40 protein-coding genes and 1 riboswitch (1 of these 41 running past the window's edge) are annotated in these 57671 nt (G+C 46.8%); of the genes, 18 read left to right on the plus strand and 22 right to left on the minus strand.

Going from position 1 to position 57671, the window contains the following annotated elements; genetic code table 11:
* Positions 1–1318 carry the 5' portion of a TonB-dependent receptor domain-containing protein gene (locus tag GWR21_RS03690; protein WP_162330435.1) on the minus strand. Its footprint begins 1130 nt before the window's first position, so only the first 1318 of its 2448 coding nucleotides appear in the window; the start codon lies at positions 1316–1318; its stop codon lies beyond the left edge, outside the window.
* A gap of 174 nt (positions 1319–1492) precedes the next feature.
* On the opposite strand from GWR21_RS03690, the gene GWR21_RS03695 reads away from it, so the two are divergent.
* Together GWR21_RS03695 and GWR21_RS03700 are read left to right on the plus strand one after the other, a co-directional pair.
* Positions 1493–2254 (plus strand): DUF695 domain-containing protein, encoded by a 762-nt coding sequence (locus tag GWR21_RS03695; protein WP_162330436.1) that lies wholly within the window; start codon positions 1493–1495, stop codon positions 2252–2254.
* Between the two features lie 109 nt (positions 2255–2363).
* The gene (locus GWR21_RS03700; protein WP_162330437.1) at positions 2364–4403 is read left to right on the plus strand and encodes a BamA/TamA family outer membrane protein; all 2040 of its coding nucleotides are present in this window, start codon (positions 2364–2366) and stop codon (positions 4401–4403) included.
* Here GWR21_RS03700 and GWR21_RS03705 read toward each other — a convergent pair.
* The 3 genes from GWR21_RS03705 to ypfJ all read right to left on the minus strand — a co-directional run bounded on the left by GWR21_RS03705 (position 4389) and on the right by ypfJ (position 8936).
* The gene (locus GWR21_RS03705) at positions 4389–6698 is read right to left on the minus strand and encodes an FdhF/YdeP family oxidoreductase (protein ID WP_162330438.1); all 2310 of its coding nucleotides are present in this window, start codon (positions 6696–6698) and stop codon (positions 4389–4391) included. The two genes, GWR21_RS03700 and GWR21_RS03705, sit on opposite strands and share 15 nt — an antisense overlap.
* 57 nt (positions 6699–6755) lie before the next feature.
* Positions 6756–7616 carry a formate dehydrogenase accessory sulfurtransferase FdhD gene (fdhD, locus tag GWR21_RS03710; protein ID WP_162330439.1) on the minus strand — a complete coding sequence of 287 codons (861 nt, stop codon included), beginning with the start codon at positions 7614–7616 and terminating at the stop codon, positions 6756–6758.
* A 456-nt stretch (positions 7617–8072) separates the two neighbouring features.
* Positions 8073–8936 (minus strand): KPN_02809 family neutral zinc metallopeptidase, encoded by an 864-nt coding sequence (gene ypfJ, locus GWR21_RS03715; protein ID WP_162330440.1) that lies wholly within the window; start codon positions 8934–8936, stop codon positions 8073–8075.
* A 172-nt stretch (positions 8937–9108) separates the two neighbouring features.
* Here ypfJ and GWR21_RS03720 point away from each other — a divergent pair, with 172 nt between their 5' ends.
* Complete coding sequence (locus GWR21_RS03720) at positions 9109–10965, plus strand: DUF4132 domain-containing protein (protein ID WP_162330441.1); 1857 nt, start codon at positions 9109–9111, stop codon at positions 10963–10965.
* A 47-nt stretch (positions 10966–11012) separates the two neighbouring features.
* Here GWR21_RS03720 and GWR21_RS03725 read toward each other — a convergent pair whose 3' ends face one another.
* The gene (locus GWR21_RS03725; protein WP_162330442.1) at positions 11013–12959 is read right to left on the minus strand and encodes a tetratricopeptide repeat-containing sensor histidine kinase; all 1947 of its coding nucleotides are present in this window, start codon (positions 12957–12959) and stop codon (positions 11013–11015) included.
* A 299-nt stretch (positions 12960–13258) separates the two neighbouring features.
* Between GWR21_RS03725 and GWR21_RS03730 the strand changes: the two genes are divergently transcribed.
* From GWR21_RS03730 to GWR21_RS03740, 3 genes are all read left to right on the plus strand, one after another.
* Positions 13259–13537 carry a SelT/SelW/SelH family protein gene (locus GWR21_RS03730; RefSeq protein ID WP_162330443.1) on the plus strand — a complete coding sequence of 93 codons (279 nt, stop codon included), beginning with the start codon at positions 13259–13261 and terminating at the stop codon, positions 13535–13537.
* Positions 13538–13570: 33 nt separating this feature from the next.
* On the plus strand, positions 13571–14737 hold the full coding sequence (locus tag GWR21_RS03735) for a BamA/TamA family outer membrane protein (protein ID WP_162330444.1): 1167 nt from the start codon (positions 13571–13573) through the stop codon (positions 14735–14737).
* Between the two features lie 72 nt (positions 14738–14809).
* On the plus strand, positions 14810–15817 hold the full coding sequence (locus GWR21_RS03740; RefSeq protein ID WP_262888483.1) for an outer membrane beta-barrel protein: 1008 nt from the start codon (positions 14810–14812) through the stop codon (positions 15815–15817).
* Here the strand turns inward: GWR21_RS03740 and GWR21_RS03745 are convergent.
* The 5 genes from GWR21_RS03745 to GWR21_RS03765 all read right to left on the minus strand — a co-directional run bounded on the left by GWR21_RS03745 (position 15768) and on the right by GWR21_RS03765 (position 23250).
* On the minus strand, positions 15768–16349 hold the full coding sequence (locus GWR21_RS03745; protein WP_162330446.1) for an NADPH-dependent FMN reductase: 582 nt from the start codon (positions 16347–16349) through the stop codon (positions 15768–15770). The genes GWR21_RS03740 and GWR21_RS03745 overlap by 50 nt on opposite strands.
* A 1449-nt stretch (positions 16350–17798) precedes the next feature.
* Positions 17799–18485, minus strand: coding sequence for a GLPGLI family protein (locus GWR21_RS03750; RefSeq protein ID WP_162330447.1), 687 nt, complete (start codon positions 18483–18485; stop codon positions 17799–17801).
* A 6-nt stretch (positions 18486–18491) separates the two neighbouring features.
* Entirely contained in the window at positions 18492–21050 is a 2559-nt protein-coding gene (locus tag GWR21_RS03755; RefSeq protein ID WP_162330448.1) for an outer membrane beta-barrel protein, read from the minus strand.
* A 93-nt stretch (positions 21051–21143) separates the two neighbouring features.
* Positions 21144–21842 carry a response regulator transcription factor gene (locus GWR21_RS03760; RefSeq protein WP_162330449.1) on the minus strand — a complete coding sequence of 233 codons (699 nt, stop codon included), beginning with the start codon at positions 21840–21842 and terminating at the stop codon, positions 21144–21146.
* Positions 21814–23250, minus strand: a complete 1437-nt coding sequence (locus GWR21_RS03765) for a sensor histidine kinase (RefSeq protein ID WP_162330450.1) — start codon at positions 23248–23250, stop codon at positions 21814–21816. The genes GWR21_RS03760 and GWR21_RS03765 overlap by 29 nt, the downstream gene beginning before the upstream one ends.
* A 105-nt stretch (positions 23251–23355) precedes the next feature.
* Between GWR21_RS03765 and GWR21_RS03770 the strand changes: the two genes are divergently transcribed.
* The gene (locus GWR21_RS03770) at positions 23356–23808 is read left to right on the plus strand and encodes a YhcH/YjgK/YiaL family protein (protein ID WP_162330451.1); all 453 of its coding nucleotides are present in this window, start codon (positions 23356–23358) and stop codon (positions 23806–23808) included.
* A gap of 107 nt (positions 23809–23915) precedes the next feature.
* On the opposite strand, the gene GWR21_RS03775 is transcribed toward GWR21_RS03770, so the two are convergent.
* Together GWR21_RS03775 and GWR21_RS03780 are read right to left on the minus strand one after the other, a co-directional pair.
* Positions 23916–24857, minus strand: a complete 942-nt coding sequence (locus GWR21_RS03775; RefSeq protein ID WP_162330452.1) for a polysaccharide deacetylase family protein — start codon at positions 24855–24857, stop codon at positions 23916–23918.
* Between the two features lie 3 nt (positions 24858–24860).
* Positions 24861–25259, minus strand: coding sequence for a DoxX family membrane protein (locus tag GWR21_RS03780; RefSeq protein ID WP_162330453.1), 399 nt, complete (start codon positions 25257–25259; stop codon positions 24861–24863).
* Between the two features lie 170 nt (positions 25260–25429).
* On the opposite strand from GWR21_RS03780, the gene GWR21_RS03785 reads away from it, so the two are divergent.
* The 3 genes from GWR21_RS03785 to GWR21_RS03795 all read left to right on the plus strand — a co-directional run bounded on the left by GWR21_RS03785 (position 25430) and on the right by GWR21_RS03795 (position 32268).
* Positions 25430–28648 carry a hypothetical protein gene (locus GWR21_RS03785; protein WP_162330454.1) on the plus strand — a complete coding sequence of 1073 codons (3219 nt, stop codon included), beginning with the start codon at positions 25430–25432 and terminating at the stop codon, positions 28646–28648.
* 10 nt (positions 28649–28658) lie between these two features.
* On the plus strand, positions 28659–30317 hold the full coding sequence (locus GWR21_RS03790; RefSeq protein ID WP_162330455.1) for an SWIM zinc finger family protein: 1659 nt from the start codon (positions 28659–28661) through the stop codon (positions 30315–30317).
* Positions 30318–30762: 445 nt separating this feature from the next.
* The gene (locus GWR21_RS03795; RefSeq protein ID WP_162330456.1) at positions 30763–32268 is read left to right on the plus strand and encodes a retron St85 family RNA-directed DNA polymerase; all 1506 of its coding nucleotides are present in this window, start codon (positions 30763–30765) and stop codon (positions 32266–32268) included.
* Between the two features lie 172 nt (positions 32269–32440).
* Here GWR21_RS03795 and GWR21_RS03800 read toward each other — a convergent pair whose 3' ends face one another.
* The gene (locus GWR21_RS03800) at positions 32441–32800 is read right to left on the minus strand and encodes a hypothetical protein (RefSeq protein ID WP_162330457.1); all 360 of its coding nucleotides are present in this window, start codon (positions 32798–32800) and stop codon (positions 32441–32443) included.
* A gap of 221 nt (positions 32801–33021) precedes the next feature.
* Here GWR21_RS03800 and GWR21_RS03805 point away from each other — a divergent pair, with 221 nt between their 5' ends.
* On the plus strand, positions 33022–34185 hold the full coding sequence (locus GWR21_RS03805) for a cytochrome P450 (RefSeq protein ID WP_162330458.1): 1164 nt from the start codon (positions 33022–33024) through the stop codon (positions 34183–34185).
* 223 nt (positions 34186–34408) lie between these two features.
* Entirely contained in the window at positions 34409–36205 is a 1797-nt protein-coding gene (locus tag GWR21_RS03810) for an ATP-binding protein (protein WP_162330459.1), read from the plus strand.
* 30 nt (positions 36206–36235) lie between these two features.
* Here the strand turns inward: GWR21_RS03810 and GWR21_RS03815 are convergent, their stop codons facing one another.
* Together GWR21_RS03815 and GWR21_RS03820 are read right to left on the minus strand one after the other, a co-directional pair.
* Positions 36236–37213, minus strand: coding sequence for a terpene synthase family protein (locus tag GWR21_RS03815; RefSeq protein WP_162330460.1), 978 nt, complete (start codon positions 37211–37213; stop codon positions 36236–36238).
* Between the two features lie 265 nt (positions 37214–37478).
* Positions 37479–39134: a hypothetical protein gene (locus GWR21_RS03820; protein WP_162330461.1), complete on the minus strand. Its 1656-nt coding sequence runs from the start codon at positions 39132–39134 to the stop codon at positions 37479–37481.
* A 150-nt stretch (positions 39135–39284) separates the two neighbouring features.
* On the opposite strand from GWR21_RS03820, the gene GWR21_RS03825 reads away from it, so the two are divergent.
* From GWR21_RS03825 to GWR21_RS03845, 5 genes are all read left to right on the plus strand, one after another.
* The gene (locus GWR21_RS03825) at positions 39285–41882 is read left to right on the plus strand and encodes a M1 family metallopeptidase (protein WP_162330462.1); all 2598 of its coding nucleotides are present in this window, start codon (positions 39285–39287) and stop codon (positions 41880–41882) included.
* A 227-nt stretch (positions 41883–42109) separates the two neighbouring features.
* The gene (locus GWR21_RS03830; protein WP_162330463.1) at positions 42110–43870 is read left to right on the plus strand and encodes an ATP-binding response regulator; all 1761 of its coding nucleotides are present in this window, start codon (positions 42110–42112) and stop codon (positions 43868–43870) included.
* Between the two features lie 156 nt (positions 43871–44026).
* A complete protein-coding gene (locus GWR21_RS03835) occupies positions 44027–45001 on the plus strand; it encodes a terpene synthase family protein (RefSeq protein ID WP_162330464.1) in 975 nt (324 codons plus the stop codon).
* A gap of 350 nt (positions 45002–45351) precedes the next feature.
* Positions 45352–46404 carry a ParM/StbA family protein gene (locus GWR21_RS03840; protein ID WP_162330465.1) on the plus strand — a complete coding sequence of 351 codons (1053 nt, stop codon included), beginning with the start codon at positions 45352–45354 and terminating at the stop codon, positions 46402–46404.
* On the plus strand, positions 46367–46852 hold the full coding sequence (locus GWR21_RS03845; protein ID WP_162330466.1) for a bactofilin family protein: 486 nt from the start codon (positions 46367–46369) through the stop codon (positions 46850–46852). Before GWR21_RS03840 ends, GWR21_RS03845 begins: the two co-directional genes overlap by 38 nt.
* Before the next feature lie 129 nt (positions 46853–46981).
* Here the strand turns inward: GWR21_RS03845 and GWR21_RS03850 are convergent, their stop codons facing one another.
* The 7 genes from GWR21_RS03850 to GWR21_RS03880 form a co-directional block, all read right to left on the minus strand.
* Positions 46982–48058, minus strand: a complete 1077-nt coding sequence (locus tag GWR21_RS03850) for an NADH:flavin oxidoreductase/NADH oxidase (protein WP_162330467.1) — start codon at positions 48056–48058, stop codon at positions 46982–46984.
* Positions 48059–48240: 182 nt separating this feature from the next.
* Complete coding sequence (locus tag GWR21_RS03855) at positions 48241–48444, minus strand: cold-shock protein (protein WP_162330468.1); 204 nt, start codon at positions 48442–48444, stop codon at positions 48241–48243.
* A gap of 135 nt (positions 48445–48579) precedes the next feature.
* Entirely contained in the window at positions 48580–49728 is a 1149-nt protein-coding gene (locus tag GWR21_RS03860; RefSeq protein WP_162330469.1) for a family 20 glycosylhydrolase, read from the minus strand.
* 109 nt (positions 49729–49837) lie between these two features.
* A complete protein-coding gene (locus GWR21_RS03865) occupies positions 49838–50980 on the minus strand; it encodes a PKD domain-containing protein (protein ID WP_162330470.1) in 1143 nt (380 codons plus the stop codon).
* Positions 50981–50997: 17 nt separating this feature from the next.
* Entirely contained in the window at positions 50998–52143 is a 1146-nt protein-coding gene (locus GWR21_RS03870) for a DUF5074 domain-containing protein (protein ID WP_162330471.1), read from the minus strand.
* Between the two features lie 3 nt (positions 52144–52146).
* On the minus strand, positions 52147–54126 hold the full coding sequence (locus GWR21_RS03875; protein ID WP_238430167.1) for a TonB-dependent receptor: 1980 nt from the start codon (positions 54124–54126) through the stop codon (positions 52147–52149).
* A 134-nt stretch (positions 54127–54260) separates the two neighbouring features.
* Positions 54261–55322, minus strand: coding sequence for a DUF5074 domain-containing protein (locus GWR21_RS03880; RefSeq protein WP_162330472.1), 1062 nt, complete (start codon positions 55320–55322; stop codon positions 54261–54263).
* A gap of 157 nt (positions 55323–55479) precedes the next feature.
* Positions 55480–55690, minus strand: a riboswitch (cobalamin riboswitch).
* A 68-nt stretch (positions 55691–55758) separates the two neighbouring features.
* On the opposite strand from GWR21_RS03880, the gene GWR21_RS03885 reads away from it, so the two are divergent.
* A complete protein-coding gene (locus GWR21_RS03885; RefSeq protein ID WP_162330473.1) occupies positions 55759–57657 on the plus strand; it encodes an STN and carboxypeptidase regulatory-like domain-containing protein in 1899 nt (632 codons plus the stop codon).
* The last annotated feature ends 14 nt before the right edge of the window (positions 57658–57671 follow it).

Consider the following 57671-nt stretch of genomic DNA (forward strand, 5'->3'; position numbering starts at 1 on the left):
AGTTCTCCGTTAGTGGGTTTACGTAATCGATCTGACCAGTGATATAGGTGGTATTACCACTACCACGACCATACCGTGACTGTGGGATGTTAGGAGAGTCGATCGGCTGATGACCCAGATTATAATATTGCAGAGAATAATCTGAATTGTCTTTGGACCTCGCGTAGTTGTAGTTGAAGTCCGCAGTCAGTTCATGACCCTGTTTTGCAAAGGTATGCTTATAACCTACCTGGGTGCTGTAGTTACGGAAGTTATGGTTCTGGTTATCAACACCAGTACCATAGCGTACTTCATCCCTGTTAATGTCCTTATCGTAGAGTTTCAGATCGCTGTTATCTTTGAAATCACCAGCAGTGATACCCTGCGCGATGGTAAAGGTGTTCCGGTTGTCCATGAACCAGTCAAACCCGATACGGCCATTCTGGAAACGGCGACCGTTCTCTCCATCGTTAAACTGGTCCAGGTAAGTAGTGGTATCAGCGCCGATGTTTTTACGGAACAGGTGAGAGCGTGAGCTACCCTGACGGCTTCTCAGATTATAGCTCAGGGAGAGGTTGAATTTCTCCTTACGGATATTGAGGTCCGTACCGATGTTACCACCACCCAAGGTGGACAGACCACCATTGATCTGGCCGTTGATGCCTGCTCTGCGGTTCTTTTTAAGAACAATATTCAGGATACCGCTTACACCTTCCGCATCGTACTTGGCAGAGGGGTTCGTCACTACTTCCACCGTAGCGATGGCGTCAGCAGGGATCTGATCAAGTGTAAGAGTGGTAGGGCGACCGTCTACAAAGATGGTAGGAGAGCCGTTACGCACGCTCACGTTTCCATCGATGTCAACATTTACAGAGGGGACCTGTTTGAGTACATCCGTAGCGGTACCACCTACGCTGGAAATATTTTTATCGACGTTGAAGACCCGTTTGTCGATCGCCATCTGGAAGGCAGGCTTTTCGCTTACCACCTCTACAGCGGCCAGTGATCTTACATTTGCGGCTAGTTTAATATTACCAATATCTATACTATTATTTTTTGCCGTCAGTGAAATTGTTTTATAAACGGTTTCATAGCCAATAAAATTCACCTTCATGATATATTTGCCAAGAGGGATTTCCGGAAAATTGAAATCACCATTTGGCTTAGACAGCATACCCGTAGCGACGCTTGAATCTGCTGCACGGAGCAGGGCCACTGAAGCGTATTCAATAGGAGCATTGGTTGTTGCATCAACGAGTTTTCCGTATAGGGAGCCGTTTTCCCCTGATTTCTGCGCTGGTTCCTGCGCATGAACGGCGGTGAGGAATGAGACCAACATTCCCAAACATAAATAGACAATTTTCTGCATGATCCTTATATCTTTTCTTATAATAGCCTGTAACTGACATAAAAGTAGACCGATTTAAAAAAAGATTGTGCCCATAATGGATGAATGGCACGTTGGGTTATGTATCTTTACACCCGACAGTTACATTTTTCGAATCAATGCATTATGCCTGACGCTTACCAACCTGACTGGGACATATACACTTGCCATATAGAAGATAAACCGGCCATAATTGGGCTGGACCTTGGTTTACGCCGTTTTGCTCCGCTGAGCAAGAAGCCGTATTCGTTATTTATATCTGTCTATCTCAGAGAGCCCAGACCAGACGGATTCCCTAATGGAGAAGAGTTTTCCATGCTGGGTGTGATAGAAGACTGGCTTGTACAGGAAATGGAAATTTCCTTACAGGCACATTTTGTTGGCAGAACGATGTCGGATGGCGTGAGAGATTTTTATTTTTACACATCGGACATACAGGACTACGAACAGCACGTTACAAAGGCCATGTCACGCTTCCCGGATTACAGGTATGAGTGTGGGGTGAAGGAAGACAAGACCTGGGAGCTGTATTTTGACTATCTTTTTCCTGATACGCAGGAATTTCAACGTATTCAGAACCGCAAAGTGTTGCGCACGCTGAAACAACATGGGGATATTCCTGAGCGGGAACGCCTCATTGACCATAGGATTTATTTTTCTACTGAAGCTGAACGGGATGTTTTCGGACAGCAGGTACAATTATTGGGATTTACCATTGATGATCGTCCCGTGGAAGTGAATAGTCTGCAACCCTACGGGTTAAAACTATCCCGTATAGACCGCACTGACGATGAAAGTATTGATACAGCAGTAATGATGCTCTGGGAGCTCGCCCAGGAAATGAGCGCACGTTATGACGGCTGGGAAACCGTGATCGTGGCAGAATAATTAGTTATATTGTTACAACTGTTACATATTCTTTACGTAAGTAAAGATGGACCTTGTTTATTACTTCTGAGATCGAGTGAGAAAATCGATAAAAATATTACTATATTTTTTGATTTGCTATTGCCTGGCCTTCGAAATTTTAGAGGCACATGGTCATCCCATACGGACAAGAACGATCTACCATCCCGTTTTGCGTGATACCATTATACCGGTAAAGCCCGCCGACCCGGCTATTCCGGTCCCGGAGGATACACTTTTTCCCATCATCCCGATGATACCGTCGTTGCCTATTATGCCGACCGTGCCGGAGGATACCGCCGTTCCCGGAGATATCATCCTGAAAGGCGATACCATACCCGTTTCAAAAAGATATTCCAATTCCTGGTTCGGGAGAATGCGGGTTTACCGCGATTCATTGCGGAGCCGGTCCTACCGCGATTCTATGGTCAGAAAGGTCACCCGACAGAACGTGCCGGAGCCTGGCATGGACAGCAGCATTATCAAGAGTGAACAATACTTTAAGCCTTATAGCGGGAAGGTGATCAGGGATGTCTACTTCCGCCGTGTAAACGTATTCGGTCCCAGCAATATCAGGGATACCACCTTTTCTACTTCTATGAAGCTGGTACATCTGGCTAACCGGCTGCATTTCAATTCAGAGGAATGGGTGATCCGTCAGCTGCTGTTTTTCAGGCAGAACGATACCCTCGATCCCTATGAGATGTCGGACAATGAGCGTTATCTCCGTAGCCGTCCCTTCATTCAGGATGCCCGCTTGTATATTATTAATACAGGCGCCTCGCCGGACTCAATTGACTTACTGGTGGTTACCAAAGACGTATTTGAATACGGCTTCGACCTGTCCCGACTCAGTACGAGCGGTGTCAGGGCCAGCGTATCTAACGATAACCTGTTCGGAGCTGGTCAGGGTGTGAAAATAGGAGGCTCCTGGAGTGGAAATGATAATCCGCCCTTCGGATCACAGGCCAGGTACACCAAGAATAATATACTGGGAACGTTCATAGACTTCTCAGGCGGCTATACGACGCTCAATAATATTAATACACTGGATTCGGGGACATATGAGGGCACTTATTATCTGGCCTTCGACAGACCTTTATATAAAAGCGGCGCAAAATGGACAGGGGGTATTGGTTTCAGCACCAACTACTCTATTAATATGTTCAACAAATCAGATACCCTGTACCGGAATTACCGGTATAACATCCTGGATGTATGGGGTGGTTACAATATTCTGAAACAGGATAGCCGTAATCCGGACTCCCGTCGTCCCAATCTGGCCTTCCTCATTCGACACTTCAATCTCTTATTTACAAAGAAGCCCTGGCAGGAAGAGTATAAACTGGACCCCGTATATAATAATCACCGGTTCTATCTCGCACAGGCGGTGGTGTTCAGACAGGAGTTCTTCAAAACGAATCACTTCTTCGGATTTGGCAGAACGGAGGATATTCCGTTGGGCTACACCGCTTCAGCCACTGCCGGATGGGATACCTGGAAAGGGCGTACCCGCGGGTATGTGGGTGTGGAGGCGGAGAAATTCTGGGTCACACGGGGAAAAGGTATCGTATATGGGCAGGCCGGGTTGAGCACATTCTATCAGAACTTTCAATCTGAGGATGCTGTCATCCATGCCAGGATAGAATATTACAGCCGTGCCTTCCAGTTTGCCGGGGGGAAGCTGCGTCAGTTCCTGTACTTTGATTACCTGGGGAATCTGAATAATTACTTCTACCGCCCGTTGAACATCAACCGTGATCTGGGCGTATGGGGATATAAGGACGTTCCTTTAAGTGGTTACCAGCGTTTGAACATGCGGTCAGAGACGATCTATTATAGTCCGTTGAAAATGTTAGGGTTCAAGTTCAATTTCTTTACTTCTGTTCAGGCTTCCCAGCTGACTACCAAAAGCAATAATCTGCTCAAGAATCCTCTTTACACCGGACTGGGACTGGGCCTCAGGGTAAGGAACGAGAACCTGTCGCTGAATACCCTGAGGCTGGCTGCCAATTATTATCCTAATGCGCCTTACCCCATGAAGACTATTTTCTGGGAGGCTACCACCGTGGTAGACTTCCGCTTCAATGTATTCTCTCTGAGAGCGCCTGCTTTCTTACAGTTCAGATGATTTCCTGATCCTGATGACCACCAGTTTAGAAGTGGGGGTGTTACTTTTATCCGCTACACTATCCAATGGTACCAACGGATTGGTTTCCGGGAAATAGGTGGCTGTACACTTTTCCGGGATGCTGTATTCCACTACCAGGAACCGTTTTACGATCCTTTCCTGCCCACCCGACTGGTTGATCAGGTCAACTACGTCATTGGGTTTAAGTCCGGCTTCGCTGATATCTTTCGCATTCATTAATATCACCCGTCTTTCCTGGTAGATACCTCGGTAGCGGTCATCCAGGCCGTAGATGGTAGTGTTGAACTGATCATGGCTGCGGATGGTCATCATCATGTATTCGTCGGGGGCCAGTTTATGTTCAGTCACAGTGGCGACATTGAAATTCGCTTTGCCGGTATTGGTAAAGAAATTTCCGTCACGGGCACCATTGGGCAGATAAAATCCACCTGGGTGTCTCACCCGGTTATTATAGTTGGTAAAGCCTGGGATGACCTTCTCAATATCCTCACGGATGTAGTCGTAGTGCTGCATGTAATGCTGCCAGCCCACTTTTGATCTGCTCCCAAGAGTGGCCATGGCCATTTTACACACGATGGCCGGTTCACTTAGCAGGTGATCTGAGATAGGTTGCAGGTTACCTTTTGACATCTGGACAACACCCATAGAATTTTCGCAGGTAACGAACTGTCTTTCTCCCCGCTGAACATCTTTATCACTGCGTCCTAAGGTAGGAAGAATGAGGGCTTCCCGTCCATGTACCAGGTGACTGCGGTTCAGTTTTGTAGATACGTGTACGGTCAGCGCGCAGTTCCGTAAGGCCGTTGCCGTTACTTCAGTATCAGGAGTGGCCGACAGGAAATTGCCTCCCATAGCAATAAATACCGAGGCTTTTTTGTCACGCATGGCTGCAATAGCATGTACGACATCATAGCCATGTTTACGGGGAGGTTCAAATCCGTAGATATTGCGAATGGTATCAAGCAGTTTGACAGAAGGTCTTTCGAAGATACCCATGGTACGGTCGCCCTGGACATTGCTATGTCCCCGTACGGGGCAGGTGCCTGCGCCAGGCTTGCCCACGCTGCCTTTGAGCAGGAGCAGGTTTACTACCTCCCTGATCGTATCTACGGCATTCTTATGTTGCGTCAGCCCCATCGCCCAGCAGGCAACGATCTTCTTTTTATGCAGCAGCATATCAGCAGCTTCCCTGATCTGTTCCAGGGAAACGCCCGCCGCTGTGGAAAGCTGCTCCAGCTGCAGCTGACGGAGGTGCTGTATATAGGCTTCGTAGCCGCTGGTATTGTTACGAATGAATTGATTATCAAAGACTGCCCCGGGACGTTTCTCTTCTTCCTGTAACAGCAGGAGGGCAATGGCCTGTAGTAATGCCATATCTCCATTGATCTTCACCTGGAGGAAAAGATCTGTCAGATGAGTGGGGACATGGAGCATGCCGCCCACAGTCTGCGGATTCATGAAGTTCAGCAAACCTGTTTCAGGCAGTGGATTGACCGAGATGATCTTTACTCCATTCTTTTTCGCCTTCTGCAATGCAGAAAGCATCCGTGGATGGTTCGTGCCAGGGTTTTGTCCTAGTATGATAATGACCTCGGCTTCGTACAGGTCTTCCAGTGTGACTGATCCCTTGCCAATACCCAGGCTGTCGGACAAAGCCACACCACTGGATTCATGGCACATATTGGAACAATCGGGCAGATTGTTGGTGCCAAATTCACGTACGAAAAGCTGATAGAGGAAAGCTGCTTCATTACTGGTACGACCTGAAGTATAGAAGATCGCTTCGTCCGGAGAAGAAAGTGCGTTCAGGTGTGCGGCTATTTTGATGAAGGCATTTTCCCAGGAGATAGGCGTATAGTGTGTGGCGCCGGAAGCCAGATACATGGGTTGCGCTACACGGCCCTTCTTTCCGATCTCATAGTCTGTCAGCTGTCCCAGTGACGCAATACTGTTTTCAGCGAAAAACGCGGGTCCGAGCTTTTTGCTGGTCGCTTCTTCAGCCACCGCTTTGGCGCCATTTTCACAGTACTCTGCAATAGCAGAACGCTCATCATCCGGATCAGGCCATGCGCAGCCGGGGCAGTCGAAGCCATTTTTCTGATTGAGCTTCAGCAGGGCTTTCATGCCCCGAACGGCGTCCATCTCCCGGAGAATGTGCCTGGCACTGTAGATTACTGCCGGCAGTCCGGCGGCAGCAGTTTTGGGTTTACTAAGACGTACATGCCCGGTGAAATGTTCAGGATTCAGGGATGCGTCAGTATGTTCAGTACTCATGGAGCATTTTTTCAGTAATGTGGTATATATCGGTGCTATAACAGCCTCGGTAAGCTATCAGTGTGTACTGACAGTAGTGTTTGTTATCGCTATCCTTTTTTCGCCATTATAGATATTGAAACGTTGTTGTCTGAGAAATCCGATGAGGGTGATATCCCACTCGCGGGCCATCTTCACGGCCATGCCCGAAGGGGCACCCACAGCGGCGATCACTTTTATGCCCGCCATAGCAGCCTTCTGTATCAGTTCAAATCCTGCGCGGCCACTGAGCAATAACAGATAGTTGTCCATAGGGAACAATTGTTGTTGCAGGGCGGCCCCTATAAGCTTATCTACAGCGTTATGTCTGCCAATGTCTTCCCGCATCAGCAAAGGCGTTGCCGACGGGTCGAATAAGGCAGCTGCGTGTATACCACCCGTATCTTCAAACAATTGTTGCTGTTTTCTAAGTATATCAGGCAGCTGTGTGATCATGGAGGCTGGCCATTTCCATCCCGTCGTGGCAGCCGGGCTGGTTTTTGACACAGGAGTATATATGGCAGTGATGTCAGTTTTTCCACACATGCCGCAGCCGGCATTGGAGACGAAATTGCGCTGCGAGGAGGTAAGAGCAGGGCATACGTGTTCGTGCAGGCTTACCAGTATTGTATTTGTAATTTCACTCTCAGAACTGATGGCTTTGACATCTTTTTCAGAACGAATGATACCTTCTGTGAACAGAAAGCCTATCGCCAGTTCAGGATCCTGCCCGGGCGTACGCATCGTAACGGAGACGGACTGTTGTTGTCTGTTAGCAGCAGGGCCGTGAATGAGCTGTATTTCAAGCGGTTCTTCGGCGGCCAGTGCATCTTCTGTGGCAGTAACAATTGTATCTTGTACTCTTGTTATGCGTGTGTAGGAAATGGCAGGATTTGACATGGTGTAAAGTTACGGAATATAAGATAGGATGATTACTGTATAGGTCAGGGTTTATTTTGTCATTTTGTTAGTGAAGGTGAAAGCTGCGCCGGTTTGAAAGCTACAAATGATGTGTGTTAATCATTTGATTGTCAATTCAGTATTGAAGGCAATAAAGCCGGTTGTTTAATAACTGTTTTCATATCCGCGTGATCAATGCCGTAAGATGTTCTGTTGAATGTGAGGGCTGTCTTCTGGGATGACATGTTCCGATGATCGTCTTTTGCGGCTGCAAAAGTCAGGCCTTCGTGATCATGCAGGAGAGTGGAAGGTGAGGGGCTATTAAAAAGAAGACAGGCAGACCGTAAGGCCTGCCTGCATTGAATAAACTTTTGTCTGATATAAGTGACACCAGCTTCTGTATTAGTTGAAAGGTCTGCATTTATGAAGGCATCAGCATAGCACCTGTTTATTTCACTAAAGATCATTGGCGCTGAATGTGTCACCCTGTTTTACATCACCGGTTTCGAAGCCTTTCTTAAACCAGCGCATACGCTGTGCAGAAGTTCCGTGTGTGAATGCATCAGGAACGACATGTCCGGAGGCCGCCTTTTGCAGGGCATCGTCACCAACCGCACTGGCAGCATTCAGGGCTTCTTCAATGTCACCAGGTTCAAGGATATTCTGCATTTTCTGTGCATGATGTGCCCATACACCTGCAAAGAAGTCGGCCTGAAGTTCCAGTTTCACGGAGAGCTTGTTGTATTCTTTTTCACTGATCCGGGAACGCATCGCCTGTACTTTGCTGCTGGTCCCGAGGAGATTCTGGACATGATGACCGACTTCGTGTGCGATCACGTAAGCCATTGCGAAGTCGCCGGCCACTTTGAATCGCTGCTCCATTTCATTGAAGAAAGTAAGATCAAGGTAAACTTTTTCATCTGCGGGGCAATAGAATGGGCCCATGGCGGATTGCGCCGCACCACATCCGGACTGGTCGTAGTCTGTATATAATACCATGCCGGGATCCTTATATTTTTTGTTCATCTGTGCAAACAGCTGCTCCCATACATCTTCAGTATCGGCCAGCACAGTAGAGGCAAATCTTGAGATCTCGTCACTGCTGTCGGTAACAGTGCCGGCTTCCGTCTGCTGGGCGCCGCCGGAGTTTTGTTGAATGGATTGTAAAGCCTGTTGAGGGTCCTGATTGAATAGCAGGGCCAGGACAAGAATGATCACCCCACCAATACCTCCACCAATACCAATTGTCTTCATACCACCACCACCGCCACCACGGCGATCTTCTACGTTGTCGCTTAATCTTCTGTTTTGCCAGCGCATATTTTAATTGTTTATATGTCGAAAGTACAGAAATTTTAATACCCTTCCATCATAACAATTTCCCTGCCTGTTTCATCAATAGGTAAGGGTTGATTTTTTTTTAATCCCTGGTTTTTACATAAATTAGGTGACACTGGTACCCTCATTGTTACACCTCTACACTATTGGAGCTATGCAATTCACAGACTTCTGGATAGGGAAAATACAGGCGGATAATTTACCTGAGGCTATTGATGCTGCTGGACTGATCAAATACCTTTCTGTGTTTACGTCGGATGAGCAGTGCTTCCATATTATCTATCAATGGCATGAAACGACCCTCAAACGTACAGGCGATTGGTGGTTCCCCCGGCAGGAACTTTTTAAGCTGATACAATCTAAAGTGAATAAAAAGGGGCGGCTGACAGAGACGCTGATGCATTGTCTTGTTCTGCTGGATACGTCTGAGAAGAAGCGTGTTACGGTTGCGGAGGACCGGGTGAATATTCAGATTGATATAATGATGCACGGCGGACCGGAGCAGCTGGTCAGCAGGAGGGACGCCCTGGGGATTCTGGTGATAGAGTTTCTGTCTAATATTAAAAGTACACGCCAGCGGGACTACTGGTCTTCATTTATTGATCACTGTCTGACTGCAGGAGACGTGAATGCTCCGCACCGTAAATGGTGGAAAAGAGCTAAAGAGCTGGTAGACCGGATTGAACCTGAGCAGTTTATTGCGCGGCTGAGGGATTGGATATCTTTCTGTCAGGGCCAGTTGATGTCGATACATTCCGGGAGGAAGCAAAGTTTTACCGATTATGATATTGATTACCTCAGTGCGATCAACCATAACCTGTTAAAAGCGCTGATCTGGTGCAGTGCTATTCCTGATAACAAGACACTGCTTGATCTGTTGGATACCTATATTCCCTGGGCATATAAAAGGAAAGGATCGTCAGGACCATTATCAGTTAAGACGGGGACCGCCTGTATGTATGCTTATACCTTCCTGTCCTTCAGGGAAGCGCTCACGCGGATAGCCCGGTTCCGGGGATTAGTCAGACATAGCGCTACGCAGAAAAGTATTGACAAAATACTGCATGGACTGGCACAGCAACATGAGATTCCGCCACATCAGCTGGAGGAATATATTGTGCCTGACTTCGGATTGGATCAGCAGGGGATGTTAAGGGTATCAGTGGGAGAGATGACGGGCGTTTATTCCTTACAGGATTCCGGGAAGTTGGCCTTATACCTGGAAAAAGATGGTACACAGCTTCCTGCGGTGCTGCCCGCTACTAATCCCGCACTGAAAGATTTTAAGAAACTGGCCAGAGAAATTGATGATACATTATCTGCCAGTTGTATGCGACTGGAGCGGTCATTTCTACGCCAACATCCCTGGTCCTATACACACTGGAAAGCCTTTTATCTTGACCATCCGCTGGTCAGGAATCTGACCACCCGTTTAATATGGAATTTTAGTACGAACGGGATACAGGTAGCCGGTTATTATTATGATGGGAATATTGTTGACTATAAAGGCAAACGGCTGGTAGTCAGTGAGGAGACACAGGTTAGTTTATGGCATCCTATGAACGGGTCAATGAAGACTGTAAAGGCCTGGCGGAATTTTTTGTCGGAGCATCATGTGGCGCAACCCTTTGAGCAGGTGAACAGGGTGACGTATACACCTACCCCGGATGAGCTGACAGATGGTTATTATTCTTCGCGGTTTGCATGCCAGGTATTGAACAGGGACAAGTTCAGGCATATTATTAGTCAGCGGGGATGGACACTACGGCAAAAGGCAGCGCATAACTGGTCGTACGTGCCGCATATGGCCCTGATGGAATGGGATATCCGGGTTAATTTCTTTGCAGATAAAAAAGAGGAAGATACAGTAGTGACAGACCTGCTGAACTTCTATAGGGAAGGGGTGCCGTTAGCTTTGTGTGAAGTACCTCCGGTTGTGTTTTCTGAGATGATACGGGATGTGAGCTTGTTTGTTGCTATTGCGGGTACGACGGAGTTACATAATCGTTAGCAGGTACTTGTTTACATAATTGTTAAGATGACTGTGCCAGATGGCGTTTAGTTACTGCTGATCATACGCTCATTATATTCCTTCCCGTCTTTTACGATGATAGTATAGCCTCTGTTGACAGTTTCTTCTTCATTGGAAAGCGGGAGTGTGAAATGAAAGCTGGTACCCTTTCCAGCGGTGCTCTGGAACCATATACTGCCTCTGTTACGTTCAATGAAGTCTTTAGACAGGGGTAATCCAAGTCCACATCCTTTTTCATTCTGGGTTCCGCTGGTAGAGTAGTAAATATTGGAGAAAACTTTTTGCTGATCCACGACGGCAATCCCTATTCCAGTATCCTGTACGATGATCTCTACTTTATCCGGTTGCAGGAGATAGTCAACACTGACTGTCCCATGAGCCGGTGTGAATTTTATAGCGTTGCTGATCAGATTCCTCAATACGAGGCGGATCATTTCCGCATCCGCATATACCATGACAGGCCGTTGCAGTTGATGCGTCAGTGTTATTTCCTTTTGGCGTGCGAGTGATTGCAGTAGTTCAAATTCATTCTTCAATATGGTACTGAGATCAAAATCATCAGGCATTACATGAATTCCTTTCATCTGACTACTAGCCCACTGGAGGAGATTATCCATCATGTAGGCGGTATTCTTTACATCACGCCAGAGTTCATGAGAGAAGATCCTGAATTGTTCTTCCGGCATTTTATCATCCCTGAGCAGAAATAACAGACCTTCCAGTATGGCTAAAGGAGAGCGTAGGTCATGCGAGATCACGGAGAATATTTTATCCTTGACCTGGTTCCCGTTTGCAAGAGCAATATTCTGTTCCATGATTATCATGTTTTGCTGCTGCACCTGGGTATTCCTGTGGTTCAGTTGCTGGTAAAGGTCCTGCTGGCGCCTGTACATGAGATACAGCACTGCGGTGATGATAAATAATCCCAGTAGCAACATGCTGCAGAATATTACCAGGATACGTTGCTGGCGGATCGTAGCCAGGTGCAGTTGCTGTTCTTTCCTGAGTAATCTGTTCTCATGCTGCTTCTTCTCGGATTCATATTTTTCCTTGGTATTAGCAATGAACTTAGCTTTTTCCAGGCTGAACACTTCTTCATTCATGCGACTGAACTGCTTGAAATGGGCAAGTGCGTCGATATAATTGCCCCTGGCAGAGTCCAGCATTGCCATGTTTCTATGATATACCAGGGTATTTTTGGCGTTTTTCTGAGAGGTATTGATGAAGGCTGCCTGGGCAAGATGCTCCGCTGCATCTTCGAAATGATGTAGCATTGTATGCGCAAGACCAATGTTAAGGTTTGCTTTTACGACACCATTAATATTGTCGGCTTCTTTATAGTATTGTTTTGAGATAGCGAAGTAGGGTAGGGCTTCAGCATATTTTTTTTGCTGCAGGTATATCAGACCTATGTTTTCATAGGTAACAGCGAGCCCTGGATGATCGTTAAGAGACAGCTTTATTTTCTCCGATTCCAGCATGAAATACAAGGCTGAATCAAGGATGTTCAGGCGTATATAACTGCTGCCGATACTGTTAAGCGTTCTGGAGATTTCGCCCGGCTGTTTCAGCGATTGTTTAATAAGAAGTGCCTTCTTCTGATAACGTAGGGCCTGTCTAGGCTGATCCTGTTCTACGAGGATATTGCCGATATCCGTATTAAGGATACCCAGCGCATGCATATCATTGAACTCCTCAGCGAGCTTGAGTGCACTGATCGTGAGGTCAAGTTGTTTGTCAAGATTTCCACGGATATTTTCCGCCAGGGCCAGGTTGCGGGTAGCCCACATAATACCCGGTTTAAAACGAAGGCTATCGCTTAACGCCAGCGCTGCGCGGGCGAATTGTTCTGTTCTGGACGCATCTTTAGGAAAATACTTCCTGGCTTCCTGATTGAGTAACCGTACCAGTACTGTGTCACGGGCAGGATGTCGCGTCAGCTGGCTGGTTTGAGCAAAGACCTGATTGGTCAAAGTACAAAGCGTGGCCAGATATATAAATTTATATAACTTAATTCGGACAATCCGCATAGAGAGTCTAGTTGTCGGTACAAACGTTCTTTAAGGGTAACCTGAATGCTGCACTAAAAGTATATAAAAAACGGATGCAAATTTTCAAAATTTGAAATATTGTGCTTCGTTGTATCTTTTGGCTGCATATGTATTACTAATGTAAGGATTTTATTCTCAGCATTCTTTCCTGGTAGCCAATATTTGGTGGAAAGAAGTACTACATTGCAGTTCTATTTCATATATCATTAACTTATTTAGAGATGAAACCTACAGTAACAATAGAGTATTGCCCTAAATGTGGATGGATGATGCGTGCGGCCTGGATGGCCCAGGAACTGCTGACCACATTTGCAGACGATATTTATAGTGTGACCCTGCAGCCGAGTGAAACCAATGGCAGCTATATTATTTATGTCGATGGTATCGCAGTGATCAATCGTAAGGAACTGGGACATTTCCCTGACATCAAGGAAGTTAAGCAAACAGTCAGGGATAAAGTTGCTCCGGAAAAGAGCCTCGGGCATAGTGACCGTAAATAGGATAAAAGTTGTTTCTTTGCATCCCGGATGACTATGCAAAGAACTATAATTTTTACGACGATATTACTGGCCCTGGGCCAGCGACTGGCAGCACAAACGACATTGCAGGATACAGTAAAGCAACAGGAGAAGGATACAGCTGTCTTCCATAAGCGTAGCTTCTTTCCACTGCCCGCGGCGGCATATTCTCAGGAAAAGGGTCTGGAAGTGGGAGTAGTAATGCTCTATTCCTTTTATACTTCAAAAGATCCTGTGCTACGTAATTCCACGATCAACCTCATTCCTTCAATCACTACAGAGAAGCAATTCAAAATAGACCTGAAGACCGACATCTGGACTGATGCGAACAACTGGCATTTTAAAAGTAACCTGCGGTACCATGATTTCCCCATTAATTTCTATGGTCTCGGCGATACGACCCGTAAGGCAGGAGCAACATTGCTGGACAACAGACGCTATAAAGTGCAGCTTGAAGCAGAAAAGCGTATAGGTGGGCATTTCTATGCAGGACTGTCTTTACTGTTCCAGCATGATACTTATAAAGCAGCGGAAGACAAAGGAGTATATCCTGAAATGTCCTTGATTGATAAGGACGGAGGGTACGCGACTTTCATTGGAGCGACAGGTATCTATGATAACAGAGATAACCAGAACTATACACATAAAGGTAGCTGGATGAGATTGAATGTAGCGTTCGCACCAGCGTTTCTGAGCAAACGAGCCCTGTGGAAATTTGATGGACAGGTGCGTCATTTTATTCCCATTTCCGCCAGAAGTACAGTTGGATTAAATGGTCTGTTTAATTCACTGCAGGGTAGTACGCTTCCATTTTATCTCCTGCCTGAAATGGGCAATGACCTGATGATGCGTGGTTATTATACAGGTCGTTATCGCGATCAGAACTATCTCGCAGGCCAGGTTGAATACCGTTATTTCCTTGAACCCAGGATACCGGTCAATATCTGGTTTCTTCATATGGAGCCGAAGTTTGCCTTGGCGGCGTTTGGTGGCTCCGGAGCAGTATTTAATAATCGCGATATAGCTATGTCGCATTTCAAGCCCACTTATGGATTAGGCGTACGCTGGTTCTATGATGAAGGTGCTAAACTTACGATTCGTATTGACTACGCATGGGGAGAAAAACGTCGCGGTGAGGACCGCCAGTCTGGTTTGTACCTTTCTCTCGCAGAAGCCTTTTAAAAAGATTACTCAATCATCAGGCATGTAAATTGTGAACTGATTTATAAGTATAGTTGATCCAAAAATTCCATTATGAAAAAAAGTGCAGCCCTATTCTGCGCGCTTTGCGCTATTGCTTCCTCACAAGTAACCCAGGCTCAGGATGTTAAGTCTCCATCTATGTCAAGGTTCTATGTAAAAATCGCAGGTGGTTATTATTTTAGCGTGTTCCCCGGGCAGTTCCCCAAGGTTGGCAGCTACGAGCCACATGATGAACGCCTGGTATTTAATCCTGCTACCGGAGCATCTGTAACAGTTTCGGAAAAAGTATTGACGGGATCGTACGGAGCCGGTGGGAGGGGAAGACTCTCCTTCGGCTGGAACATTAATCAGTATATCGCCGTTGAAGGAACATTTAACTATTACCGTAGCAAGAAAAATCTGATGACACGTGAAGAGACTACAGTGATCAACACCAGCACAACTGTTGGAAAGGTAGAGTCACATGGGTATGTTGATGCGATTGATTTTGCTCCAGGTGTAGTCATGAGCCCAGGATTGAAAAAGGTCAACCCGTATGTTCGTTTCGGCCTGGTTGTTCCTTTATGGGGGCGCCTGAACATAGAAACGGATGCAAGTCGCAGTGGAACAGCTGCTGTCGGCGGCCAAACGGTAAGGACACAACTGAACGTACACCGAAATGAAAAAGTGAAACCGAATGTTACATTAGGGTTCCAGGGAGCGCTGGGTGTTGCCTTCCCGGTTGCTAATAAGCTGGACATTATTGTTGAAGCAGAGTATCGCAATATTCCGGTACGTAGCAAGGAAAAAGAAGTTACAGTCTATGACGAAACGGTAGCATTGATCAATCCGGCAAATGGAGCCGTGATCTCTACACAGCATCGTGGAGTCGATGATCTGTCTACGGCTGAACGCCACACCAAGTATGTGACTACGCTTGATCAGAGCTCTAATACCCCGGTTGGTCAGCAAGGTGCGGAAGTAAGTTATAAAGACGACAGCAAGCCTGCAAATGAACTGAAATCCTACATTAATATTGGCGGTCTTGGTGGGAATGTTGGTCTCCGCTGGCGTTTTTAGTCGCTGCAAGGTCCGTTATCAGTGTAGCTAAAGACCTTTCCAGCAATGGATCTATCAGCTGTCCTTCGGCGTCTATTTTAGTGCGTATCAGTGGTATGATCAGTTTATATTCCTTTTTGATAGCCGCTGTCATGACAGTCAGTGTCTGTAAAAGCGAAGCATGTGCTTTTTCACCGCCCGTAGCAAGTGGGGAAGCGCTGATCACTCCTGTCGGTTTATGCATCAAGTCAGCAGAAGATACCAGCCAATCCAATGCATTCTTCAGTACGCCTGGCATGCCAAAAGCATATTCGGGCGTACTGAATATTACAGCATCTGCACCCCGCACCTGTTGCCTGAGATGCTTTACAGTCGCAGAAGCTACTGATGCTGGTGTATCAAGTTCCGGACTGAAATATGGTAATTTATCCAGCCCCTCATAAAGTGAAATTTCCACACCTTTCGGCGCAATGTTCGCGCAAGCCCTCAGTAACGCAGTATTTGAAGAAGATGTCCGTAAACTACCGGATATACCCAGAATTCTAAATGCCATACCTGTTACCAGATTTTTGTTCAATGTTTAGGGCATCAAGTTACAGCTAATTGTAAATATCCATCTTGTACGGACCGGATAAATATATTTCCATGTATATGCTATGCACTATTTATTCTGTTGTGTAGCCGGTTGATATGGTATCACAACCTAAGCCGCTATTCAAGTCTGACGGCGAAATCTGCTGATCCGGCAGGCTGTCGCTTGAAGGATAAAAATCTGTACATGGTATTGGATCGTTTGATATAAACCCTGGTATCGGATCATCTGATATAAACCCTGGTATTGGATCGGCATCAGTATTTGCAGCAGAGCTGGGAGTTCCAGCTTTGTTCATTCTCAGTAGAATGAACAAAAAATATGAATACAGGAATTAATAGTGCAATCATGACAATTATTCTACGCTTTAGGTATAGTCCTGTGGTGTTTAGGTGAATGGATCAATAAATGTGCTGAGTTGATATTTGTATAAATCACCTCAAGCTCTTACAGCGCGTTAAGGATTAAATATAAGCGATAACGCCAGAATAACGAATGTATATGCAATTCTCGGGAACTAAATAGACCTGCTTACAATTACTCAAAAGCCAACACCCTGCAAATTACCCAACATAATCGCTTTTATAAGTATGTAAAAAATACTACTGAAACAATTCTATTCGGATGCGAAAGGAAAAGATTCACGTAATGCAGTCCGCGGTGACTTTTTATAACTTACATAAGATCTATTATCCGTGGATCCCAAATGCTATTTAATAACTTCTATTTTTATTGCAGTATTTATATCGAATAATTTATATTATGTTAAATAGTATTAAATAGAAATCCCTCCTATAGCATTTGTCCTCGTTATTTGGATTTAATTCATTTGTTTAGAATTTTGTTATTGCAGGATTTAGATCTGGACCCAGATCTGGTAAGTAGTTTTAAATCCGTCCATGCGAGAATGGATGGTCATAAGAAAAAAAGCGGTGCCTGATCAGGAAAACCTGATCTTGTCCCACAGCTTATTTTTCACAACCTGTTCGATCACCCGAATCATGATAATTTCAGCTAATTGTATCCGGTTTGACTGGATAAATATTTCGTTGCCTTCAATTCCCTCAATCTTGCTGATTGCGACTATGTAGGATTTATGTACACGTATGATTGTATAAAAACGCGTTCATTTCATCTGTATTATTCAGCGCTGATAAGAAAATGGCGGCTATTTGAAAGTTACGCCAGTTTTAAGTGATTTTAACGCAGTACTACTGACCAAATGCAACTATCTCCGTGGGCGGGCTCCTCTCCTGTTATCCTGCATATTTAACCTCTTTATATGTTTTTTAGTGAACCGCTCATGCAGGTGGCCAGTCTCTTTTCTTCGATTTTTGCACTTGCTGTTTGCAAGATGAAAGGGACAGGCTCTGAAAGGGTTAAACCCTTCCCTCCTGCCCCTCGTGGTCGCTACTTTGCAGAGTGGTCCTGCGTTTTCACTATCTTCATGCCACCAGGGGGAGTGACATCTTTTTCCGCCACCGGTACAAAATCAATGCTGGTTGCTTTGAAACTGACGCGTTTACTTTCCATTGCCAGGATTACCCCCGGTCCGGTGAAACCCCCAAAAGGAGTACCGGCTTTCAATGGCAGGTCAGTAGTATACCAAATCGTCAGGGCATCATCCTTTTTCGGCTTCACCACCCGCTTTCTACAGGTATAGCTAAGTATCACCCGGGTTTCCTCCGATTCCTGTATCTTATCATCCTTCTTCACCTCAAGAGATTTCTCTACCAGCACCTGAGGCGTCTTCGCCTTGTCTATCCACCAAACCTTATTACTATCGATGTCTATATATCGTTCATTTCCTTCTTCAGTCGCTACACGGATATTGGTATTGACACCTTCGTCTTCTTTCTCTATCGCATCAACAAAGAATGATTTCAGCCGCTGTCCATTATAGATCAATTCTGCCTGTTCGACCACTGTGGCAGGTATCAGGTCCTTATACTGCATCTGATCCGGTTTCAGGTTAGCATGGATATTATAGGTCAGTTCATAGTGTATCTGTCCCTGTGTTTTGTCCTGAGCGTATGCCTGGATCCAGGTGATGGTAATACAAAACGCCAGTGCTAATAAACGGAGCATGTTATTCATATGTGTTTAATTTATTGGTGGTTGTTTTTTAAAATTTCGGACTTTATAGATCAGACTTAGCATATAGTAGCGACCCTGTACTACATTCTGACGATCTTCCGTATAGCCATTACGGGAAATGCGGTTAAAGCTGTTGTTCTGATTGAGCAGATCCCTTGCCTCCAGGCGAAGTGCATATCTGCCACCGATATCTTTGATAAGAGCAGTATTAAGTAAAGCGACCGTATTATTGTATGCCGCATTCAACCCGGTGGTAGTATAACAATCTATTCCGGCTTCCATACTCATGCTCCAGGGAAGTGTAGCGATCGTCTCCAACGCGTAATTGAAAAACCAGTACTGCTGATCGGAAGCCTTATTAAACTCACTGCTTCTTTTGCTCCAGCTGGCATTCCCCCTGAGATTGATAGTCAGGCTGTTAACCGGATAATAATTAAGATTGAGATCTGGCGTTACCGTCCATTGGCGAATCATATCTGCCATCGCATTGAAGTAACTGGGAAATCTGTTATATGCCAGTTGCGTCCCCATTGTTAGGGAAGAACCATTCCCCATTAGCGGAAAGGAATACTCTCCATGCAAACTTCCACTATAGTAGCCGTTCGCATTAACGGGTGATATAATCTGTTTACCGGCACTATCAGTAGTATAACCATCCGTGAACTGATGATGGGTAGTAGAGAGACGAAGCTGAATGTTTGTGAAAGTGCTTCGGTACATATTATTCGACAGATATGCCAGGGACACCTCATGATTCACTGCCTGACGCAGTCCGGGTGTACCTTTTCTGATATACAGCGGGTCACTGATATCTTCTATTGGCCGCAACTGGCTTATACCTGGCAAAGACACCTGACTCACATATTGCATTCTCAGATGCCTTGTCTTAGCAAAACGATACCGGGCATACAGGTGTGGTAAGAAGGTATTATAACTGCCTGAGAGCGCATATTGCCTGTCATCCGAGCGGGCTTCCTGTGTACTGTTTTCCAGGCTCACACCCACTGTATAATTGAGTCGCTTATAGTTTCCGGCAATAGAAACATCTGACACGTTCCTGATAATGGTATTCTCATACCTATCACTATACCGGAAATCCGGAAGACTATAAGTGCCGTCCGCATGATTGTAATTACGCGCCAGTTGTTCATAATCTCCCTTGCTGACATTCAGTTGCTCAGTCAATCGCAAGGCTGTATGCCGTGAAAGCTGCTCCGTATAGATAAGCTTGTTATTGAGGGAATAAGTTGTTGAGTTTCCCGCAATCGCCTGATCAAGAGTATCTTCTGCGTGCAGATTGATGTATTGGTTACGCGAGACATTCAGACTGCTATTCTTCAACTGCAGGTATTGTGGTGTAACTGTCATTGAGATTGTGCGGCCAGGTTTATGAAAGCGGTGACGGTACAGCACATCTGCCGTGAAATTATTATTAGCTGTGTGACTGGTCAGCTGCTGCATACCGGCATTAAGAAGCTGTTTACCATCAACCGTTGTGGAAGTATAATCCCGCAGACTGGACAGCTCTGTAGTGCTACTGTTGAAGGCGGGTGATATCTTCAGCGAATTGTATTTATTAAATTTCACATCAAGCGAGGTATTTACCTGGTGGTTGATATTCGCCTGTAACGAGCGACCCTGCTGAAGATACTTATAGACAGTATCAGGCAACTGATAATGTCTGTTATAGTTATACCGGTTCGCAGATGTAAAACGGTTATAGAAGTAACTGCTGCGTAACTTCAACGCATCCGACCAGTCATTGTTGTAATTGACACCACCATACTGGGTATTATTCAATCCCGTTGGTCGGGTGAGTTCCGCCCTTTCTGCGGGATCATCACTGTTGATATGAACGCCTTTCATTTTACTGAGTTCCGCAATTGCTGCAGCAGGCAGGTTATTAAACAACTCCGGATTCGAACTAAGCATCCTGATCAGCTCTGACGCCGAAAAACCGGACTTATTGACGTTATTAGCTTTAAACAGCACAGAGAATTGCTGTTGTCCGGCAAAGCTGTTGATGTTTATGCCACCTTCATATTTACCATCCGGACCAGCTCCGGCAGAAACGTTTCCAAAATACCCCCTCTTGCGGTCTTTCTTTGTAACGATATTAATGGTTTTCACTTTATTGCCATCATCAATCCCTGTAAACTCTTCCTGGTCGCTCATTTTATCCAGCACCTGGATCTTATCGACCATATCAGCAGGAAGATTTTTTGTGGCAATAGCAGGGTCATTTCCGAAGAACTCCTTGCCATCTACCAGGATCTTTCCGACCGTTTCTCCCTGCGCGATAATATTCCCGCTCTGGTCGACCTTCACCCCCGGAAGTTTCTTTAGCAGGTCTTCCACCACCGCATTGTCCCTGGTTTTATATTGCGAGGCGTTATATTCCACCGTATCACCTTTCATACGCACCGGCGGACGGCTTTCTACTACCACTTCCTTCAGGTTCTTTATTTTGATAGCAGTATCAGCTGACGGTGTGCCTTTCGTCTGTCCATAACTGTGAGCAGTAAAGAGTAGGCCGGTAATAAGAAAAGCGGTAAAGTTTCGCATGGGCACATTGTTGATAACGGAACAAATGTATCCACGGAATGAAGGCAATCGGGTTAACGAACCTTGTTATATAGTTAATGACTGTTAATATGTCTAAAAGACCAGTTTGTACCCAAGTCCCCTGACATTGATCAGCTGGACAGATGGATCGTGCTGCAGATATTTCCTGATCTTACTGATATATACGTCCATGTTACGGGCGTTGAAGAAATTGTCGTCGCCCCACAGTTCCAGCAGGATGTTCTTACGATGGGTGGTGATATTCGCCTTTTCCACCAGCATTTTCAGGATATCTGATTCCCGCAGGGACAACCGGATCTGCTCTTTTTCATGCCGCAGCTCCTGCCGGTTGTAGTCAAACGTATAGTTACCAATGAGATAGACGTCATTATTTACAGATGCGGGTGCGGCAGGCACAAATAACTGGCTACGCTTCAGGAGGGTCCTGATCCGTAATATCAGCTCTTCAATGCTAAAAGGCTTTTTAATATAATCGTCTGCGCCAGTCTGCAGACCTTTTATCACATCCTGCGTTTCACTCTTGGCAGTTAGGAAGATAATGGGGGTATGCTCGTCTACAGCGCGTATATCCTTCACAAGCGAAAGGCCGTCTTTACGCGGCATCATAATATCTACTACACAGAGGTCCGGACGGAACGACAAATACTGTTCCCAACCCTGTTGACCATTTTCTGCATGACTGATCTGAAATCCACTTGCTTCAAGGGTTTCCTTCACTACGCCCGCCAGTACTATTTCATCTTCAACCAGTAGTAACCTGATCTTTTTCATATTTCGGAAGTTGGAAAGTAAAGGTACTACCATTGCCAGGACTGCTGACAATAGACATACTACCACCGAGTTGTTCCAGCAAAGCCTTGACATGACTCAGTCCCAGACCGTAGCCCTTGATATCATGGCGGTCGCCCTGCACAACGCGATAGAACTTGTCATACAAATACGGAAAGTGTTGTTTTTCAATGCCATTTCCGTTATCCTTTACACTGATGCTGTAATGTCCGGGATATTCCCTGGCAGCGACCAGCACTTCCCGGGATGGCTTATCATTGTATTTCACCGCATTATCTATGAGGTTAGTAAGGATAGTAGTAAAGGCAGATGGATCGGTATATAACTGAGGGCTGGTAATCTCCAGCTCCTGCCTGATCATTACCTGTGATAAATGTGCGAAACGGTTGACGGTATCATCTATCAGGGTACCAATATCGGTACCTACTATCCGCAAAGGCTGATGTTCCTGCTCCTCCCGGCTCACCTGCATGATCTTGTCGATCAGGTCCTGTAACCGGTTCAGTTCGGCCCGGGAGTGGCGCAGATAGCGGGCGGTCTTCTCCGCATCCTGCATTCCCCGGAAACTGAGCAACGCTTCATTGGTGGCCTGCAGAATAGATACCGGCGTTTTCAGTTCGTGCGTGACATGGCTGATAAACTCCCGTTTCATGCTATCCAGCCTTTCCTGGCGGATAATAATGCGCCATAGTATCCAGATGCAGCCTATGATCAGCACCACAATGAATACAGAGAGGATAATCGCACTGCTCATTTTCCTTAGCAGGTAGCCGCTCAATCCGGAAAATTGTACGCCCGCAATACGCTCCTGGCTTTTCATACCAGGGCGGATCAGAACATGTGGTCTCTTATTGACGGTATCTATTGTATTAGTCTCTAGTAGCAGACTGAATATCAATGGAATATCTCTCTTATTAAGTTCTGCTTTGTAGTAACGCTTCAGTGTATCTTCCTGGGGGATGACATCTGTAAAAGAAGAGAAGATATTGGATACGAAGTGTGCCAGGGCTGACGAGTCTTCAATGGTAGCAGCTGTATCCAGACGGATATTCTTACGTACCATCGTGGCGTGATCAGAAGCTGTCAGGGTGTCTGATAAGGTGATATCTCCCTTACCTGCTGAAAACAGACCTTCCATATCATCCCCCTCTACATCAATAGTCGTCTTTACCGCATACCGGCTTTTTTCTGTGGCACTATCTCCGGCTCTAAGCCTGGCCGTAATAATGATGGAATTATCATAGGCATTGTGAAATGCTTCCGTTGCCGTGGCAATAAATGCTTCCTGCTGCGCGCGATAGGTTTGTCTGAGCCAGAATAACTGGAACAGCAATGCCGCCAGTAAAGCGGGGGTGGCGATCCACCATATCCTTCTGCTAACTTTACCCATAGTCTGGCAAATGTAGCTTTCTCATCCATTCTTCTCCGGATTCTTTAACAATCATTAACGTTTGTTCGCATTCCGTCGTATCTTGCCGCAGCATAACAGAATTACATGATTATCGATACCTTACAGCATGCAGCGCATTACCACGCCCTGGGACCAAAATTCGTAAAAGCCTTCCAGTATCTGCAGGAAACTGATTTCTCCAAAGTAGAGAAAGGCCGTTATGAAATTGATGGTACTGCTATTATTGCCATTGTAAATGAGTATGACACCATACCAACTACTGGTGAGCAGATGGAGTCTCATAAAAAGTATATAGACATTCAGTATATCGTTCGTGGAGAAGAACTGATCGGTCATGACTTCCTGCAAGAGCAAATACCTTCCAAGCCCTATAGCGAAGAAGAAGACTTTATGCTGTTTGCCGAAGCACCCGTGTTCTTCTCAAAATTACAACAAGGTATGTTTGCGATCTTCTTCCCGACTGATCTTCATATGCCAAACATTAAGGTAAACGAACCGGTGAGTGTGAAGAAGGTAGTGATGAAGGTAAGCATATAGCAGCAACTGATCTTTTTACATAAGTGAAGACGCCGTCCCTCAATAGGACGGTGTCTTTTTTAGTTTTAATAAGCAACTAATGTCTGGCAGGCTATGATCTGAATTATTTATTCACGGATAGTGGTTTTATCGTTCAATGCCATTTCCGCAATATCGTCTTTCCTTTTGAATATCACGCCTTTATGCTTCTGCATATAGGTAAACAATTCCGTTGCCGCCTTCACCATCTGTGGTGTACCACCTATACGGTCATGGAAGCTGACTGACATCATCCTTCTGCGATAGGCCGATTCCGCATATAGCTGGTCAAACTCCATTTTTACCTGCTGCAGGAACTGATCTGAAGAATACCATTGACCGGAGATCAGCACGATGTCATTGTTGCGAAGCGTATAAGGCACTACAGCAAAGTCTCTGCCATTTACCTGTATGATAAAGGGTTCATCCCGGCTCAGGTCATCAATATGGTAGGTGAAGCCTAATTCCTGTAAGATCTTCAGTGTATTCTCCCCGCGACGTAACCAATTGGCATTATATCCTTTAGGCGTAGCTCCGGTTACCTGCTGTACGGCTTTCACGCCATCAAGGATAAATTGCTTTTCCTCCTCGTAGGACATTGCATATTGCGTAGCCCAGTCCCTTCCATGTGCGGCCGCTTCGTGTCCCCTTTGCACGATCTCTTTCGCCAGCGCAGGGTTCTTCAGCACAGCAGCACCTACCATGTGAGACGTCACCTTGATCCCTAATTTATCCCAGTTGTCAAGCATACGGGGTATACCTTCCTTGTAACCGTATTCGTACCAGGTGGCAGAGGGAAGGTCTGTATATCCTTTGATCATGTTCTGGGGAAAGGGACTTTCCGCATTAACGGGTTGTCCACCTGCTTCGAACTGCATAGACACACTTACAACAAGACGGGAACCGTCGGCCCAGGAAGACACAGGCTTCTTCTGTTGTTGCAGCGGAGCGGCAGATAATGCGGAAGGTCCCACCATACCGGCCATACCCAGCAGACCGGCTGTCTTTAAAAATTCTTTTCTGGTAGCCATATATTATTTCTTAAGTAGTTTATCAATTGCGTAACTGTTATAGGAAATGTTGCTCAGGAGTATTGCAAAGAATGCCACATGCAACAGTTGAGATACCAGCGCTTCCCAATTCTCAATTAATGTAGTACCAAGTATCAGGAGTATCATCACAATACCTCCTGCAATCAGCGACTGCCTGGTCATTAATCCGATGATCAGCAATAACCCGATAAGAAACTCTGCTATCGGCAATGCATAGCTGAAAGGCGTGACAAGTGCAGATGGTAGCATCGAATCTTTAAAGCTTCCAACCATCCAGCCGCTGAACTTATCTAATTTGGGTAATCTTACCAACCCGTGACCAAACATACTGGCGCCAATAGCAAGGCGCAGTAACAGAAAAGCAATAGTGTTGTTGATCATGATAAAAATTTGTCTTTGTTGATGAAGCAAAGTTCGGACAGTCAGTGAACGGGCGTCCTGTACATTTAAAGGATAATCTTGTACATTTTTAAGATGGGGTCAAATAAATTGTTATACAGATATTAAAAATAATTATTTATTTTGGCCGCCGTCTTTAATGTTGTTAGCTCATGCGAATTGTAAAGCAAACGAAGCTTTTTTTCAGAGAGGGGAATTCGGACAAGACCTACGAGATTGATCTATGTGAAGTTGGTCCCGGACAATACATCGTTAATTTCCGCTATGGTAAGCGGGGAAGCGCCCTGAAAGAAGGTAGTAAAACCGTATCTCCTGTGGACCTGCCAGCAGCCACAGTTATCTATGATGCTCTTGAAAAGGAAAAACGCTCCAAAGGATATTCTGCGGAACAGGATGCTGGTCCGGTAACAGAATTTGTTGCTCCTGATACTTCTGGTATAACTGACCCCGTACAGGTAGCCATCCTGGCAAGGTTGGAATATGCGCTGAAAAGAAATTCCAAATTCAAGACTGAATGGAAAACGTCCCGGGTGATCTGGAAGGCTGGTGAACTGCGTTTGAAGGAAGCAGCCCCTTTTATTACCAAGCTAATAGAACGGGACAACGCCATGCAGCGTTACGCATCGTTATGGGCGTTAGGTCGTTGTGGTAGCGAAGCCGATGCAGGCACGCTAAAAGCCTATGCGGAAAATAGCACGTACCCGTATTATCAGCGTCAGATAGCCGTACATTCTTTACTGTTATTGTTACCGGAGGCGCCACGCAAGGAATATATTGCACAGTTTGAAAAAAGCCTGGACCCTGATTTTCAGCACGCTATACAGGATGGTCTCAAGTCGCAGTTGCTACAACTGCTCTCTGAACGCGTTAAATTGCTGGTGCAAACTACTTACCCTGTGCTGGAGGAACTGTATGTTGTCAGTATCGGCAATCCGATGGTGAGAGAGGTCCTGCTACAGTTTATTACTGCGTTACCGCTGAAAAGGAACTATTTCCAGCATTTACGCCATCTGTTCAAACAGGCAGAACTACGGGATGACCATGAGCTGGTTGCGCTCCTGGCTATACGCTTTGAACGTGAAGAACATAACTGGAGCGATCCTTATGGCCGCAATAACACCCGTGCTTTTACAAAGAATACCCGTCTTTATCTGCGCCGCCGCGTATTGCGTCGTCTGCAGCTAATGGGTAAACGTAATGATATTCAGTATGTAAGATTGGCAACAGCCTTACTGTTACGATACGATGCTGCGATACACAATAAGGCTCCTTACAGCTACAATACTTATTCTTATAATGAAACAACCCGCCGTTACGACACTGTCACATTGATGACGCTGGCGAACCCGGAAGCTGTATTACTTCATTATATCCTGGAGGGTAATGCCAAAGATCTTACACTCAATAGTACACGCACCTATTGGTCCAGAAAGATCAATCCTCAGGATACCAAACAAACACCACCAGTTGAGCGCTCCCGTAAAGGAGAGAACCTGCTCGAGAAAGTGGCCTCCCTGTTCCGTGGCCGCAAACATACGGATGTAAAGCCTACTGCCTCAGCGGAACAGGTGATCAAACAAAACCAGGAGACAGACAGTGATGTGCCCTACATCCATTTATGGCGCCAGCTGCCACAGGCATTCCTGCAACTGCTGATCAAGGGACGGATGAATGAGGTACACGACTTTGCCCTGCATCAGTTACTGCAACATCCGGATTACAACGCGCTCAAGGAACGGATGGACGCGCATGTGATCCGTGCGCTACTGGGTAATCCATTCAGTCTGCCACAGGGATATGGCCTACAGCTGGCCCGCGAAAAGTTCGATATCAACGCACCTTCCCTCCCTATTATCCAGGCATTATTATATAGTCTTTCAGCCGAAGCACGGCAGCAGGCAATGGAGTGGGCAGCTGCCCGACCAGATGTTTGTCTGTCGGACGTTGACTTCCTGCGTGAACTGATCTTCTGTCCGTATGCTGATGTACGCGCCTTTGCCGTACAACAGCTTCCTAAGGTAGTGTTGACAGAAGAACAGGTAAGACTGCTCGCTGGCAAAGCGATCGCCTACATCATTTCTTTTAAAGAAGCAGATCAGGCGGCCAACGATCAGCTGACTGAAGCGAGCCGCATCCTGGAACAATTCTTTGGTGGCGCGCTGGTACACCTTGACTTCAAGATCATAGAAGACCTGTTACATGGTCAGGTACCTGCTGCACAGGCATTTGCCGCCCGTTTGCTGCTGCTGAAAAAACAACAGTTCACACTGGATCATATTACGGACAGCCTGTTACTTGGCCTGCTGGAACATGCGTACCAACCGGTAAGAGCTGCTGGCGTGGATATATTCTCTGCGCTCAGTGAAGAGGAACTGGCTAAGCGCCGTGGGTTATTACTATATACCTGTACGGCGCCTTATACAGATGTCAGAAATGCAGTAAGGCCGTTATTGAAACGTCTGACTGAAAAAGACAGCGAATTGGCTGTATGGCTGGTCAACGAACTAGTACCATTGCTGATGCGGAAAGAAACGTCAGAAGGGCTGCATACTGACCTGGCTGTTATATTAAGCAATGAGCTGGTAGCTCATCTGCAGGATATTGATCAGGCGACCGCATTACGTTTACTATATTCCAACTACCGCCCTGCACAGGCATTTGGTGTGGTCGTACTGGAGAAATATATTCCTGCCGAGCACCTTACCATCAGGCAGGTGACAGCAGCGGGTAATCATGAGTTACTGGCTGTCAGGGAATGGAGCTGGCGATTCTTCGAAAAGCATGTGGCACGCATCCGATATGAAAGAGATGCCGCCGTGGCTTTCCTCGATGCTACCTGGGAAGATACCCGTGCATTCGCTGCCAACTTCTTCCGAACACAGTTTGAGGCCAGCGACTGGTCTCCGGAGTCACTGGTGGCAATCGCTGATAGCGTTAATCCCTTAGTACAGGCATTCGGACGGGAATTACTCACCCGCTTCTTCCGTGAGGAAGATGGTGCCATATACCTGATGAAGCTCAGCCAGCACCCGGCCGTTACGATGCAACAGTTTGCAACAAACTATCTGGAAAACTATGCGGCTAATAACCTTCCTTATCTGAAGGAGATGGAGCATTATTTCAGATCCGTGTTGTCAAGAGTGAATAAAGCACGTATTGCCAAAGAAAGGATCTTCAACTTCCTGGAGAAGGAAGCAGTGAGATCCGCAGAAGCAGCCGAATACATCGGCAGTATCATCACTGATATTTCAGCTACTGTAGCCATCGGCGATAAGGCCCGCTGCATCAGTATCATGCGCAATATTCACCAGGCATACCCTGATGTATTGTTACCGGTACGCTTTTCAGAAATTCCCATGAAACAATATTAAACCCTGAAGGATGTTATTTAATTACAGATATAGCGGGCAAACAGAGGTATACAGCAACGCCACTTCGGCGGGTATATCTTTCGCTCCCGATACCCACAGGGAACCAACCTTCTTCAATGGCAAACTGCGCAAGAAGATTGCCTTCCGTGAAGCGATTTCCGCTTTACACGATGTGGTGGTATCCGACCTGCGTTTTAAACCCAAAGATAAAACCGCCTACAAGGAATGGGCGGCACAGCAGGAATCTGTGTGGCTGGCAGAAGCAATGGGACAGTTTAATGCCGCCGCTGCTCAGCAGCAGATGGAGGCGCTCAGAGAGGAGCTAAACAATATCTATAAAGAGAAAGAAAAGGTCATGGCGCCTTATTACAAAGCCAGGCAGACCTATTTCAATCACCTGTATCAAAAAGACAGGGATGCCTGGTTCGTACTGGACCCGGTGATCAGCGTGCATCCTGATGAGATCTTCTTTGAGTGTTTTAGTCAGGATGAATCCGCCTATGGCAAATTAAGCGCCAGTTATAACGTATTCAAAGAAGTGAACGAGTTCAAATGCGGTACGACCAATATTGACTACTCGGCGAACTTATATAATGAATTTCAAAAGATCCGTGATTATAAGGAAACAACCTTCTCTGTAGATCCAGGCGGATTCTCCGTACAGACGACACAGGAAGAGATGTTCCGCGAAGTCAAGATTGATCTTCCTGATAGCTGGGTACGCGGTTTCCTTCAGGTGAGTTCTGCCATGACATTGCCTGCGGCTACTTTCGATCTGCACCCGATGGATGTATATAACTTCTGTAGCTGGCTGCGCCGCTTTAAAGAAGTGAAAGGACCACGCTCCATCCGTTTTGTGCTGGAACCCGGCAGACCGGTGAAGGCTATCTTCGAGCCCTGGAACAAAGAGATCGAATGTGCCAGATCTATCTATACCGGCCCGCAGCGCCGTGAGATCCGTATATGGGGACGCCGGCGATTACTGATACTGGAACGACTGATCCCGGTGGCAAAGAAATTCACCGTACACCTGACTGGCAGCGGATTGCCATCTTTCTATGTTGCTGACCTGGGTGATATGCAATTTACCCTGGGATTGTCCGGATGGACGGCAAATGACTGGTCCCGTGCAGGACAGTTTGATCTGATGGCACCACGCGCAGAAGTCAGCGATCTGACCAAACAGGTAGTCTACAGTGATCTGCAGGAGACATGGATGGGAACGGGAGAAGAGATCGCTGCCAGAACAGGACAAACGCTTCCACAGGTATTAGCCGCACTTGGTATCTATACACAGGCAGGTAAAGTGATCTATGATCTGCATACCGGCTATTACCGGCTGCGTGAGCTGAGCAGGGAACCACTGCCACTGGACCAGCTACGTTTCTCCAATCCGAAAGAGGAATCAGCTTCACGCCTGATGAAAGAAGGTAAAATCACCTGCACGGCGCAACAGGTTCCTAATGTTGGCTTACAGGTTACAGGCAATATCACTGCTGCACGTCGTACATACCATCCCGTGATTGTGATAGATGCTGATGAGCGTATGAGCACAGCTCATTGTGACTGTCACGACTACCTGACAAACAAGTTATACAAAGGGCCATGCGAACATATGCTGGCACTGCGTATGACCTATGAGCAGCAGAAAAATAATAATAACGCGTAAGCCGTATACGAAGCAGCGCGGGAGAAGAGAAAGAAATAAAATAAAAAAAGACAATATGTATTTGTTATTTAAATATTTCTTTCTATCTTTCAGGTCAGAAAAACACAGTTCTTTGTAAAGAGGAAATTGATTGCACTTGCGCCTGGTTTCAGGAAGAGTGATGTTTCGTCACTCAGGTAACATGACATTATCATGCTTCACTAAATGCAATCTTTACTTTGGGAGGGGCCTACCTAGTAGTGATTTACGGTACGAGCCCCAGGGGCTCCAAATCACCACTAGGTAGGCCCCTCCCTGGAGTTGATTGATTTAGTCAATGGCTTGCACGAAGGCCGATTTCCTCTTTACATCGTTTTTCCTGTTTAACCTCTTCTCCCCTTTTACTTCCCGCTTACTTACTTATCAACGATCTATCTTTTATCAGCAATAAACCGTCTGAAAGATTATGGCAGAAGGATTGACGCGTCAACAACTATATGACCGTATCAGATCATCCACCAAAGAGGAAGTGATCCTGGAGGAAATGACCCGCCTCGGTTTCTGGACAAGAAATCAGGCAATGCCTGCTCCCTCGGAAGTATTGATCCGCAGGGAAAGTGAATTGCGCAGGGAACTTAATAAGTTGGTAGAAGAGCAACAACGTTACCGGAATAAGGAAAAGATACTGAGCGACTTGCGCCAGCAACGTATGGCAGCTGCAAAAGCCAGAAGAGCCGAAACCAAGTTGCGCAAGGAAGAAAAGCGTAAGGAACGAGCGGCCCAATGGGCTATCGAAAAAGAAAAGAACATCGTCTACCTGGGCGAGGATGTATCCGCAGGCCTGAACAAGGTTGTCTCCGATGAAGAGAAACTGAAAGCAGCAGGACTCCCTGTCTATCATGATGGTCTGGCGCTGGCAGCAGCGATGGGTATTACAATTGGTAAACTCCGTTTCCTGTCTTTTAACAGAAAGGTGGCCAATGTCTCCCATTACAAACGTTTCTACATACCCAAGAAGTCTGGCGGTAAGCGACTGATCTCGGCGCCTATGCCGCAGTTAAAGGCCGCTCAGTACTGGATCCTGGAAAATATCCTCTATAAAGTAAAACTAAGTGAGTCAGCGCATGGTTTCGTACCCGGCAGGTCGATCGTTACTAATGCGACACATCACGTGGGACAGGACATTGTGATCAATATCGATCTCAAGGACTTCTTTCCTACCATCGCCTATAAACGCGTAAAGGGATTGTTCAGCAAGTTCGGTTACAGTGAGCAGGTAGCGACCATCCTCGCATTACTCTGTACAGAGCCCGAAGTGGAACAGGTTGCCCTTGACGGTCGTGAATACCATGTAGCAACAACTGAACGGCATCTGCCACAGGGCGCACCGTGTAGCCCGGCTATTACCAATATCATTTGCTACAAACTGGATCGCAGGTTTGAAGGACTAGCACGCCGTTTTGGCTATGCCTATACCCGTTACGCGGACGATATGACCTTTTCTGCCAAAGAAGCCGCAGGAGATAATGCGGGGAAGCTCATATGGGGTGTGAAACAGATCGTAAAGGAAGAAGGCTTTGTGATCCATCCGGATAAGCTGAAAGTCATGCGTAAAGGCGATAAAAGAGAAGTAACCGGTGTAGTGGTCAACGAAAAACTGAGCATTGACAGGGAAACTCTCCGGAAATTCAGGGCCCTGCTGCACCAGATATCCGTATCAGGCCTGGAAGGTAAGCAATGGGGAAAAGGAAGCCTGGTCAATAGCATTGAGGGTTACATTAACTATGTACAGATGGTGAAGCCGGAAGCAGGCCAGCAATTGAAAGCCAAATGGCAGCTGCTCCTGGGGCGTGAAGATGTGAAAACACAGGTACGTGCAGCAGCAACTGCGGCACCAATCTTGATCCCTCCGGTAGCACCGGCACAGGAAGAACCGAAAGATGGAGAAAAGCCCTGGTGGGATGTAATGTAGTACCCCGCTTACAGCAATATTTTTAAGGCCCCGTATACGTCAGTATGCGGGGCTTTGTTTAACCAGTACCCAAACAGCCGTTCGGGCAAATGGAAAGCCCCGTATATATTATATACGAGGCTTTGTTATGATTGAAGGTCCAGTAAATCTCTATGAATAAAATTAAGGTATTTTATTTACTAAATGAATGCATATCGACTGCTGTATCATTCCGGTAAAAAGTACCCAGTTGCTTCTGTCCCTTTTCATTATAAGTGATCGTCGGGCCATGCTTCTTCGTCCCCTTGTAAAATTGTATGGCGGCGATCTGTTGATCAAAATTAAACACCTTCACATAGGAAAGCGACGTATCCCGCTGATGCGTATATATCTCCGTCCTTGCAAATACGCCGCCCTGTAATGTATTTGTCAGTTTGTAATAACCTGTATCAGCCAGTGCATACAGATCATTGTCATTAGCGGACGAACTGGCCTGTTGACAGGCATAAGCGCTGAGTATAACAGCTGCGGTAATAAACAGATAACCTTTCATAATGTGGTGTTGTCCAGGCAATGTATTTCTTTTTCTGCTATCAGGCACATTCGTACCGGGAAAATTCTCTCATTAACAACGAGTTAACTATTATTTCGGCACATTGGAGTATTTTAGACCAGTGTATGTGAGTCTGCCTTACGATGGCACATTCGTTTTAATCTTATCTTATTTCTTTGTCGGCACAACCATTACCAGTTTATTAACAACTCCAAGATCGTATGACTCCAACTACGTTAAAATCCCCTACGTCCTGGCATCAGCAAATGCAGGACGAACAACCAGTTTATTTCGACCCCGCATTCAGGTTTTACTTTGGTGGCCAGGGCGCCTGGCAGGTGTATCGTCACAGAGATGTGCAACGGGTACTCAGCGACTATGAAGTATTCTCTAATGAATACATGCCTAAGTCTGATGATAATCTCCTTGGCAGCAATCTGAACCAGACAGACCCTCCACGGCACCGGCAGTTACGTGCACTGGTCACCAAAGCCTTCGCTCCTGCCATTATGGCCAGACTGGAAACCTGGATACACCAGGAATGTATGGATCTGTTGCAGCCTGCCTTAGCAAAAGGGGAAATGGATTTCGTGAAAGCATTTTCTATTCCGCTGCCTGGTCGTGTCACCGCGCAACTACTGGGTGTACCTAACCAGGACCATGACCAGGTAAATGCCTGGATCAATGCCATCTCCGGTGATCCTGCGGTAATAGGTATGGAGGCGTATTTTCAGGCGCAACGGGAAATGGGGCAATTGTTTATGTCCCTGCTGCAGGAAAGGACCAAAGCACCACAGGCCGATCTGATCTCTCATCTTCTGCAGGCAGAGATTGACGGGGAAAAGCTGAGCGTGCCCGATACACTGGCCTTTTGTATAGCACTGCTCATTGCGGGCAATGAGACGACCAACGGCTTTCTGGCTAATGCCATGTATACCTTTGCCACCATGCCTGATGTGCAGGCACACCTGCAAACGACTATAGCCGATCTACCCCCAGCCCTGAATGAAGTACTCCGGTATCAACCGCCTGTGCAAAGCATGTGTCGTATGGCAAAAATGGATGTTGAGCTGGGTGGGCAACTCATCCGAAAGGGCGACCTGGTAAACGCGTGGTTGTCCGCCGCAAACCGTGATCCCACCGTATTCCACGATCCGGAGACTTTCAATATACACAGGGACAATATCAAAATGGTCAGCTTTGGCCATGGTGCACATTATTGTATAGGCGCCATGCTGGCAAGAATGGAAGCTAAAATCGCTTTTGAGATCATCTTTGAAAAAATGAAGAACATTACACTGAAGCCAGGGGGAATGCCTACAAGGAATCCAAGTACGATTGTAGCCGGGTTTCTCGACCTGCCAATTATCTTTGATCAAAAATAAATGTGGGACAACACTAAATAAAATGGAAAAGTATACTCACTATACTAAGTGATATATTTTCGATTGTATGTACATTGCAGGTGGAACTAATAATACCCCAAATTACATAACCCTACTTGCAGAACACTTATCTGATTGGAAAACATAGAATGGCACTAAGTACATGCTGGGAACCTGTATGCAGTCCATCATAGTATGTTCCGCAACTGTAAATCAACGGTACATGAGTCTACTTCAACACATTACTACAACTGGCTACCGTAGAGTGACAGATGAAGACAAACGACGATCGGTGAAAATTGTTAATACCCTTGCCCTGGTGACAGCCGTCATGTCAGGTGTATTCGGGTTTGGCTGTTATTTTCTTACGTGGAACTTTGAGATGTCCGCGCCCGCGATCATCGAGTCTTTACTGCTCTCTGCCGTCATTATTTCCAACCGCTTCGGAAAGTTCACCGCCGCCGCCCTGGCACTGATCATTATCAACAACGTCAGTATTCAGTACTACAGTGCCATTATGGGGCGTGTTACAGAAGTTCATCTGCTTTTCATTTTCCTAGTGGGACTGTCCCTCCTGGTATTCGAAAGAGAAAAGTCTATGCGCGTGCTGAGCATAGGACTGACTATCTTCGCGTTCCTTGCCGGAGAATTCAATATGTATTTCCGGTTCATTTCTCCGATCGTTCCTCCGGAAGAACATTCCCCCGTCCATTTCGTCATACGATGGGTCACTATTCCCAGTATCCTGCTGCTCGATCTCCTGGTGATCTATTATTATGTGCGCAACATAGAACGGCTGCGTAAAAAGGAAATGCTGCACGTACAGGAAATGCTCAAAGCCGTAAAGGAACATAACAGAGACCTGGAAATACTAACCGCGCAACTTGCCAAAGCCACTGACGCCAAAACAGTATTCGTACGGGAGACAAGCCATGAGATCCGTACCCCTCTCAATGCCATATTCGGTATCAGCCAGCTGCTGCAACTGAAGGTAGCGCAGGACAGATCTCTGGCTCCCATTCGGCAGCTGGCCGACCATCTGTATGCTGCCAGTTACAATACCCGGGAGATCATCAACAACGTACTGGAGTTTTCCCGTATTGAGGCTGGCAAACAGGACACGCCGCAGCTCGCCGCCTTTAATATACGTGAGTGGCTGGAAGGTATCGTCAATATGCACCAGTATGTGGCCAGTGTTAAAACAGTACGGATTAGAACAACCGTTGCAGAAGAGCTGCCACAGCTCATTACCGGCGACAAGGTCCTGCTCTCCAAAACACTGAACAATCTCCTTTCCAACGCTATCAAATTCACACAGCAGGAAAGTACCGTTACACTCGACGTCTTTAAGGTGGACCACAAATGGTGCCTGCAGGTGACTGACCAGGGCGAAGGAATACGGGCCGACAGGTTGTCCACCATCTTTGATGCCTTTGTCACGGAGCGGAACATTTTCCTGGAAGGTACCGGTCTTGGACTACATATCACCCGTCACCTGGCCACATCTATGGGCGGTGATATCAAGGTCTACAGCGTGATGGGCAAGGGCACTACATTCACCGTCACCCTTCCCCTCGAAGAAGCAGCAGAATTATGTGGCCACCATGACAATGAAGAAGACGATGAAGCAGGCAGCCTGACCGATACCAGCATTCTTATTATAGAAGACGATAAAATGAGTCAGCTGATCCTGTCCAGGTTCCTTAATGGTTTAGGCAGCCGTACGATCGTTGCTGCGGATGGCATGGAGGGCCTCTTACTTGCAAGAGCTTCCCGGCCAGATATCATCATACTGGACTCACATATTCCGGGGCTCAGTGGAAAAGATACGCTGGCCGAAATACGGGCCGACGACATATTAAAACATATCCCTGTTATTATTGCCAGTGGTGACGCATTTAAAGAAAACGCCGAAGAACTATTACTGGCCGGCGCTAACGATTACCTGGTGAAACCTATAGAGTTCAAAACACTACAAACTAAGCTAAATAAATATCTGAAGGCTAACGCTCATCTCTGATCCCCCTTATCAGAGATGAGCGTTCATCTCCTATACCGCCTGCATCGTAAAGCGATACCTTGTCGTATCTTTCACGCTCCACTCAATATTTCCTTTCATCATCACTGACAGCGCCCGCACATAGCGTGCTAACTGCTCATCTGTGGCCGCACCGAAAGATGGCAGCTGTGCTGAAAGATGCTCAAATTGCCTTACCTGCTCATCGTGTATCATTACAGCAGCAGCTATCGCTTCCCCCATCGTACATCCTTCTGTGTTACGGATCAGCATAACGATATTCATTTCATCACCCTGTTCCAGCTCCTTGTTAAAAGAGAACAGATCGTTAGCCCAGCAGATCGTATTGCTGCAAAGCCCGATCAGTTTTTTAACTGTGCCATCCAGGAATACATAGTCGGGTAATGAGAATCCCTCTATCGCCTCCAGCAGATGGGCAAAGAAATTGGCCCCACTGAAAAACGGCCGCCATTTCATATACGCCTCCAGTGTAGGTAACTGCCCCCGGCTAACCTGTTCTATACGCCAGAGGTTTGCAGCAAACGCCTGCTGCAGACTTTCTATAAACCTGACCTGCCAGCCCAGGTTTCCCAGTTTCCTGATCCGTTTCCAGAAATCACTCACCGCGCTTAACACAGGCCCACCCCTCTCCAGCGATACCTGCCGGTTGTGCTTCATAATACCGATCAGTGAATGTACCATTTGTTCAAATTGTATCCGCTGTTTTATGAGTGCTGTGCCCTCCCCATGTTCATCAAACTGATCATCGAGTACAAACAATAAAGTATTGAGGTCTGCCGCTATGCTCAATGCATTGAGATCGGCAGTAGGGAACATCCTGGCCACCATCCAGGTGAATCGTTGTTTGTGATAATAGGACCAGGTGGCTTCATTGGTTACGAGTTGATGTCTTTTAACCCAAAGCGTTGTGTGTCTGTCCGCTTTTATTACATACTGATTTAAAATAGCAGGAAAAGGGCAGTATAAGCCCGGCAATTGATGCGTGTACATAATTGAATACGTGGTTTAAATGAGAAATAAACGAATACTACACAGGGGCTGGTGAATACATGACAAAGTAAATAGTACCGGTTAATGGCTTATTGCTGATCACTGTACGACAGTGCTACTGTACTGATATTGGAAATTACTGCTTTATAGGGAATAAATCAAACAACGAAAACAGGGATTTTCTGGAGGTCAACCCGATCTTACAGTGATCAGAAAAGGCGCTTCCACACAAGATGAAAGCGCCCTTTTCCTAAAAAAGATTATACTAGAATTTCACCCACGCCACGCAGGCTTTCTTATCTTCTCCCTTACGGGTGATCATCAGCGTGACATACGTCGTTCTCTGCTCATTGTAATCGGATGCACCCAGCATACAATAATACCCTTTGTATGTCTCTGGTGTACCAAACAGGAACAGTCTTTCCTGACCGGCTGGCGTACATTTGTAACAAACCGTGTTGGCTTCATACAGATACCTCATTGGTTTCTTGTCCAGCGTCGTGCCACCCGGGTCCAGGTAAGCGAGATAGTCATTGAATATAACGTAGTTCGCTTTAGAGGCAGGCAGATAATCGTACGACAGGTAGGGCGTTGTATTCAGCACCTGTATACGGTTACGGAAAAACCACTGCCCTTTCTTCCTGCGCTGGAAATAGAGCGGTTCAAAAGTACCATTCGCTATCTGCATCTTCACTATTCCATAACCTGACTGTTCGCGACCGGCAGCATCGATCTCGCTCACACCGATATCATTCAGGTTAGTATGCATCTTGTTCCATGAATTGCTGCTACCATTAGTGGCGAATGCATTCATAGACTCCAGCAATACGGTGCTGCTGCCATCTGCATGGGTGATCAGTGCCTGCGGCTGACCGCTGTAGGCGCCTGTATATTTCATCCTCTCCTGCGCAAAAGCCGTGATCTTATCAGTGGATACAGCGTTATTACGCTTCAGCTCCAGCGTACCCGCATCGAGATAGTTCATATAAGCCGCTGCTACAGGTGTTTTAGCTGTCTGGTTATTGGCCGTCGTCAGCAGGGCCTGTATCATGTTAACGCCAGCTGCATATTGCAGAGATACGTGTATATCAGAGAAATTAGCCGTATAAGGTAGTGTGCTATGAATAAAAGCACTGTCTGATTTTGCCAGTGCTGATATTACTACTACAGCGCTCGTATCCTTACCGTTCTTCCGGCTGTTGTTCAGGGCAGCAGTTGCCAGATATATCTTGTCGCCACCAGTCACCAGCATGTCCAGGTAAGCCAGGTAAGGGTAGTTATCTCCCGAAAAGGTGTAATATTTTTGTCTGAGCAGCTGATGATCAGGCGTATAGTGAGTGATCAGGGCTCTTTCTGACGGCGATTCCTTCCGCTGAAGCTCGCCACCGGTAAATGCGGCAACGGCATAGTAACCGGTAGCTGCATCTACAGATACGTGAAAGTCATGAGAAGCGAAGTTATCCTGTACAGCTACATCTCTGTGTAACACCGTAGACAGTTCTCCCAGCTTATCTTCCTTCACCAGTTTTCCGGTGGTACCATCCAGTACCAGCCTGTAAAGGTTGGGTTTATACTTTACCAGCTGTTGCAGGAAGATCACCACCTGGTTATTAATAGCGAATATGCCGTCAATCTCAGTGTCGTTCAGTCCGGACGCATCCCACAACTGTCCTTTGACAGCGTCTGTAGCGATGACAGCCCGCTGGTCATTGTATACGTTTACAACGATCCCCTGTTTCTTATCGAAATGCAGGTAAACTGTATTTCCACCTTGCAAAAGTAATAACTTGTCGAAGCCTTCTCCGGGTTCTGGAAATGTGGCGCTCAGCTGTACAGTAGGTGCCTGCGTCGGTGCCTGTGCATAGGATTGACTGGCAAATAGGAGGAAAAACAGGCCCATGCCCGTCCGTAAGTATCTCATAGGTTAAAGTATCGTTCTGATAGTAAAGATATAATATTTTTTAAATGTGTGTCGGACTGCTCCATAAAATGCTTACCCTTTCTCCTTTTTCTGCTCTTTGCTTGCATCGCTTTTACTATATTTATGCCTATTTTCCAAACTAGAACGCTAATGACAATCAACAAAATCCTGCTTTGTTCCGGTATCCTACTGGCTTCCCTGGGGAATGTCGCTGTTGGACAAACCACCACTTCGAAGTACGATCAGCATGAAGTTTTCGGCCCCCTGTTTTACCCTGCCAATGGTAATGAGTATCGCAGTGCATCAGGTGCACCTGGCCACAAGTACTGGCAAAACCGTGCTGACTACACTATCAATGTTGTGCTTGACACCGCTACCCATCGTGTAGATGGTTCCGTAGCCATCACCTACAAAAATAACAGCCCGGATAAACTGGGATTCCTCTGGCTCCAGCTGGATCAGAACATTTACAAGGAAGATTCCAGAGGCGCCGCTACCAGCGTAGTTACCGGCGGCCGTTTTGCTAACCGTAGCTTCACAGAAGGATACAAGATCAAGTCTGTAAGCGTTGCCATCAACGGAAAGAAAACAAATGTTAAATATTCTGTTACCGACACCCGTTTACAGCTCATCCTGCCGGAAGACCTGAAAGCGGACGGTGGCGTTGCCAAAGTATACGTAGACTACGCCTATGAAGTACCCCAGTACGGAACAGACCGTACCGGTCGCCTGAAAACACGCTATGGCTGGGTATACGAAATCGCGCAGTGGTATCCGCGTATGGAGGTATATGATGATATCCTCGGATGGAACTCTATTCCTTACCAGGGCGCTGCTGAGTTTTACCTGGAGTATGGCGACTTTGATTACACCATTACGGCGCCTGCTGGTATGGTCGTAGTAGGTTCCGGTGCACTGGTAAATGAGGCGCAGGTACTGACACCTAAGCAACTGGCGCAACTGGCGAAAGCACGTAACAGCGAGCAGACTGTTATGATCAAAGACAGTGCTGAAGTAGCGGCTGCGAAACCAGGTACTGGCATGCTGTCCTGGCATTTCCAGTGCAAGAATGCCCGTGACATCTCCTGGGCCGCTTCTACTGCCTTCATCTGGGATGCGGCCCGTATCAACCTCCCAAGTGGCAAGAAGACCCTCGCACAGTCAGTATACCCTGTAGAAAGTATTCAGTCATCCAATGGCTGGCAGCGTTCTACCGAATACGTAAAAGGCTGTATCGAATACTATTCCAAACAGTGGTTTGAGTATAGCTATCCGGTAGCAACCAACGTAGCAGGTATCGTAGGTGGTATGGAATATCCAGGTATCGTATTCTGTTCCTACAGAAGCACCGGCGGCAGCTTATGGGGTGTAACCGATCACGAGTTCGGCCACAACTGGTTCCCGATGATCGTTGGGTCCAATGAAAGAAAATATGCGTGGATGGATGAAGGTTTCAACACTTTCATCAACGACGGTTCTACGCAGGCTTTCAATAAAGGTGAATACTATCAGAAACCACAGGGCCAGTCTATGGGCCGTGCCATGAGTGGTGATCCGATCATGAGTACACCTGATGTGATACAGAGCAGCTACCTGGGTATCGCCGCTTACTATAAACCTGCAATGGGTCTGGGCATTCTGCGTGACTACATCCTGGGTAAAGAGCGTTTTGACTATGCATTCCGTACCTATATCAACCGCTGGGCATTCAAACATCCGACTCCATGGGATTTCTTCCGTACAATGGAGAACGTCGGTGGTGAAGACCTGAGCTGGTTCTGGAGAGGCTGGTACCTCAACTCCTGGAAACTTGATCAGGCAGTTAAAGACGTAAAATACGTAAGCAATGATCCTGCGAAAGGCGCGCTGATCACGATCGAAAACCTTGACCAGATGGTGCTGCCGGTCGTACTGGCCATCACCGACAGCAAAGGTAAAACCGATACAGTGAAACTGCCTGCCGAGATCTGGCAACGTGGTGGTTCCTGGACGTTCAAATTTGATTCGGATTCCCGTCTGACCAAGATCGTAATAGATCCTGATAAGGCATTTCCTGATGTAGATCCTTCCAACAACGTATGGAGCGGCAGCAGCAAGAAAGTAGCGGCTGACGTTACCGCTACCAGTGTATTGAATAAATATCTGCAGGCGATCGGTGGTACTGACAAGATAAAAGCGATCAAAGATCAGACACTCACCGCAACTGGTTCCATACAGGGTACTGATATCAAGATGACTAAAAAGATCAAGTCTCCGGATAAATACCTGCTGGATGTTTTCATCCCTATGATGAACGTACATGCCAGTAAACTGGTGATCAACGGTGACAGCATCTCTGCTGTACAGATGGGCAATCCGGTTCCCCTGGATGATGCTGCAAAGAAGCATGTGAAAGCAACCATGACCCTGATCCCGGAGATAGAATACCTGAAAAAAACTGCTGATCTCCAGTTGTCCCAAAACATCGTGACAGATGAAGATGGCAAAGACAATTATGTGATCACAGTAACAGAAGATGATGAAACAACTACTGAACTGTATTACGATGTGACCACCGGTTTACTGAATAAGAAGATCAGCCGTAATGGCGATCAGATCACCGGTGTGATCGAAACAAGTAATTACAAGGAAGTCAATGGTGTGAAATTCCCATACCTGCTGATAAACACGATCAGCGGACAAAAAATAGACTTCAAGGTAGACGAGCTTAAAATTAACAGTGGTCTCTCAGATGCTGATTTTAAATAACGTATAGAGAAAACATTATTTGTTGAAGGAGAAGCCCTCCTGCCGGTATGTTCCAATATCGGCGGGAGGGCTTCTCCTTTGTACTTTTTTTGCGACTAAATGGTTATCTTGTGGTCTAAGGAGGCAATACAGCTATACAGGACAACTTTTGTATCTCGACCTATAACAACACAATACACTACCAAACCCCGGAAGCAATTCCTTTAAACCCAACGCGAATGACAATAATGGGGACAATTAGAGCGATTACCCTGACCGGTGCAGATACCATTGACCTCAATGAAAGGAACCGAATCATCAAAGTGAACATCCTGGCCAGCGTGACAGGTCTGATGGCATTTTTCTTTGGTATTTTCTTTTATATCATCTCCGGTAAACTGGGCCTTTTCCTCGGCACCCTGGTCGAAGGAACTGCCTGTTTCTACGTCATCTATCTCAATAAGCAACGTAAGTATGATCTGGCAGCTTTCTATCTGCAGATGATCCATAATGCGGCGACACTCTATTTCGGATGTATACTCGCCAATATTGTGGAAGCCAGTCTGCTGGCCATCTTCCTCATAGGCACTTCTTTGCTCATCGTGAAAGATAAACTCTTCCGTACGACCTGTATCGTCGTCGCATTGATCACACTCGTACTGCTGGAAGTGAACCGCTTCACCGGCATCGTTCCTGCATATGAATTCAATGTGATTAGCACGGTTATCATTCACTACTCCGCTATCATGGTGATCGTATCACTCAACATACTTATTATCATGTTCTATGTAAAGCACAACGATGCATTACTTAAAACACAACAGGAACACGCGGAAAACCTGGAACAACAGGTGCAGCACAGGACCAGCGAACTTGAAAAGGCCAATCACTATAAAAGTATCTTCCTGCGTGAAACCAATCATGAGATCCGTGTGCCGTTGAATGCAATTCACTCCATCAGTCAGTTACTGCTGATGGATGCTGAACGAAATCATGATACCGCTTATATCAAGCATGCGGAACACCTCTGTGCTGCCAGCCACCAGGCGCTGGACGTCATCAACAATGTACTCGAGCTGTCGCGCATAGACGCTGGCAGATTACACGAAGTGCACAATGAAGCCTTCGCTATCAGAAGTCTGCTGGAAAATATTGTGGGTACAGGACAGTACATCGCTAAAGCCAAAGGTGTACGGATCATCCTGGATTATAACCGAAGGATGCTACCGGCACATCTTGTGACTGATAAGATCAAGCTCACCCAGATCATTAATAACCTGCTCTTCAACGCCGTAAAATTCACCACGAACGACAGCACGGTTACCCTTGCCGCCAATGTGGAAAATGACCAGTGTTGCATCAGCGTGAGAGATGAAGGTGCAGGCATCAGCAGTGAGAAAATGGCTCCCATCTTTGACCCTTTTATCACTGAGTGGAACAGCTTCTCCGGCGGTACGGGATTAGGGCTGCATATTGCACAGCACCTGGCAACCCTGCTGGGCGGGACAATATCCGTGGAAAGTGTCATCGGCCAGGGAACCGTCTTCAGTTTTAAATTCCCACTCCGGGCCTGCGCCATGCCGAGCCAGCCGGAAGCAGCGGAAATACGTGCGGATGATTCCATGTATGCCGGCGCCAAAGTACTCGTCATTGAAGATGATGACATGAGTCGTATCTACCTGACAAAATATCTCTCAAGACTGGGTTGTGAAGTCGTATCCTGCAATGGAGGACTGGATAGTATAGCACAACTCCAGCAATATACACCCGACCTTATCCTCGCTGACAGGCATCTGCCTGATATGGATGCAGAAGAGATCCTTGCCTATATCAGGAATGCGCCATTGCTTAAACGTATCCCGGTGATAGTGATGTCCGGCGATGCATTCGAAGAAGACAGATCCGGCGCCATTGAAGCAGGCGCCATTGCCTATCTGATCAAACCCATTGACTTCAAACTGCTGAACAGTATCCTCAATAAATGCCTCAATAGCCCCGCTATTATCTGATCCTTCCTTACTGTTTACCCTGCCTGTCTTTTCCTCATTGACAGCATAAATACCCATTATCCCTGCTTTCCCCCGGTTTAAATGCAGACATATCGCGCTATCACTGTACATTTTTGTCTGAATTAGTTTTCTCCTCTCATTTTTAAATCCTTTTTTATGCGACAAATTACTGTCCCAACTCTCCATTGCCCTTTTGAGGCGAAGATCAGTCCATTTGTACATGAGATTGACCAGCACACATCCTCCTGGCTGCATGAGTTTAACCTGCTACAGTCGGAAGAAGCCTATGACCGGTTCCGGCGGTACAAATTTGCCTGGATGACCGCCCGTACTTACCCGGATGCAGACCTCGCCTTCCTCTGTACGGCCAACGACCTTAACACCTGGCTGTTCGTACTGGACGATCTGCTGGATCACGTTACACCGGAAACTGCTGGTTACCGGGAGCAACAGTACCTCCAGCAGGTCATTAGTGACTTTGTCAATGTGCTGCGGTACGACCGTTCCATTGACAGGGCGACCAATCCCGTATTAGCAGCCCTTAGCCATTTCTGGGATAATATGCGGCAACTAAGTACTGTTTCCTGGCAGTGCCAGTTCACCCTCAGTCTGAAAGCCACCTTCGAAGCGGCTGTCTGGGAGGCCGAGAATGCCAGGCAACACCGGCACCCATCTGTGTTCCAGTATATGCAGATGCGCCCGTTCTTTAGTGGGGCTAATCTCGGTACCGATATGCTGGAAGTGGCGGCGGGTACTTACCTGCCCGTTTTCGTGTTGCAGAACGAACAGTTCCAAAAGCTGGTGGACCTGGCGCGCAGAGCTGTTTGCTGGGCAAATGACCTGTTCTCCCTGTCCAAGGAACTGGCGCATGGCGATGAGCATAACCTGGTCGTAGTGATCGGGCATGAACAGCAAATCAGTCTCGAAGAGGCTATTGCGCAGACAGCCGCCATCCATAACCGCGAGATCGCTCAGTTCAGTGAGCTGAGAAGCCAGTTACCGTCCTTCGGCAAACAAATAGACGCCGCCATTCAGCGGCATCTGGACGCACTGGGTACGATGGTCCGGGGATTCATGGACTGGTCCCTCTACGACACCACCCGTTATGAGTTCAACTACACCGCCAGCTGACAATTGTATGCCTGACAGGATACTCTCCTGTCAGGCTCTTACTTGAATAGCACTCCTCATTATGCCCGCCATATCAGGTGTTATAAAATACATAGGAACATCGCCTCAGCACACAGCAAATAAGGATTGCTTAATACTCCGGGGCACTGATTATCAATACCTTTGAAGTAGCTACATTTTGTGTTTGGTAATGTTTAATATTATTTTATATATTTAATGTCGTTGTAGTGCGGGAGTAATTGAAATTCCCTTCCCGATTGGATCTCTTATACCCTGTTTGCTTTGTGACCGAGCCGAACTATTGAAAACTCAAGTCGAAATTTTAATCATATACATATAATCCTGCGATCATGAAAGTATCACCTATCAGCTTTCCCAGTGTGTTTGAAACCGCGTTCGGCAACACGGAAAACTCCTCCAAAGACCTGTTGAACGGGCTGAAGATTAAAAAAGATGAAAACTGGTATATTGTCGGAAACCTGGCCAGACGTGGTGGTGTCAATCCCGGGCGTATCACCAATGCGGCGCCGCAGGAAGACGACTATGAAATCCTGTTTAAAGCTGCGATGGTCAATGTACTGGACAAAGTACAGCAACCGCTGTCCGTTACTATGGGCTTCCCTTTTTCCACCTATAATATCTATAAAGGTGCCGCTGAGCAGTTCCTCAACAAACGTCACTTCCTGATAGAATACGATACGCATACTTTCAATAACAGGGGCGCGATTAAAAAAGGCATGCTGGATATTGAACGCTTTGAGGTGATCCCGGAGATCGTGGGAGGTATTATCGGTTTAAAGAAAACAGTCAACGATCCTAAAGACAATTTCATTGCTGTCAGCTTTGGATTCGGTACGATCGAAGGTGGTATGGCCACGGCTGATGGCCTGATACACCGTACCTGCTTCAGCTCACATGGTATTAAATACGCCATCAACAACCTGGCCCGTGAACTGAACAAGCAGTACTACCTCGACATGAAAAATGAGCATCAGCTGGATGATGCCTTCATGAAAGGATCTATCTTTACGAACAGGAAACGTATTGACCTGAAGGATATCCGCAAGGCGCTGCTAACACAATACTACAAGGAAGTGGTCTCTCCGCTGATGAGAAACTACTTTACCGATCAGGATTTTGAAAACTGCAGCAAGATATACCTGATGGGTGGCGGTGCTCACTATAAAGAGCTGACTGACGCATTCGTGGCTGAGTTCAAAGATTTCATCCCGGTGGAGGTCGCCCCTAACCCGGAGAATCTGGTAAGTATCGGTTACCTGTATAACTCGCTGAGAATGTCAGATGATAAACATCATCGTAGTGTAGGACTTGACCTCGGCAACGCCTCCTCTATCATTTCCATTTTTGAAGAAGAAACTGTATCTGCTGGCCCAAACTTGTGATGTGCTTCCCCTGAAAGACTTAATAAAAAAGGCCCTTGGAAAGGACATGTTCCTTATCCCCAGCCAGGTGTCCGTGCAAGGCACTATAGAATCTATTGTACCCGGACGTGTCGATGGCAATGTGAAAGGAGATGTCCGGACAGCGGGTATGCTGGTGATCGGTAAGAATGCCAGTATCCGCGGGAATGTTTACGCCACTGATCTCGTTACCTATGGTAAAGTATATGGAGATCTATTTGTCACCAATAAAGCCGTTGTCGGTAATAAAGCCTATGTAAAAGGCGACGTCACCGCGCTGATCCTCGAAGTGGAGCAGGACGCTGTCATTGAAGGCGCTATCCGTAAGCATCCAACAGAAGCAGCGGATGTTGTGCCCCCGGTGACAGAGGAAGATGAACCGAAGCCACAGGCGGAAGAAGATGAAGAGAAAGCCACTACGTGGTTTTGAAATCAGGAATTAAGACCTAGGAATTGTAATGCAGCGGAGATCGTTGCGGATATAACTAAAGGGCGTTCACCGATTGTGCAACGCCCTTTATCATTATACAATATTACCGGGTATTCCCATCCACTATACTTAATGTCTCCATTTGGCTCGCTCATACTGTACTGGCCATACAAACGATTCATCTTTCAGTGTATGCGCCGCATGTAACGGGAAATAAGGATTCCTCAATGACTCTCTCGCTATTAGCACCAGGTCGGCTTTGCCTTCCACGATGATCGACTCGGCTTCTTCCGCTGTGGTGATCATACCAACAGCCCCCGTCAGGATACCCGTTTCTTTACGGATATGTTCCGCAAATGGCGTCTGGTATAAAGGGCCGACTGTAATCTTCTGATGATGTGTCAAACCCCCGGAAGAGGTATCGATGAGGTCAACACCTCTGTCCTTGAGGATAAGGGCCAGCGTGGTGGTTTGTTCCAGATCCCAGCCGCCTTCGGCCCAGTCAGTCGCTGACAGTCTTACGAACAGCGGCAGTGTGGCCGGCCATACTTCTCTCACCGCATCCACCGTCTCCAGCAGGAACCTGATCCGGTTGGTGAAATCACCTCCGTATTCATCTGTACGCTGATTACTGAGCGGCGACAGGAACTGGTGTAACAGATAACCGTGTGCTCCATGCAGTTCTGCTACTTTAAAACCAGCTTCCAGCGAGCGTTTGGCAGCGGCTTTAAAATCGGCAGTGATACGTTTGATCTCTTCTTTTGTCAATGCTATCGGGTGACCATATTTCTCAGAAAAAGGGATCGCGCTGGGTGCATAGATCTCTTTCCAGCCACCCTGTTCTACCGGCACCAGCTGAATACCTTTCCACGGCACCGCTGTGCTTGATTTGCGACCTGCATGGGCCAGTTGTATACCAGGTACGGCACCCTGTGCCGAAATGAAGTCAGTAATGCGTTTTAAGCCTGCAATATGCGCATCGTCCCACAGGCCCAGGTCACTTGGAGAGATCCTACCTTCCGGACTAACTGCTACTGCTTCTGTTATAATAAGACCGGCTCCGCCTACCGCCCTGCTCCCCAGGTGTACCAGGTGCCAGTCATTCGCGAATCCATCTTTTGCAGTGTATTCGCACATCGGAGAAATAGTGATCCTGTTCCTGAATGTAACGTCTCGTATCTGTAACGGTGAAAATAATGCTGCCATCAGTCTATTGGTTTTAATTTTACGTTTCGGGAGAAAAGTTAAGCAAATCGGGGCGATTAGAAATGGAGGGGCATTTTCAAAGGGCTTATATTCAGGATTTTGGCAAGAGATAACGCTAAAAAGACAAGACCCCCAGGCCAATGCCTGAGGGTCTTGTTGCCAATTCTATAGAAAAAGCAAACTTAGTCGATACGTCTAACGTTAACAGCGTTCATACCTTTACGGCCTTCCTGCAGTTCGAACTCTACTCTGTCATCCGCCTGGATTTCGTGAATGAGACCATTAACGTGAACAAAAGACTCCTTATCGGATTCTTCATGGATGATGAAGCCATAGCCTTTTGTCTCGTTGAAGAACTTTACAGTTCCCTGGAATTTTGTAACCATTTTTGAAAATTAAAATTTGTAAAGGATAAAGGTAACCTTAAAATAGACCCTTTCCAAATAAAACTCATTAATCTTCAATATTCCCCGTGACTTCCGGTAGGTTATACATGCGGTATTTGCTTATGTCAACTAAACTTACAGTGCCGCCCTGTTGATATCCGCAAATAATTGACGGAAGCAACGGCTTTGCGTATTAAGCGTATCCACAGGCTTTCCGGACTGATCGGCTCTTGGTGCTTTCCTGCCATAATATTCCTCCATAAAATCCTCCGCACCTGACCATACTGTCTGCATCATTCCCTGATAACGTTCTTTCATAACACCTGTTGCTGAGGCACGATATTCCAGCATATCCTTTACCTGCTGAGAAGCAAATGCCGGTTTTCTCCACGGACAGGTGATCACACTCAGTCCTTTCATGGCGAAATATACCGGCGTCTTATCCGCACGGTCGTAATGCCAGTCACAGATCATCACATCCTTCGGGATCATATCAATAGCACGGTAGGTATTATTCAAACTGCCTTCCCACATACCGATACCGGTCGTCTTACCGTCTATCAGGCGATCACCCCAGATCCACAGCGTCCTGCCCTTTTCGGCCAGGTGATTACGCATGCGGGTCACTTCTCCTGCAAACAGCTCCGCCTTGTCGCGACCTCCGCAGCGCGGACATTTCGCCTCGCCAATATAAAACACTTCGTCCAGTCCGGCATGATAAGACTTACTCTCAAATACATCACACAGCTCATCCATCAGTTTGAACACCACCGCATGTACATCCGGGTGCAGCGGACAATAACTTTTACAATACAGGCCGTCTTCATTTGGCCATTCATATTTCTCCGGCATCTTCACCCACGGTGTCTCATCAAACTGCGGGAACTTCACCAGCAGATTGTTCGTATGACTCGCCCACGACTGATGTCCCAGTAAGTTCAGCTGGGGTATCAGGTTGATGTTATTGTCACGGCATACCTTTACCAGCTTTTTTACATCTGCTTTGGATAACGCCTCCGGGTCCCGCAGTTCGGGATAGCTCTCATACTCGTAATTATACTCGACACGCAGCACCAGCGTATTGACCTTACGGGTGGCCAGTTCCTCCCTGATGAACTTGATAAACGCGTCCAGTGAAGCTTTTCTAGGCGCTGCAATACAGAATCCCCTGATAGGCATAATACTGTCTGGTACAGGTGCTTCCATAGTGCTTGTCTGACGGGATGATGACGTGAAAGCAGTGAGTGCTGCGCCCAACAGGCAAAGCAGGAGCACATTTTTCATAAATGTAGCTTTAAGCATGGAATTGATCATTTAAGACGTGAACTAGATAAGAAAGGGCCGCCCTGTATAGCAGACGGCCCCAGAAAAGTAGTAAAAATATGTGGTAATATTATTTCATATTCAGATCGGACGCTCCACTGATCTCTGTAGACACTTCTCCCATAATATTATAACCTTTCTCATTCTGACCAGTATACACTTTCACAAAATCGATAGCCGGTAATACCACTGGATTACCATCTTCATTCACCGCCCATGACAGGTCAAACGCATTATAGGTATTGGTCGCATACGGGTCTTTCTGTGCATCTGTAGCATAGTTATCTGCATACCCCCAGGCGAAAGGCTGATTGACATAAATACCGTCCTGTAAAGTAAATGTTGATGGCAGCAAGGTACCTTCAAATACAAGCGAATCCTGGTTTGCTGCAAATGACGGATAATACGAATGATTATGCGCGGCATTGATCTCTACTGCTCCGTTACGTCCCTGGTTATCCTTCCAGGTGACACCCGCCGTTGCTTTCGGATTATAATACACAATACGGTAGTTTCTGATAGTGACAGCGGGCTTACTGTATTCACTGCCGGCCAGCTCATACCATGGATCGTCCGGCAGCCCGTTCTCATTAATATCCTGGCTCACCATCACAATGCCTGGCTCTGACCAGGCTCTCGGCGCAGGTAACGGATTGCCATAGAGCGCCAGGTCTGCTCCTGCCTTATTCACTACTGAATGATCAAATCCAAAGACGATATACCCACCATACGCACCCAGCGATACCAGTCCGCTTCTGCCACCAATAATAGTCGCTGCACCGTCCGCAGTACCTGCGCTCTCATTGATAAACTGTCCGGGCGCCGGCGCATAGGTAAAGATCTTGTTGATAAACCGGCTGCTGCTGCCTGTTACGGGTCTGATCCTGGGAGCTACCGTCACTTTCAGGAAATGGGTATAACTCCTCTCCGCGATCTTACCTGTGTAGGTGATCATATAGACACCCGCTCCCGGCGCCCTGAATACCAGTGCAGCGGTAGTAGCGTATATGGAGTCGTTGACCTTCCACTGATGTGTGATCTGCGCATTACCGGAAGGGATGGCGGTGATGGTCACTGATGCATTTAACCCGATCACAGTGTCCTTTTCGAAAGACAGGGCAATCGTGACATCATCTGGTCCGTTCTCGTCTTTCTTACAGGAAAAAAAGGCTGCCAGGATCACTGTCAGCCACAAGAGTTTCTTAATCTGCATAAATTAAAAGTAGCGATTTATCTGGGTATAAAAGCAAAATGCGCTGGTATATTTCCCGTGGTCACACTCCATTTTTTCTTTCCTGCTTTGCTGAAGCAGTAAAGGGTACCGGGTAACAGATACTCCTTCCCATCTGTAACATAGACATCTCCATTCTCCGGATCTACCGCTATGCCATAAGGGGTTTTAATCTGTTTATCTGTCCCGTCTGTAATAAAATTGTCGGTCACCTTCGTTTCATCTTTTACGTTGATGATCGCGTAGCTCACGGTGTTGTTATTGTTAATATAGTTCCAGTCCACACTGCATACATAGGCCGAATCGCCAGCTATTGATAGATTACTGGCGGCGAGTGCAAAAGAGTCTTTAACAATATCCTTCTTACTGTCTATTACATATAGCTTAGCACGTATGTTGTAACGGTCGCCCCTGGAAGTCACATATATATCGCCATATTTATCAGCTTTCACCCTGTGCAGGTTGATCGCCACGTCAATACGTTTGACCTCCGTGAAAGTATTCATGTCCACTACGGACACCGTACGCTCGTATCGTGGCGGACTATAACCTCCGGAATTAGCAATATAGAGTTTATCACCCACAATAGCCATTTCTTCCGGCTGACGGCCCACGGTCACGGTACGCAGTATCTGCAGGGTCGCAGTATCCACTTCCGCGATAAAACCTGCTCCTGCGCTGGCATCGTCCAAAGCAGCGGCATATGAACTAATGTACGCTTTGCCCTTATAAAAGGTAATATAGCGGCAGTTACGAATGGTGATCTGTCCGATCCGTTTGGCGGAATGTACATCGAGCACTTCTACCTTATCCGACATATTGATCACGGCATACAGCTTACTGCCATAGATACTGATATCATTGCCCACATCGCCCATTTCCTTTGTCGCTGTAGGATTGATCTCACTATAGATATTACTTTTATACACACCGGTACCACGGTCATAGTAATCCAGCGTAGCGAGGTTCATACCCATGTTCCCCTCATTAAGGAGGTAGAATCCATTGCGCAGGGTATCAGGCTCACCTACCTGTGTTTCTTCTCCCGGTATCACTCCTGTGCCTTTACGGCAGGCCCCTAAAACCACCATTGCTGACAGTGTCAGCAGCAACAACACGTGATGATATGATAAATACTTCGACATCTATTAGAAATTTATACTGGCAGTAAGACGGTAATAACGTCCCGGCATCGGGTAGTTGATCACCACATCATAATACTGGTTAAAAACATTGTTAAGTTCTCCTGTCAGTTTAATCAGCTTATGCTTATATAAAAAGCTGGTCGATACTGACAGATCGCTGGTATACCACGGCTCCACGTAATACATGGGAATATTGGTATTCAGGAAATAACGTTCTCCCACGTATATAAAGCTATAATTAATATCCCACTTATGCCAGGAGGCATGCGCAATGAAAGAACCGCTGTGTACAGGTACATAAGCGATCTGGTCTTTGTAATTGACCTCTTCCGGATTGGATACATCCAGTGCCTGCTGATAGGTATATTTCACTGAAAAGTCAGTCTGCACGCTCTTCAGTAACGCCGGTGATAACTGTATACTGGCATCTGCACCATATATATCAACGCCACCGATGTTCTGCATCATCCACTGAAAGTTGCGGCCGGGGGCCGCTACGATCTTATCTTTCACATGACTGTAATAAGCGTCCGCCTGCAGGGAGAAGAACTGTATGAATTTCCCGGTATTGCGGGCGTATCCCAGGCCTATGTTATATTGTTTTGTATGCTCCGGACGCAGGTCAGGATTACCTACAGTACTGTAATACATATCGTTGAAAGTAGGCATCCGGAAGATGCTCTTGTAGAATGCACGCAGTTTCAGGTCTTGCTGATGGAATGGCTGCCAGGACACGAGTATAGTTGGTCGCAGTGCCTGATAGTCCCTGCCGGAGTTATATAGTTTCGTCTGTTCATTGATAAACGTAGCCAGCACATTGCCCTGTATGTCTACCTGTCCCAGATGCAGGTTTGTCGCTGCGGCGGCCAGGGTGGTATAACGCGTAGGGATGGCAAAATGGTCAAGGTTAACAGCGGTCATCTCGTTCAGCTGGAAGTCGGCCGATAGTGCGACATCCCAGAAGCTGGTGACCTTATATTGATTGGCTGCAGAGATATAGTACTCATGCTGGCGGTAGCGGTTCATGAGTGCACCATAGTCTGCAATGATTGATGTATCCAGGTAGCGGACGTAATCATACATATACTTGGCACTGAGCAGCATCGTATACCGCTTACTGAATTTCCTGTTGTAGGAGGCTTGTACAAACAGGTTCCGGTCCCACTGGTGCTGACCGTTCAGGAACTTATTACTGACGATGGCGCCCGGCAATCCACGGGTAGAGTTATAGTAATAGACTTTCGCATTCCATGTACTGCTATCTTTGAGCTGACCATACAGGCCGGCTTCCACACGGGCAGCGTCGATACCGGCGTTTTGTCTGACTGCCGTGGTATCATAGGCACCATTGGTATACCTGAACCTATATCTTCCGTGACCATGTGTCCATTCACTGCTCACAACGGCGGAGAGCCTGTCAGACAGTTTTTGTTCTATTCTTACAGCGGGATTGAACAATCCGAAGGAACCGGTTTTAAGTGACACCTTCCCATGTGTTGTTTCTCCTGTTGCAAATACCGGTTTACGGGATTGCAGGTAGATAGAAGAAGCGGCAGCAAACCCCTTCGCCGGCTGGAGGATCGTTCCTTTCTGTGCATTATACAGATCTATCTGTTCAATGTTATCGAGTGAGAAGCGGCCCAGGTCTACGGTGCCGTTCTGCGCGTTACCTAACTGTATACCGTCATAGAATACGCCCACGTGGTTCGTTCCCATACTACGCACGTTGATCGTCTTCAGCCCTCCGAGCCCACCATAATCCTTCAGCTGCACGCCAGAAAAGAAGCGCACAGCATCCGCTACAGATAAACTATTCATCTTCTCGAGCGCCACACCGCTCAGCGTCTGTACGGGAGATACTGAATTATTCTTATTGGAGAAGATGGTAACGCCCTGCAACATGCGCGTGACAGCAGTATCCTGGGCGGAAAGCTGAAATCCGGACGCCAGTAAAAGGATGAATATGTATAACCGAACGGCCAAGTTAATTGATTTGAAAATCAGGAATTAAGAATCGGGTAGCCTGACATGCCAAAGCGTTGCGCCTTTGTCATTGACCAGCAATTAAGCAATGCGAAAAGATCTTTTCGCATCAATTCTTAATTCCTGATTGCTGATTATTTATTAAACAGCGCCATACCGGGGAAGAAGTAGCCGCTATAAGTCTTACTCTTCACCAGCGCGCCTGTCGTCGCATTATGTATATAAACCTGGTTATTGACATCGGCACCATACAGGTTCGTGTTACTATTCAGGACCAGGTAGTTCCTTGCCTTGTCATAAGCGATCCCCTTTCCATAAAAATACTGACCTGAAGGCAGTGTGATAAATGCGGTTGTCAATGACGCAGCATTACCCGGAATATATTTATAGATCCTGTCTGTACCTGATACAATGAAGACCGCGTTCTCCACAGTAGATGCAACGATGGAACTGTTGTTATAAGTGAACTCGTTATAATGAACAGGGAAATTGGTCGTGATACTATCTACCGCCAGTGTAGACGGATTGATCTTCTTCAGCTGTGTTTTGGAAGCCGCCCATACACTGCCATCTGTGCTTTGCACGAACCCGCATACAGCGGTACCCAGTTTTTTTGCGATGCTGTAATCACTGGTATTGAGTGCAATGATCCCTTCTTTAGCAGACAGGATAAATATATAATTACCGCTTTTAAACATGTCGGTCACTTCTCCGGTGATACCAGCAACGGCGGTACCCAGGGTAACAGCAGTCAGGTTCAGCGGATATACACCATCCACCGCACTTACAAGACCTCTTGTATCATCAACACCAACGAAGGAACGGCCATCACCACCCGGCAGCGCGTCAATACGGCCGGTTTCTTTTAACGTATTGGCATCAGCCACTACCAGCGGAGCGCCATATTTACCAACGAAATACAGTCTGCCATTAAATACGGTTGCGAACTGCATGGTAGAGGTATTGGGACCTAATGTCTTACCGGCATTCTCGGCAGAGTATACATACTGGTAAACGGAATCCTTGTCGTAGTCATAGAAGTTCAGGTCTCCGGATTTCGTACCGTAGTTACCTTCGGATACGATCAGGAAGCCGTTCTCGTATTTTCCGGGGACCACGATCACATCATCATCCTTACAGGAAGCGGCTGCCAGCAGCAGACCAGCCAATAACCAGTTGCGTAGATTTTTATACATACATCAAATTTTTTCCGGTGGATAATACATACTCACATAACAACAATAAGCCGCCAGTCAAACCGGGTGCTCAGTTGGTATATCAGCGGATCTAAAAAATAATTGAACCAGGCCATTACTGACCCTCACAACATCAGCGCTTTCACCCGAAGGCACGGTATGTCTGTTGCAGCTGGCAGGTCTTCTGACTCTCCTGCTTTTCCCGGGCCTTCCCGCCCGCTTTCGGCGGACAGTGGCATTGGAGCGGTCTTCGGGAAAAACGATCGTACGTGTTACGATACAGGATTACAGCTACGGGGATAGCTCCGGACTTACACCGGATTCCCTTTTAATTCACCACTGGTGAAACCAAATGCGGCACAAACCTACTGTAAGGGTAGTTAATATCCAAAAAGAAAAATAGGTAGTATCTTGCCGCAAATTCAAAACTGTTCTGTTGAAACGACTATTCGTGTTAGTAGCATTCCTCCTTGGAGGCTATACCAGCTATGCCCAAAACCTGCTTAATAAAACGGTCTCACTGACCGCTGACCGTAAGCCCCTTGCCGCAGTACTAGATAACATGGCGATGCAGGGGGATTTCAGTTTTTCTTATGTGAAAGAATTCATTCATGATGATAGTCTTGTGACGATCAACGTCAGTAACCGGTCCGTCAAACAGGTGCTGGACATATTGTTCCAGGGCAATTTTCAGTTCCGTGAAATAGGCAACCAGATCATCATACAACCCGGCACCTCATCCAAAGAGAAGTGGTATGTGGTAAGCGGATACATCAAAGACGCCGTCACCGGCCAGCCTATTGCTAATGCCAGCGTATACGACGGTATGCTGCTGATCTCAACACTGACCAATGAGCAGGGTTATTTTAAACTGCGCCTGCGTGAAAAGGAAAGAACAGCGGCCCTGCTAACCGTCAGCAAGGAATTGTACCGCGATACGGTCATGCTGGTACCGGCAGGGCGTGACCAGGAGATGAATGCCAGCATTAAGCCTGCTGCACCTATACAACTGACCGTGGTAGATGTCAATCAGCATACCCATGTAGAGCAGACTTTCTTCGGACGCTTCTTCCTGTCTTCCCGCCAGCGTATGCAGAGTCTCAACCTGAGCGACTTCTTTACCCGTCAGCCATACCAGTACTCCCTTGTCCCTGCTATTGGCACCCATGGAAGGATAGGCTCCCAGGTAGTGAATAAGTTCTCTATGAACCTGATCGGTGGTTATACGGCAGGTCTGAGTGGTGTCGAGATAGCGGGCGTTTTCAACATTGACCAGAAGGATGTGAAATGGGTCCAGCTTGCAGGGATCTTTAATATAGTAGGCGGACATTTCACCGGTGTACAGGTTGGAGGCATCCATAATCATATCATGGATTCGCTGAAAGGGGTGCAGATCGGTGGTATCAGTAATATATTGAAATATGGCTTCCATGGTGCCCAGATCAGTGGTACCTATAACCAGGCAGGTGGTGATGGACAGGGAGTGCAGATAGGCGGTATCCTCAACAATGCGGGAGGAAGCCTGAAGGGCGCTCAGGTAGCGGGCTTCCTGAACCTTGGCCGGGACAGTATAGATGGCGCACAGATCGCTGGCGCTGTTAACGTCGGCTGGGGCGACATTAAAGGGGCTCAGATAGCGGGTGCTGTGAATATGGGCCGTAAACAGGTTGACGGAGCACAGATCGCTGGGGTGATCAACTACCGCACAGGAGGTGATGGGACCCAGGTAGCGGGCGCTGTCAATGTCAGCCTCGATACGACGAGTGGCGTACAGCTATCAGGCTTGATCAATTACACCAAAGTACTAAAAGGCGTACAGATCGGCTTTGTGAACTATGCGGATTCTTCTGATGGCTTCAGCTTTGGTGTGTTTAACTTTGTCAGAAAGGGCTTTCACCAGGTCCTGGTGTATAATAATGAGCTCACTGACGTCAATATCGCTTACAGGTCCGGTAGCCGGAAGTTGTATAGTTTGCTGCTGGCAGGGATGAAACTGGGCGACAAACGTGCATATACGTTCGGATATGGCATCGGCCACCCCTTCACCGTGTCTCCCCGGTCGGAGATCACGGTGGAACTTACCTCACAGTCCCTTTACCTGGGCAGCTGGAATGATACCAATTCTATCATCCGGTTACAGACAGCCTGGAACCGCCGGCTGAACAAATACCTGACACTGTATGGCGGCCCGTCCTTTACGATCTACTACAGTGACAAGCTGGACGAGATCGATCCGGCCTATGAATCGAGGGTACCACCGCATTACAGTCCGTTTACATTAGGTGGCGGAGTGACTGCCTGGTTTGGCTGGCATATAGGCGTCGGGTTTTTCTAGATTATTTGGTAATT

Source organism: Chitinophaga agri, assembly GCF_010093065.1.
Taxonomy (GTDB): domain Bacteria; phylum Bacteroidota; class Bacteroidia; order Chitinophagales; family Chitinophagaceae; genus Chitinophaga; species Chitinophaga agri.

Bases quoted from the DNA above. Each gene is read 5' to 3' on its own strand.
- GWR21_RS03800 (WP_162330457.1), bottom strand. From the start codon at position 32,800: ATGAAAGGTTATCTGTTTATTACCGCAGCTGTTATACTCAGCGCTTAT.
- GWR21_RS03765 (WP_162330450.1), bottom strand. From the start codon at position 23,250: ATGGGTAAAGTTAGCAGAAGGATATGGTGGATCGCCACCCCCGCTTTA.
- GWR21_RS03850 (WP_162330467.1), bottom strand. From the start codon at position 48,058: ATGGCAGCATTATTTTCACCGTTACAGATACGAGACGTTACATTCAGG.
- GWR21_RS03720 (WP_162330441.1), top strand. From the start codon at position 9,109: ATGCAATTCACAGACTTCTGGATAGGGAAAATACAGGCGGATAATTTA.
- GWR21_RS03730 (WP_162330443.1), top strand. From the start codon at position 13,259: ATGAAACCTACAGTAACAATAGAGTATTGCCCTAAATGTGGATGGATG.
- GWR21_RS03880 (WP_162330472.1), bottom strand. From the start codon at position 55,322: ATGTATAAAAATCTACGCAACTGGTTATTGGCTGGTCTGCTGCTGGCA.
- GWR21_RS03825 (WP_162330462.1), top strand. From the start codon at position 39,285: ATGACAATCAACAAAATCCTGCTTTGTTCCGGTATCCTACTGGCTTCC.
- GWR21_RS03780 (WP_162330453.1), bottom strand. From the start codon at position 25,259: ATGATCAACAACACTATTGCTTTTCTGTTACTGCGCCTTGCTATTGGC.
- GWR21_RS03820 (WP_162330461.1), bottom strand. From the start codon at position 39,134: ATGAGATACTTACGGACGGGCATGGGCCTGTTTTTCCTCCTATTTGCC.
- GWR21_RS03745 (WP_162330446.1), bottom strand. From the start codon at position 16,349: ATGGCATTTAGAATTCTGGGTATATCCGGTAGTTTACGGACATCTTCT.
- GWR21_RS03705 (WP_162330438.1), bottom strand. From the start codon at position 6,698: ATGAGTACTGAACATACTGACGCATCCCTGAATCCTGAACATTTCACC.
- fdhD (WP_162330439.1), bottom strand. From the start codon at position 7,616: ATGTCAAATCCTGCCATTTCCTACACACGCATAACAAGAGTACAAGAT.
- GWR21_RS03740 (WP_262888483.1), top strand. From the start codon at position 14,810: ATGAAAAAAAGTGCAGCCCTATTCTGCGCGCTTTGCGCTATTGCTTCC.
- GWR21_RS03755 (WP_162330448.1), bottom strand. From the start codon at position 21,050: ATGCGAAACTTTACCGCTTTTCTTATTACCGGCCTACTCTTTACTGCT.
- GWR21_RS03865 (WP_162330470.1), bottom strand. From the start codon at position 50,980: ATGCAGATTAAGAAACTCTTGTGGCTGACAGTGATCCTGGCAGCCTTT.
- GWR21_RS03830 (WP_162330463.1), top strand. From the start codon at position 42,110: ATGGGGACAATTAGAGCGATTACCCTGACCGGTGCAGATACCATTGAC.
- GWR21_RS03805 (WP_162330458.1), top strand. From the start codon at position 33,022: ATGACTCCAACTACGTTAAAATCCCCTACGTCCTGGCATCAGCAAATG.
- GWR21_RS03810 (WP_162330459.1), top strand. From the start codon at position 34,409: ATGAGTCTACTTCAACACATTACTACAACTGGCTACCGTAGAGTGACA.
- GWR21_RS03770 (WP_162330451.1), top strand. From the start codon at position 23,356: ATGATTATCGATACCTTACAGCATGCAGCGCATTACCACGCCCTGGGA.
- GWR21_RS03760 (WP_162330449.1), bottom strand. From the start codon at position 21,842: ATGAAAAAGATCAGGTTACTACTGGTTGAAGATGAAATAGTACTGGCG.
- GWR21_RS03795 (WP_162330456.1), top strand. From the start codon at position 30,763: ATGGCAGAAGGATTGACGCGTCAACAACTATATGACCGTATCAGATCA.
- GWR21_RS03735 (WP_162330444.1), top strand. From the start codon at position 13,571: ATGCAAAGAACTATAATTTTTACGACGATATTACTGGCCCTGGGCCAG.
- GWR21_RS03775 (WP_162330452.1), bottom strand. From the start codon at position 24,857: ATGGCTACCAGAAAAGAATTTTTAAAGACAGCCGGTCTGCTGGGTATG.
- GWR21_RS03835 (WP_162330464.1), top strand. From the start codon at position 44,027: ATGCGACAAATTACTGTCCCAACTCTCCATTGCCCTTTTGAGGCGAAG.
- GWR21_RS03695 (WP_162330436.1), top strand. From the start codon at position 1,493: ATGCCTGACGCTTACCAACCTGACTGGGACATATACACTTGCCATATA.
- GWR21_RS03860 (WP_162330469.1), bottom strand. From the start codon at position 49,728: ATGAAAAATGTGCTCCTGCTTTGCCTGTTGGGCGCAGCACTCACTGCT.
- GWR21_RS03785 (WP_162330454.1), top strand. From the start codon at position 25,430: ATGCGAATTGTAAAGCAAACGAAGCTTTTTTTCAGAGAGGGGAATTCG.
- GWR21_RS03840 (WP_162330465.1), top strand. From the start codon at position 45,352: ATGAAAGTATCACCTATCAGCTTTCCCAGTGTGTTTGAAACCGCGTTC.
- GWR21_RS03790 (WP_162330455.1), top strand. From the start codon at position 28,659: ATGTTATTTAATTACAGATATAGCGGGCAAACAGAGGTATACAGCAAC.
- GWR21_RS03855 (WP_162330468.1), bottom strand. From the start codon at position 48,444: ATGGTTACAAAATTCCAGGGAACTGTAAAGTTCTTCAACGAGACAAAA.
- ypfJ (WP_162330440.1), bottom strand. From the start codon at position 8,936: ATGCGCTGGCAAAACAGAAGATTAAGCGACAACGTAGAAGATCGCCGT.
- GWR21_RS03815 (WP_162330460.1), bottom strand. From the start codon at position 37,213: ATGTACACGCATCAATTGCCGGGCTTATACTGCCCTTTTCCTGCTATT.
- GWR21_RS03870 (WP_162330471.1), bottom strand. From the start codon at position 52,143: ATGTCGAAGTATTTATCATATCATCACGTGTTGTTGCTGCTGACACTG.
- GWR21_RS03750 (WP_162330447.1), bottom strand. From the start codon at position 18,485: ATGAATAACATGCTCCGTTTATTAGCACTGGCGTTTTGTATTACCATC.